This window comes from Microvirga sp. ACRRW (genome assembly GCF_022346925.1).
Lineage (GTDB): Bacteria > Pseudomonadota > Alphaproteobacteria > Rhizobiales > Beijerinckiaceae > Microvirga.
This window is the reverse complement of the sequence record NZ_JAKRNJ010000002.1, coordinates 512086-569756: the sequence shown is the minus strand read 5'-3', so window position 1 is coordinate 569756 and position 57671 is coordinate 512086. Positions and strand designations below refer to the sequence as shown.

Here is a 57671-nt window from a genome sequence, read left to right as displayed (position 1 = left end):
TGGGCTCCGACCGCCACGAGGATAGTGCGGGCGCGGATGCGGGCTCCCGTGTTGAGGATATGCACCGTATGCGCATCCTCGATCACGGCCCGGCTGTTGACGATCTCGACACCGGCCTTTTCGAGATTGGCGCGGTAGATCCCCTCGAGCCGGTCGATCTCCTTGTCCTTGTTGCGGATCAGGGTCGCCCAGTCGAAGGTCGGCTCTCCGATAGTCCAGCCGAAGCCTGCCGCATCGTGGAAATCGTCTGCGAAGCGGCTCGCATAGACCATCAGCTTCTTCGGCACGCAGCCCCGGATCACGCAGGTCCCGCCGACCCGGTATTCCTCGGCGATCATCACCTTGGCACCGTAATTGGCTGCGATGCGCGCGGCACGGACACCGCCCGACCCTGCTCCGATGACAAAGAGGTCGACATCGAACTGGGTCATGGCTTGGTCTCCGTTTGGAAGCGACTGGCTGCTTGCATCCATATAATGGCTGCGCCGAGCGATGCAGCCCACCAGCCCTGCCACGCGCCATGGCCGACGAGCGAGACCGGCACGACTCCGGCGAGCAATGCCAGCGAAGCGCTGCGGATCAGATGGGGCAGATGCCACATGGCGCGTAAGATGAGAAAAGCGATACCGAGGAAAAGCACGGCTCCGACCGCTCCAAGCTCCACCCAGATCTGCAGGACAGCATTGTGCGGATGCCCGATGTTGAGCATACGGCGGTAACGCTTCGGCACTTTCTTCGCGACTGCGGTTTCCGGCATGCGCGGGCTCACGCCAAAACCGGTTCCCAACAAGGGCTTCCTTTCGACGACTTTGCCAAAGCTCTGCCAGAGCTCCACCCTCTCCTTGGAATGGCCGGTGGCGAGCATCTGGTGCATCTCAGGGGTCATCAACCGCGCCGAGATCGTCCCGATCAGGGGAGAAATGCAAACGACAGCCAGGAACGAAAGCACCGCCAGAACGAAAGTCAGGCGCGGGGCCAGCCATGCGATGGGAAAGGTCAGGCAGACAATCGCAAGGGCCAGCACGGCGGCATCGCTCTCGGACAGGATCGTCACCGCTCCGAGAAAAAGAAGCAGCGCCAAGCCAACGGCCCCACCATTTTTTCTCGTGCTCAGCAGCCAGGCCGTCAGAGGCAGAGCCAGCATGAGGAGCGTCAGCACGGGACGGTTGAAGATGTAGGGATCAGCGCGCACGCCCAACGTCTTGCGCAGGATCATGCCGGTTTGCAGCTCGGCGATGATGATGAGCCCGGCGAGCGCGAAGGCTCCCGCCAGGAGAGCGAACATCCGCGGCGTCAGGCGCTGGGGCAAGGTCAGCGCCAGCACCAGACCGGCTGCTATCGGCAGCCAGAACTCCCCGAAAGATCGGAGAGAGACGGCCCTGAACTCGCTCCAACCGATGGACACGAGGCACCAGGCGAAGAACGCGAGAACGGCGATCCCCAAGGGCGTCATCAGCGCCGCCGAATATTCCCGCCGGAACGATTGCGCCCTGCCCTCCAGGCCTGTCGCCACCAGACAGAGAACGGCGCTCAGGACTATGAAGAGCGGGCTTGAACGATGCGCGATGGCCATGCCCACGGGCATCACGATCAGGCTCGCCATGGCGGCGCGCCAGAACCCCTCGGCCAAACGCTGCCGGGAATCCGTCGCGGTGAATGTGGGTGTCATAAGGGAACTGTACTTCGAGTTAGAATCCTTCAAAGGCTCTTACGCTAAGGTTCAACATCGATAAAGAACTCAAGCGCTTGCCCCTTGGGAAAAGCGCCTTTACCGTCTGCGACACCACGCTCTGACGTGACGTTAAGTCCCATGGAGGAAACAGAATGAGCCAACTTCGCAAAAGCCTTTGGCGCGGCGCCCTTGCTGCGGCTGCCGTTGCAGGCTTCGTGACATCGGCTGCGGCCCAGATGGAATTGAAGATCATGGCCCCGGCGGCGCCCGGCGGCGGCTGGGATCAGACCGCCCGTTCCATGCAGCAAGCTTTCACCCAGGCCGGCATCGCCAAGAGCGTCCAGGTCACCAACGTTCCTGGCGCGGGCGGCTCCATCGGCATCGCTCAGCTGGTGAACAACTCCAAGGGCGACGGCAACCAGCTCATGGTCATGGGCTACGTGATGGTGGGCGCGCTGCTCACCAACAAGTCGCCGATTACCCTCGACCAGACGACCCCCATCGCCCGTCTGACGACCGAGTACGAGGCCATCGTCGTTCCCGCCGATTCCCCGATCAAGAACGCCAAGGACCTGGCGGCAGCCATCAAGGCCGATCCGTCCAAGGTCACCTGGGCCGGCGGTTCGGCCGGCGGCGTCGACCACATCGCCGCGGCACTCTTCGCAAAGGCTGCCGGCGCGGACCCGACCAAGATCAACTACATCCCCTTCTCCGGCGGCGGTGAGGCTCTCGCGGCCATCCTTGGCGGCAAGGTGACGGCGGGCATTTCCGGTTACGGCGAGTTCGAGAGCCAGGTGAAGGCCGGCAAGCTGCGCCTCATCGGCCTGACCTCCGCCACCAAGACGGCGAATGTCGACGTGCCCTCCATCAAGGAGCAGGGCATCGATCTCGAAATCGCCAACTGGCGCGCGGTCGTGGCTCCTCCCGGCATCTCCGCCGACCAGAAGAAGGCTCTGACGGAAGCCGTCGACAAGCTGGCCAAGTCCAAGGAGTGGCAGGAGATCCTGAAGTCCAAGGGCTGGGAAAACGCCTACATGTCCGGCGACGCCTTCGCCAAGGCTCTGGCCGAGGAGCAGACCCGCACCAAGGAAATCCTGACCTCCGTCGGACTGGTGAAGTCGTAATTTTCGCTATAATTGCTTTGGAAGCGCCGCGTTCAGGGAGCGCGGCGCTTCTTTTTTAGGACATTCCATGACCACTACCCCGCATAGGCGCATCGACGCGGCAGGCCTCGTCATCGCTCTTCTTCTTCTCGCTCTGGCCGGCCTCGTCTGGTCGGACATGACCAAGCTCCAGATTCTTTCCCCTTACGATCTCGGCCCGAAGGTCATGCCGATCGTCGTGTCCATCGGTCTCGTCCTGCTTGCCATCGGCAACGGCATCTCGGCCTTCAGGGGCGACCTGCCCGCGCGCGATAGCCTGGACTGGAAGCCGATCATCCTGATCCTCGGCGGCCTTGCGATCCTCATCATTCTTATCGCCCTCGGCTGGGGCTTCATGATTGGCACGGCTATCCTCTTCGCGGCCACCTCCACGGCCTTCGGGCGCCGCGCCTTCCTCGTGGACCTGCTCATCGGAGCGGGCCTCGCCGTGTTCGTCTATCTGCTTCTCGGGAAGCTCCTGACCCTGTCCCTGCCCGCAGGGCCGCTTGAAAATCTTCTCTGAGGCCTGACATGGAAGCCTTCCTCTCGCTCGCCAACGGCCTGTCCGTCGCGATCCAGCCGATGAACCTGCTGTTCGCGCTCATCGGCGTTCTCCTCGGCACCGCCGTCGGCGTGCTGCCCGGCATCGGCCCGGCGCTGACCGTGGCGCTGCTCCTGCCGATCACCTTCAAGCTCGATCCTGCGGGCTCCATCATCATGTTCGCCGGCATCTATTACGGCGGCATGTATGGCGGCTCGACCACCGCGATCCTCATCAACACGCCGGGCGAAAGCGCCTCGATGGCCACAGCCCTCGAAGGCAACAAGATGGCCAAGGCCGGACGCGGTGGCCCCGCGCTCGCCACCGCCGCCATCGGCTCCTTCGTGGCCGGCACCATCGCCACGCTCGGCCTGACCTTCCTGGCCCCTTACCTCGTGGACATCGCGGTCAGCTTCGGCCCTGAGGACTATTTCGCCCTCATGTGCGTGGCCTTCATCACGGTGTCCGCCACCTTCGGCGACTCGCCGATCCGGGGCCTCACGAGCCTGTTCATCGGCCTCACGCTCGGACTCGTGGGCATCGACATCCTCTCAGGCCAATCCCGCCTGAGCTTCGGCATCCCCGAGCTTTACGACAATGTCGAAGTCACGACGCTGGCCGTCGGCCTCTTCGCCGTCGGCGAGGCCCTCTATGTCGCCTCCCGCCGCCGCATCGAGGAGGAGAAGCTCGAACCCGTTCGCGGCTCCCTCTGGATGACGAAGCAAGATTGGAAGCGTTCCTGGAAACCCTGGCTGCGTGGTACTCTCTACGGCTTCCCCATCGGCGCCCTTCCGGCGGGCGGCGCGGAGATCCCGACTTTCCTGTCCTACTCGACGGAAAAGCGCCTGACCAAGCATCCGGAAGAGTTCGGCCATGGCGCCATCGAAGGCGTGGCAGGCCCCGAGGCCGCCAACAATGCCTCGGCGGCAGGTACCCTCGTGCCCCTCCTGACGCTGGGCCTGCCCACCTCCGCCACGGCGGCGATGATGCTCGCCGGATTCCAGCAATACGGCCTCAATCCCGGCCCGCTGCTGTTCGCCGAGCGGCCCGATCTCGTCTGGGGCCTGATCGCCAGCCTCTTCATCGCCAACGGCATGCTGCTGGTGCTGAACCTGCCCCTCGTCGGCCTGTGGGTGCGCCTGCTCGCGATCCCGCAGCCCTGGCTTTATGCGGGCATCCTGGTCTTTGCCACCATCGGCACCATCGCGGCCAATCCCTCGCCGGTGGAGCTTGTTATGCTGACGGCGTTCGGCGTGCTCGGCTTCCTGATGCGGCGCTTCGACTTCCCCATCGCACCGGTGGTCGTCGGCCTCATCCTGGGGCCTGTCGCGGAAAGCCAGCTGCGGCGCGCCCTGGCGATCAGCCTCGGCGATCCGATGGTGCTCCTCGAGAGCCCGATTTCGGCGACCCTGCTCGCCATCGCGCTCATCGCCCTCATTCTCCCCTTCGTGATGAAGGGCTTGGGCCGCTTCAAGGCGGTCGAGGACTAAGCAACCACAAGAAAGAGGCCCGGGAAACCGGGCCTTTTTTGTTTCTCGGGTTCTGGCCTCTCACGACGAGAAGGCGGACAGCTTTCCGAACTGATCGGCGAGCAGGTAGTAAACGGTGACCCGGTTCTTGCTCCGGTCGCTTTTCAGTTTCTCACCGACCGCGGCAATCGCCTTGTCCAATTCGGCATCGGAGGCCGTCAGGCCGAGCTTCTTCTTCAGGAAGCCGTCACGCACCCTGATCAGCTCTTCCCGATCGGAGAAGGACACCAGCGCCGAGTCCCTCTTCTGAAGGGCGATCCCTAAATATCGCACGATGCCGGCGATGGCTTTGTCGTCTGCGCTCGGGGCATATTTCTTGACGTCGACAGCCCAATCTTCGCTCATTGAATCCTCCTTGAAGATCATTGCGGCAAGGGTGTCACGGACAAGAAAAAGGCTAAGGCCACGCCAAGCTTCGACAAGGGCGATACTCCCAAAGAAAAAGCCCGGCGAACCGGGCTTTGTCCTTGCGATGATTTTGGGCCGATCAGTTCAGCGAGTGGCCGCGCTTGGTCATCTCTTCGCGGGCGCGGTCCATGATGAACTCCGAGGTCCGCTGCGACCAGATATCCATCTCGCGCACGACGTTATCGAGCACACCCGGCTGGATCTGCACGTATTTCTGGCCGACAGCCGACTTGTAGAAGGCCGCGACCTCCTTCAGCTCCGCCTCGGTCATGCTGGCGGCGAAGACCCGCGCAGTCGCGTCGATCAGCTCCTGCTTCTTCTGCTCGACCTCGGGGCGGAGCCCGTTCACGACGGCATCCAGGTCCTTCTGGATCTCGGGGCTCGTGACGCTCATGCGCTGCAGGCGGCCCAGAAGCGGGCCGGTGAGCGCGTCGAAGGCGCCCGTCATGCCGGAGCTGATGGCAACCTCGCGTGCGGCGGCCAGATGACCGGCGCTCGGCTGGGCCTGAGCGAAAACGGGGCTCGCCAGCATGAACAGCGCGACCGAAGTCGCAGCCAGGCGTGAAGCGGAACGGATCATAGAAGGGACTCCAATCGTGAAAGGCTGATGGTCAGAGCTGACCGAGTTCGACAAGCCCCTCCCCGGTCGCGAGGATCGCACCGGAAGCGAGGCCGATAAAGAGGCCGTGCTCGACGACGCCGGGAATGCTGTTGAGCGTCGAGGCGAGAACGTTGGGTTTGTCGATGCGCCCGAGATGGGCATCGAGAATGAAGTGACCGCCATCGGTGACGTAAGGCGCCCCATCGGCGGCATGGCGCAGGCGCAGCTCGCCCTTCATGCCGAGGCTGTCCAGCAGTTTGACGATGGCCCGCTCTGTGGCCGTGAGGCCGAAAGGAACGACCTCGATGGGCAGAGGAAATTTGCCGAGCTTCGCGACGCGCTTGGACCCGTCGGCGATCACGACCATGCGGGCGCTGGCCGAGGCCACGATCTTCTCGCGCAGCAATGCGCCGCCGCCGCCCTTTACAAGGCGCAGGTCGTTATCGAGCTCGTCGGCGCCGTCGACCGTCAGGTCCAGCTCCGGCATCTCGTCCAGGGTGGCGAGCGGAATGCCCTCGCGCAGCGCCTGCTCGCGCGTCGCCTCGGAGGTCGGCACGCCGACGACCTTCAGGCCGCCGCGCACGCGCTCGCCGATGACGGCCACGAAATGCGCCGCCGTCGAACCGGTGCCGAGGCCGAGCCTCATGCCGTCGGTAACGAGTTCGGCTGCCCTTTCGGCCGCTGCACGCTTGAGATTGTCGCTCACTGAGGACCTCTAAAATTGTCGCCCCGCCTCAAAGGCAGGCCGCAGCCCGCCTCTAGCATGTGGGGATGTTGAAAAGAAAGATGGTTTCATAACGGCCCAGGGCTTTCTGCTCCTGGGCAAGGCTTTTGGGCAAGGCTTTAAGGACGCTGGGGCGAAGCTCCCGTGCCTGAACCGGCGCCTGGTGTCGCAGCTTCAGGGACAATTGTGGACGCCGCGGAAGAGGGCCTCGCCTGCGGCGTGCACACCACCTGCTGGTCGAAAACATAGCAGATGCTCATGTCGCCGGTGCGGAAATTGACCCGGAAAACGCCGCCTTCGCGCTCGTGACGGGAAGCGACGAGCCCGTATTCCCCAGGCTGCTGGGCCCCTGCCCCTTCGCCGGGGCTGTAGCACAGGGTGACGCCGACAGTGCCTTCCTGCAGCCCATATTGGCAGGAGCTGACCTCGCCGGTGACGCGATCGATCCTATAAATACGGTTCAGGTCGGTTTGCGGCGCGGGCACGAAATCGTACGAAGCCGCCAGGGCCGAGCCAGAAATGCCAGCCAGCCCCAAGGCCGTCGACACAAACGCAGCGTAACCAAAAAGCCGCATTCATCACTCCATTACGGTTAAGAACGAATCAACCGGGAGCACCATATCATCCCCTCCGATTGATTCCCTTGATTTGAGCAGAGCAGGTACCCGAGCTTCATGGTCATTCATACCCCGCAAATCGCCCCGCCTATCGCCGTCTTCGATCTCGACGGTACCCTGGCCGACACGGCCGGCGATCTCGTGGGAACGCTCAACGTCATCCTGGAACAGGAAGGCCTCGCGCCCCTGCCTGTCGAAGACGCCCGCGACATGATCGGCGCGGGTGCCCGCGCGCTCATCGAGCGCGGCTTCGAGGCGGCGAGGAAGGAGCTGGCTCCCGCCCATCTCGACAAGCTCTTCACGCAGTTCATGGCCCATTACAGCGAGAACATCTGCATCAGGACAGAGCTTTTCCCCGGCGTGATCGAGGCGCTGGACCGGCTCGAGGATGCGGGGTTCATTCTCGCGGTCTGCACCAACAAGATCGAGGAGCACTCGGTCAGGCTGCTTGACGCCCTCGGGATCAGCCATCGCTTCGCGGCCAATTGCGGGCGCGACACCTTCGCCTATTTCAAGCCGGACCCTCGGCACCTGATCCTGACCATCGCACGGGCGGGCGGCGATCCGTCCAAGGCGGTGATGGTGGGGGATTCACGCACCGATATCGTGACGGCCCAGAATGCCGGCATCCCGTCCATCGCCGTTCCCTTCGGCTACACGGATGTGCCGGTGCAGAGCCTCAACCCGGATATCGTGATCGACCATTTCGACAAGCTCTTCGGAGCTGTCGAGACACTCCTGAAGCCTATGGCGGCTTGAGCACGCAAAGACACCTTGCGCTCGCTCTCGCGAACACAATCGTGTGAAGCTGGACTGTCAGGAAGGAATGGTGGGCGCGACAGGGATTGAACCTGTGACCCTTCGCGTGTGAAGCGAATGCTCTCCCGCTGAGCTACGCGCCCTGACCAGCGCCTTCTAAAGGCGTAGAAGGCCCGGCGTCAAGCCACGAAGTCGAGAACTTCGCCAAGAATTTTCATGAATTGATTATGGCAGCGCGTCCTTAACCGCTCGGTTACGACGTGGCGAAAAGAAGGCGCTTCCATCTAGGATTTTATAGCAAATCCCTGATAAACGTTGGATCCGAAGCGCGACCATTCGCGTTGAGCCATTATCGACCCACCATCAAACTTGTTTACTTCGAGGCAATTATGGGACGCACGCGCGCAACCCTCTCCGGTCTTGCCTGCGCTTTCGTCGCTTTCGCGACCCCGGCTGCGGCATTCACGGCAATCGATCCCCTCACCCGCCAGCCGCTTTACCGGGCTGAAGATGAGGCCTCCAGGGCGCAGGCATCGCCTGTTCCGCGTGAGGTGGTCTCCTTCAACGGCCGCTATGCTCCTGGAACCATCGTGGTCTCCACCAGCGAGCGCCGCCTGTATTACGTGATGGGCGACGGCAAGGCTCTCCGCTACGGCGTCGGCGTGGGCCGCCCGGGCTTCACCTGGGGCGGTTCGAACACCATCACCATGAAGCGTGAATGGCCGGATTGGCGCCCCCCGGCAGAGATGCTCAAACGCCGTCCCGATCTGCCCCGCTACATGAAGGGCGGACTTGATAACCCGCTCGGCGCCCGCGCCATGTATCTCGGCAGCACGATCTACCGCATCCACGGCTCGAACGAGCCCGAGACCATCGGCGAGGCCGTCTCCTCCGGCTGCATCCGCATGACGAACGAGGACGTGATCGACCTTTACAACCGCGCCAAGGTCGGCGCGCGGGTGATCGTTCAGCGCTGAGTGCTTGCGCAGATGAAGATAGAAAAGGCCGGCATCAGCCGGCCTTTTTCATTGGGCTCAACGCCGCCGCTCGCGCGACAGGCCCTTGGCGGCAAGCTCGTCGAGATAGGCCTGCCACTTCTCCCCATACCCGGCCCCGAGTTCGTGGAGATAGTTCCAGCCGTAGATGCCTGTATCGTGCATGTCGTCGAAGACGAGCTTGACCGCGTAATTGCCGACCGGCTCGACGCCGATGATCTCCACGTCCTTCTTGCCCGGCACCGTCTTGCGCTCGGCAGCGCTGTGGCCCTGCACCTCTGCCGAGGGGCTCGTCACACGCAAGTATTCAGCCGGCAGATCGAAGGCCGTGCCGTCGTCGAAGGCAACGCGCAGGCTGCGCCTGTCCTTGGCGAGGCGAAGCTCCGTGGGCCAGCGCTCTGTTGTCATGGATCGGACCTCTTGGGGTTGGGCTTTTGCGGCTTTGTGCTTTGACGAAAACTCTCTACATATAAGGTTTAAAGCAACCCTTCGCGCACAACCATCGAGGACAAGTCCCTGATGCAGGGATCATCGATCCAGTTCCCGACGCCCTCTTCCGGCTCCGCCCTGCTGGACCCCTTCGGGCGTGCCATCACTTACTTGCGCGTCTCGGTGACCGACCGCTGCGATTTCCGCTGCGTCTATTGCATGTCCGAGGACATGTCCTTCCTGCCCAAGCGCGATCTCTTGAGCCTCGAAGAGCTGGACCGCGTCTGCACGGCTTTCATCGACCAGGGCGTGCGCAAGCTGCGCATTACCGGCGGTGAGCCGCTTGTGCGGCGGGACATCATGAGCCTGTTCAGCTCCCTTTCGCGTCATCTTGAGTCCGGCGCGCTCGACGAACTCACCGTCACCACCAACGGTTCGCAGCTCGCGCGCTTCGCGGAAGAACTGGCGGCCTGCGGCGTAAAACGGGTGAACGTGTCCATCGACACCCTCGACCCGGACAAATTCCATCAGATCACCCGCTGGGGCAATCTCTCCAAGGTGCTTCAAGGATTGGACGCCGCGCAGAAGGCAGGCCTGAAGGTCAAGATCAACGCTGTCGCGCTCAAAGGCGTGAACGAGCACGAGATCGAGAGCCTCATGCACTGGGCCCATGGGCGCGGCATGGACCTGACGCTGATCGAGGTGATGCCGTTAGGCGAGATCGACGGGCTGCGCGTCGATCAATATCTCCCCCTCTCGACGGTAAGAGAGCGGCTTGAGACGCGCTATACGCTGCACGATCTTCCCGACCGCACCGGCGGTCCGGCGCGCTACGTGAAGGTCGCGGAAACGGGCGGCAGGCTCGGATTCATCACGCCGCTGACGCACAATTTCTGCGAGAGCTGCAACCGCGTACGCCTGACCTGCACGGGCCAGCTCTTCATGTGTTTAGGACAAGAAGACGCCGCCGATCTGCGCGCGCCTCTGCGCGCCTCGGAAGACAATGCGCTGCTCACGCAGGCCATTGCTGACGCCATCGCTCGTAAGCCCAAGGGGCACGACTTCATCATCGACCGGGATCACGCCCGACCCGCCGTCGGCCGCCACATGAGCATGACGGGAGGTTAAGCCTCGCCGGACTTGAAGCACCAGAATCGTGAGGCTTTCTGTCAATTGACTGTTTAGGCTTTTCACGTGATATCAAAGCACAACAGACAGGCGGAAGAACTGTGAACGCGTTTGCTTTGGGGCGAAACCTCTTATTACTTCCAAGCCTCTTGGCAGGCCTTGCCGCGCCTGTGGCCTTTGCGCAAGAGACGCCACCCGTCCAGAAGCCTGTAATCCGTGTTGCGGTCGAGGGCGCCTATCCGCCCTTCAATCAGATCGATCCGGCCACCAATGAGCTGCAGGGCTTCGAGGTCGATCTTCTGAAACGCCTCTGCGAAGTGATGGAGACATCCTGCGAGCTTGTGCAGCATGAATGGGACGGCATTATCAAAGGCCTGATTAATCGCGAATACGATGCGATCATGTCCTCGCTTGAAATCACCGAGCGCCGCCAGAAGAGGATCGTTTTCTCCGATCCGTATTATCGCATCCCCGCCGTCTTCATCGGATCGAAGGAGACAAAGCTCGGCGAAGTAACGCCGCAAGCGCTCGCGGGCAAGAAGATCGGCACCATCGAACGCAGCGATCACGAAACCTATCTCAGGACCTTCTACCCCAATTCCGAAATCGCGCTCTACGCCAAGGCCGACGAGGCCAGCCTCGACCTGCTCGTCGGGCGGCTCGATGCGGTGTTCGGAGACGAGCTTCTGCTCTCCAAGTTCCTGAAGAGCCGCGAGGGGGAGTGCTGCCACGTGCTGGGCGACGCCCCCGCCGATCCGGCCTATCGCCGCGAGGTCTACGGCATCGGCCTTCGCAAGGAGGACGAGGCTCTGCGCGAGCGCTTCAACCGTGCCATCGCGCAGGTGAAGGCGGACGGCACCTACGACCAGATCCGCGCCAAGTACTTTTCCTTCGATATAAAATAGACCGCGCTATCAAATAGACTCGTTTGACCCCCGCCCTCTCTGTTCCTACAACCGACAGGACAATTCGGGAGCAGACGATGGCGAAGGTCGCTTTTCTGGGTCTAGGCGTGATGGGCTATCCCATGGCGCGGCATCTCGCGGCGAAGGGCCACGAGGTGACGGTCTATAACCGCACGGCTGCGAAGGCCGACAAATGGGTGTCCGAGAATGGCGGCCATGCCGCCAAGACGCCGCGCGAAGCAGCGCAAGGCCAGGAGATAGTGTTCGCCTGCGTGGGCAACGACGACGATCTTCGTCAAGTCACCATGGGCGAGGACGGCGCGTTCCACGGCATGGGCAAGGGCACGATCTTCGTCGATCACACCACCGCCTCGGCGGAAGTGGCGCGTGAGCTTTACGCCGCCGCCAAGGACAAGGGCTTCGCCTTCGTCGACGCGCCCGTTTCCGGCGGTCAGGCCGGCGCCGAGAACGGCGTGCTCACCGTGATGTGCGGCGGCGATGCGGATGCTTACGCCAAGGCCGAACCGGCGATCATGAGCTTCGCGCGGGCCTGCCGCCTCATGGGCGAGACGGGTGCAGGTCAGCTCACCAAGATGATCAACCAGATCTGCATCGCGGGCCTCGTGCAGGGCCTCGCCGAGGGCATCCATTTCGGCAAGCGGGCCGGGCTCGACATCGAGGCAGTGCTCGACGTGATCTCGAAGGGTGCCGCCGGCTCCTGGCAGATGGAGAACCGCGGCAAGACCATGAACCAGGGCAAGTTCGATTTCGGCTTCGCCGTGGACTGGATGCGCAAGGACCTCTCCATTGTCCTGGCCGAAGCGCGCAAGAGCGGCGCAAGCGTGCCGGTGACGGCGCTGGTCGATCAGTTCTATGCCGATGTGCAGAAGATGGGCGGCAACCGCTGGGATACGTCGAGCCTGATCGCACGGCTCGAAAAGTAAGCCTGACGAAGCTTCCAAAATGAAAGCGCCGGAGCTTTTCAGGGCTCCGGCGCTTTTTTCGTTTTACTCCGGTCTGCAAGGACGCCCGGGCAGGCACTGCGGACGCTGATTGGGGGCCTGCGGGGCGACCCTCTGAGGTTGCGGGGCCTGCGGAGCAGGACGGGCCATCGGGGCCATCGGCTGCGGCCTCGCCTGAGGCGGAGGCGACGGCCTGAAGTCCGGCGCGGGACGGGCCTGTGGCGGCATGGGCTGGGGTGCCATGCGTTGGGGCGCCATAGGCTGAGGCGCCATGGGCTGAGGCATGGGCCTCGGCTGCGCAGGCTGCCTGAACTCCGGCGGAGCAATCCTCGGCCTTGCCTCCGGCGGCGGATTCGGCCGCATGGGCTGCACCGCACGCGGTGGCTCGAGCTGTGGCTGACGGGGCTGCGCGGCAGGGCTTGCCGGGCGCGGACGCTCCTCTTCGATGCGCGGACGCTGCGGGCGCGGCATCGCCTGGAAGTTCTCCTCGGGCGGACGCGCACGCGGAGCGGCAGGTCCATCATTGCCGGCAGCGGGCCGTTGCGGGCGCATGCCGGGCGGCGGATCGCGATCCGCTCCGGGCGGCTGGATGCGTGGCGCAACCGGGCGCTCCGCATTCACTCCAGGCCTCTGCGCGCTGGGCGCAGGCGGGAGCGCCTGCGGACGAGCGGCGGGCTGACCATCCGGAGGCGGAAGCCTGACCGGCCCGGGCTCGGGACGGGCGGCTACCGGAGGCTGAGGCCGTGTTCCAGGGGCCGTGACCGGCGGCATGGGACGGTCCGCCCCAGGCCGGGCATCCGGCGCGATCGGGATCGGGCGGCTCGGCAGGCGCGGCTGCTCGGTCCGGGGACCGGGAGCCTGCGGGTTCACCACGGAGGGACGCGCCGGAACCGAGATCGGCACGGGCTGCGCCGTCAGGCCCGGCTGGCGCGGCACGACCGGCGTGGGACGCGGTGCGCGCTGCCATTGCGGCCTGTCTGGGCTGCCAAGAAGCGGATCGCGGACCGGCGGACGGGCCACGGGAATGAACACCGGACCGCGCGGCGTCACGGGCGCGATGGGCTCGTAATACGAACGCGGAGGACGGGCATAGCGCGGCACCGGGAACGGGGCCGGGATCGGCAGCACGCCCACCAGGATCGGCGGCGGAGGCGGCTCGCGGATGATCTCGACAAACTCCACGTCCTCCTCGTAATCCGGCAGCAGATAGATCGGTGGCGGCGGCGGAGGCGGCGCATCGCGGATGATCGTCACGACCTCGACCACCTCGATCCGTTCCACATCCGGCAGCGGAGGCGGCAGGTCCTCATAGACGAACTCGTCGAAGACCGGAGGCGGAGCGATCGGCGCGGACAGGCGCGCGAGCCTGCGGCGGCTGTCGGCTGCGTGGGGGCCGTTGGGATAGCGGCGCAGGTAGGTCCAATAGGCCTCATTCGTGTTGCGGCGAACCGTCTGGCGCCAGACGATGGCCTCGCGACGAGCCGCCAGCAGCGCCGAGACGCGGCGGGAAAGCGGATGGTCGGGATAGCGGCGCAGGAAGGCCTGATAATCCTGGATCGTGTCGCGCTCGACGGCGATGTTGTAAGCCTCCTCGGCGGGCACATCCTCGATGCGGCGCACCTGACGCACCGGAGGCGGAGCGGCGGAGGCTGATTCCGACGGCTCGAAGAACACGAAGGATGCGTTGCCGAGATTGGCCGTGTGCCAGGGCGTCTGCAGGCCCTTCGTGGTCTCGTGCGTGCGCAGGCGAACGCGGTTGAACACCTCGTCCACCGGCACGCCCGGCTGGCGGATCGTCTCCGCGAGAGCAGTGGCGTAATGGCCGTAAGGTCCGGGCGCATCGCCAGTGGTGATGTTCGGAGCCGAGGAGAAAGCGATCAGGAAGCCGGACGGCGGCTCCACGAGGGCAAGGCCACGGGCAATCGGCTCGCTTCCGGCAGGCATCGCGTAATCGCGCGCCATGTCGGCCACGACCATGCGGGTCTTAGCAGGAGTGCGCTCCAGCGAGCGGACCAGATCCGACAGGCGGAAGCCTTCCATCGGCACGTCCACATCGCGCTGGATGCGCGCATCGACGGGCAGAAGATAGTTCTCGCCTTCGAGCTGGATGCCGTAGCCCGAGAGATAGACCATCACGGCTCCGTCGCTCTCGAGAGTCTGGGCCTTATCAAGAAAGTCGCGCACCACGTTGCGCAGATCGTTGGCATTCAGGTCCCGCCCCTGCACGACCTCGAAGCCGGCGCTGGTCAGCGTCTGCGCGATCAGGCCCGCATCGTTGGCGGCGGTCGCAAGCTGGCGGCCCTCATAGGCGCTCTGGCCGATCACCAGCGCGAGGCGCTGCTGGGCGGATGCGGCGGAAACACTCCCCGCGAAAGCCGTCAGAGCGAAGACGGCGAAAACGATAGCACGTTTCAGATGGTACACTTTGCGCGAACCTTTGTTTGCCCGAGAATCGGGCATCTCACGTCAGGGGTAAGGTTATCCAGTTGAATGTCTTGTGAACAAAAGGGGGACGTTCGCCCCTCAGCGCCGTGTCATCGTCAAGTAAACGACGAAGGCGCCGATCCCGAGGGCGAGCAGCATGATGACCATCTCGCGGGTCTCGCCTGTCAGCGTCACGCTCCGGTACATCTCGGACAGGCGAGCGGCGCGCTCGGGATCGCGCGATACGAACAGGCCGATCACGATGCTCAGAGTGGCGAGGATGAGAATCCAGGGAAGGCGACGCATCACTTAAAGCCTTTATATTCCTTCGAAGCGCGGAGCGCGTTTCTCGCGAAAAGCCGTAATACCCTCAATGAAGTCGCGGCTGAAGCCCGCCTCCCGCTGAAGCTTGGCTTCGAGATCGAGTTGTGCCCGCAGATCGTTGGAGAGGCTTTGCGCGAGGGCCTGCTTGGTCAGGCGCTGCGCGAGGCCGGGGCCTGATGCGATCCCGGCTGCGAAAGCCGCCACGTCCACGGGGAAGGATTCGTCATCGAAGACCTTGAAGATCAGCCCCATGCGCTGCGCCTCCTCCGCCGGAACCGGTTCGGCCGTGAGCATGAGGGCGAGCGCCAGCTTGGGACCGACGAGGCGCGGCAGGATCCAGGTGCCACCCGCATCCGGCACGAGGGCGATCTTGGCGAAGGCTTCCTGCAGATAGGCGGAGCGCGCGGCCACGACGATGTCGCAGGCAAGCGCGATGTTCAGGGATGCGCCGACCGCCGGGCCGTTGAGGGCGGCGATGGTGATCTTGGAATATTCAGCGAGCCTGAGAATGAGCGGGTTGTAGTCGCGAGCGAGCGGCGGCCCGAGATCGATGCGGCCCTTCTCGTCCTTCGGCAGGTTCTCGGTGAGGTCCTGGCCGGAGGAGAAGGCCCTGCCCTCGCCGGTCAGCACCACGACGCGGACAGCCTCGTCCTGCTCGCATCTGTCGAGCGTCTCCCGCAGCTCGGCGTGCATGGTGCCGTTCAAGGCATTCAGCTTGTCGGGCCGGGCGAGCGCGATGGTCGCGACAGGCCCCTCGATGGTGCAGCGCAGGGTCGTGAGACTCAATGTCCAAGCTCCTCAATGGTCGCGCTTGAACATAGAGCGGATTTCGGAGCGAAGAACAGGCAAAAGCTCTTCTTCGAACCAGGAATTGGTCTTGAGCCAGCCGTTGTTCCGCCAGGATGGGTGCGGAAGCGGCAGGATGCGCGGTTTTTGCGGGCCTTCGAGAATCTCCCGCCAGCGCCGCACGGTGCTGGTCAGCCCGTCGCGGAAACCGTCGCCGAGATGCCAGGCCTGCGCGTATTGGCCGATGAGGAGAACCAGTTCGAGATCGGGCAACGCCTGAAACAACGGCTGCCGCCACGCCTCCGCGCATTCACGGCGCGGGCCGAGATCGCCGCCCTTCGCATCCTGCCCCGGAAAGCAGGAGCCCATGGGCACGATGGCGACTTTGGAGGCATCGTAGAACTCGGCCTTGTCGAGACCCAACCATTCGCGCAGACGGGTGCCCGAGCGGTCGTCGAACGGGATGCCGCTGGCATGGGCGCGTGTGCCGGGAGCTTGGCTTGCGATGCAAAGGCGCGCGGAAGCGCTGCCCTGGATGATCGGTCGCGGCTCATGCGGCAAGGCCAAGCCGTGGCGCGGCTCGTCGCGGCAGATCCGGCAGGCGCGCAATTGCTGTGCGAGAGCGTCGAAATCGGAGGGAGGATTCATTCACCTCACATGGGAAGTTTTACGCAGGTTCGCGACGCGCCGAGACGTCACACCAAGGCTTATCCGCGAGAGCGCCGCCAATCCTGTGGACGTTCGAACGCACCGGCCCAAAGGCCCGCCCTGCGGCTTTGCGCCTGCATCTCTTGCAGATCGTAATCGCGACCGTAGGAGACGGCCCAACCGTCCTCCACCATGCGCGCGCCGATATCACTACCCTTCACGGTGCAACGGGCAAGAATGCGCTGATAGCGGTCACGGCCAGCCGCGCGGCATTGCACGTTCTCGCCGGACACCATGTCGATAAGCGCGCGCCTCGCCACATCGCCGCAGCGATAGGAGCGACCGGCGCGGAAGCATGTCTGCTCCATCTCAGGCGCGTCGATGCCTTTGATGCGAATCTTCGCATCCCCGATGCGGATCGTGTCACCATCGGTGACCTGCGCGCGGCCCTCCAGGCCTCGCTCATTCGGCTTCAGCACGAGTGCCGATCCACCGGCGAGCGCGAGTGCGATGATGAGGGATTGAATGCCGCTCGCTTTCGAGCGGCGTCGACGCCTTCTCATAGGCGCTCGGAAACCCCGGCCTGACCGAAGGTCGCCATGTCGCGATGAACAGCGGCGGCGGCCTTCACGATGCCCATGGCAAGCGCTGCGCCCGAGCCTTCACCAAGTCGCATGCCGAGCGCGAGAAGCGGAATCTTGCCGAGACGCGCGAGCACATCCTGATGCGCGCCTTCGGCACTGAGATGACCGGCAATGCAATGGTCGATCGTCGAAGGATGGATGGCGTGAAGCACCGCAGCCGCAGCCGTTGCCACATAGCCGTCGATCACCACGGGAATTTTCTGAAGCCGCGCGGCGAGGATCGCACCGGCCATCGCCGCGATCTCGCGACCGCCGAGACGGCGCAGCACTTCGAGCGGGTCTTCGAGATGGTCGCGATGGTGAGCAATCGCGGCTTCCACAGCAGCAACCTTGCGCTTCAGGCCCTCATCGTCCACGCCCGTGCCACGGCCCACCCAATGCTCGGCGGGGCCGCCGAAGAGTGCAGTGTAGATCGCCGCAGCGACGGTGGTGTTGCCGATGCCCATTTCACCAACCGCGAGCAGGTCCGCGCCGCCGGCAATCGCTTCCATACCGAAGGCCATGGTAGCGACGCAGGCCTTCTCGTCCATGGCGTCCGTCTCGGTGATGTCGCCGGTGGGCATGTCGATGGCGAGATCGAACACCTTGAAGCCCAGCCCATAGGCCGCGCAGATCTGGTTGATCGCCGCCCCACCCGCCGCGAAATTTTCGAGCATCTGGCGGTTCACATCAGAGGGAAAGGCCGACACGCCCTTCGCCGTCACCCCATGGCTTCCGGCAAATACGCAGACCAGCGGACGGTCCGCCGTGGGATTGGGCTTGCCCTGCCAGGCGGCGAGCCACTCGGCGATCCATTCGAGGCGCCCCAGGCTGCCGGAGGGCTTCGTGAGCTGCCGGTCCCGCATGCGTACCGCCTCGATGGCCGCCTCGTCCGGACCGGGCATGGTCGTGATCAGGCGGCGGATATCGTCGAAGGGCGAGGCATTGGTCATGGAAAGGCTCCGGCCCAGAGGGCATTGCGGAATCTGAAGAGGCGTGACCTATAGCGGGCGAACCATTCGGGGTGAAGCATGTCCGAGCAAATCGAAACGCCGCAGAGCGCGCCAACCGGCCTCTGGAAGGCCGTGACCGTCGATCTGGCCCACACCATACGCTTCTACTCCCGCCTTCCGGTGCCTGCCCTGCCCTGGGAGCAGAACGCCCATGCGCTGCCGGATTTCCCCCGCTTGGTCCGGGTTCTGCCGGTCGCGGGGCTCATCCTCGGCACCCTTCCGGCCCTCACCCTCGCCTTTTCTCAGGCTCTCTCCCTCGGCCCCTGGCTCTCAGCCACCCTGGCGGTCGCTGTCGCCGCGCTTACGACGGGAGCCTTCCACGAGGACGGCCTTGCCGACACGGCCGACAGCTTCGGCGGCTCGACTCGGGAGCGCCGCCTGGAGATCATGCGCGACAGCCGGATCGGCTCGTTCGGCGCCTCCGCCCTCTTCCTCGCCCTCCTGCTCCGCATCGGTGCGCTGGCGAGCCTGGCCACCGTTGCCGGTTGGCATGTGGGCGTCGTGGCTGTTCTCATCACCGCCTCCCTCTCTCGGACGGTGGGCCTCATGCCTCTCGTCTTCCTTCCGCCCGCCCGCATCGACGGCGCGGCCTATGCGGTAGGACAGCCGTCACGGGAGAGCTTCTGGTTCGCGGCGGGACTGGCGGGGCTGATCGCGATTCTTTTGGGAATGATCGGCAACCTGCCGCCTTCCGGCATTGCCCTTATGATCGTTCTGTCTGGGCTGACGGGCTGGGGCTTCATTCGCCTCTCGCAGAAGCATCTCGGCGGGCAAACGGGCGACATCGCGGGCGCGACGCAGCAGGTGGCGGAAATCGCTGCGCTGATCGGCCTCTTGACCGCGGTTCAAGCGTAACCGACATGTGAAGCATGGCCCGCGTCTCCAGTCCCTGCATCCGCGTCTGCATCCTCGACCCTGAAACGGGCCTCTGCGAAGGCTGCGGCCGCACGCGGGACGAAATCGCGAGCTGGTACCGGATACCGGAGGAAGAGCGCCAGCGCATCATGGCCGAGCTGCCGGAGCGCATGCGCGAAGCTTTCGCCCCTCAGAGTGACAAGGCCGAATGATGCCGGGCATTCGTGGCGCAGGCGGATTGCTTCTGATCGCGGCGCTGGTGATCGCGATGTTCAACGACCGGAATATCGCTGATCTCTCGCCTCTTGAAGCCGCGGGCCTTCTAGGCTTCGGCGGCATCGGCCTGATCCTCGCGGCCTCCATCATCGAAGGTTTCGGCAAGCACTGGACTTATGGTGTGCAGGCGACTGCCGTCAGCGGCGGCGTGCTGATCGCGCTCCTGGTCATGTTCGGCGCGCGCGGTGAATTGCAGGCCGTGATCGACCGCGCCATCGGCGACATCGCGGTGGGCCGTACGGTGGTGACGCCGGAGGGCGAAGTGGTGGCCGCCCGCAAGACGGACGGAAGCTTTCTGCTACAAGGAAAAGTGAACGGCCACGACACGCGCTTCGTTTTCGACACAGGCGCGAGCACCGTGGTGCTGCGCGCGGAAAACGCCGCTGCGCTTGGCTTTAAGCCGGAAGCGCTGAACTATTCCGTGCCCGTCGCGACCGCGAATGGCGGAGCGCTCGCAGCATCCGTCGTGCTGGAGCGCCTGTCCATCGGACCGATCACAGAACACAATGTCAGCGCGCTGATCGCCCGCGAAGGCGTGCTGCATGCGAACCTGCTCGGCATGACGTTTCTGGAACGGCTCGGGTCGTATGAAGTGCGCGGGAACAGGCTGATCTTGCGCGCCAAGGAAGGCGAGTAACCCACGCCGTCATCCCGGACGCAGCGCAGCGAGGATCCGGGATCGTTTCAGAGTAAGCGCCGTTCTCGTCATGCGATCCCGGCTCGGCCTCGCCGTCCGGGATGACGGCTGATTTATTCAGCTGCAGTTTCCAGAGCGCTACCGCGCGACACATGCGCCACTGCATCCCGCAACGTCTGCAAGTTCGCGCCTGGCTTCACCGCTTCGGTCGCCAGATGACGGCGATAGGCGCGTGCGCCGGGGCGGCCCGTGAAGAGACCGAGCATGTGACGGGTGATGCTGCTCAGGCGCTCGCCCTTCTCGAGCTGCGCCGCGATATAGGGCTCATAAGCCTCCACCGCCTCGAAGCCGTCCGTGACGGGCGGCTCCTCGCCGTAAAGCTCGCGATCCACACCGAGCAGAATCTCGGGCTCATGATAGGCGACGCGGCCTAGCATGACGCCGTCCACATGCTTCAAGTGCTCGTGGATCTCAGCCCATGTCTTGATGCCGCCGTTGATGGCGACGGGAAGATCGGGCCGAGCCGATTTCAGGCGATAGACGCGATTGTAGTCGAGCGGCGGAATATCCCGGTTCTCTTTCGGCGAGAGGCCCTGCAGCCACGCCTTGCGGGCATGAACCGTCAGCTCGTCGCAGCCGGCTGCGACCACGCATTCGGTGAGGCGGTTCAACGCCTCTTCCGTATCCTGATCGTCCACGCCGATGCGGCATTTCACCGTGACGGGAAGCGAAACGGCGGCCTTCATGGCGGCCACGCATTCACCGACAAGCACCGGCTCCTGCATCAGGCACGCGCCGAAACGGCCGTTCTGCACCCGGTCCGAGGGGCAGCCCACATTGAGATTGACCTCGTCGTAGCCGAAATCGGCGCAGATCCTCGCCGCTTTGGCGAGCTCCTCCGGGTTCGAACCGCCGAGTTGCACCGCCACCGGATGCTCAGCGTCGCTGAAGCCGAGCAGACGCTCGCGCGGCCCGAAGATGACCGCGCCCGTAGTGACCATCTCCGTATAAAGCCGCGCCCGGCGCGACATGACGCGATGGAACGAGCGGCAATGCCGGTCGGTCCAATCCATCATGGGGGCAACGGTGAAGAACTTCTGGGTCATCTCGAAATAGTTTCTAGGAGAGGTTTCCGGCTGATCGGAGCTTGGAGCAGCCTTTTCCGATATGGTGGTGACAATCTCAAGGAAAATAAGCGGTCGGCGATGTCACAGAGGTTCGCAAGCTCTCTCCGCAACGGCCCAGCTACCCCATTCTGGCCGGATCGAGCCTGTGACCTACCCCTTCGTGAACGGTCACGGTTCTCGAAAGCGTAGTCTTTTCGAAGGGAAGCACCATGTCGATCAACTGGCTTGTCCTGGCCCTAGCCGATGAAGACCTTCAAATCCCAACCTATGGCCTGTACGGCGGCCCCGGCTACTCGGGAGGCGTGCTGCTGAAGCCAGGAGACCAGCCGTCCTTCGCAAAACAACCGATCGACCCGCTGGACGCATTGTTCAGCCGACACGATCAGGCCGTGCTCGACGCAACTTCGCGAGAAGAAGCCCGAGCCGATCTCCAGCTGATCAAAGGCATCATGGCCCTGCCGGACGATGCGGTTTCGAGCGAGGGCGATCTTTATGCCGGGGCCGCAATCCTCGCGATGCTCGGACGCATCATTCACAGCCATCCCGAGTTCCTGATCGGATTCGACGTCGCGAAGGCGGTCGATACGGCCGCCGATCTCATCGAACAAGGGAGTATCCGGCCGGACCCGCAGGAAAGAGCCGCCCTGGTGGCGTGGCTGCAGGAAACGAGCGCGGCCTTGGCCGAGAGAGATCATCCTCTCTCTGATTTCGTGGCCGACAAGATTCTTGATCTGGCCGACAGGCTTGGCGACGGCACGCTGACCTTCGCCCTCGGTGACAATGCCTTCACCTTCCCCGAAGGAGAGGCAAAGGTTCTCCTCATTGAAGCGATTGCCGATGCGATGGAGACGGGAGGCATAGCCGACCTTGTTGCGTCTCACCATCAGGACGCCAACCCACCAATTCTGGAGGCCTTGCATCATAAGCTGAGCCACCATCTCGACTGGGACTTCGCGTTCTAAGCTTGGTTGCAGGCCTGCGCTCGTCACGCAAGCTTCGCGATTTCCGAACAATGTGGGTTGCGCTATAGTCCGATTCCGGCGCGGCCCACGCCTCCCCCCTCCACCGGGAAAGTATCAGCCATACAGGGTTCACTTCATCATCGAACCGACTGTTCGAGCGCCGAGCATAAGGAGGGATTGCGAATACAGCTCGCAATGGGAGGTTTAACGATGACGTTGTCTGCGCCGATTTATCAATTGAAGCGCAAAGCGAAGCTCTTGTCCCGCGAGGGCGGCATTCCGCTGCATGAGGCCCTGGACCGAATTGCTCAACAGGAGGGCTACAGCGCCTGGAGCCTGCTTGCGGCGAGACAATCCGCAATCTCGCCCGCTGGTAAGCTGCTTACGCGATTGCTCCCCGGCGATCTGGTGCTGGTTGCCGCAAGGCCGGGCCAAGGCAAAACCTTGATGAGCCTCGAACTCGCCGTGGAAGCCATGAAATCCGGCAAGCGGGCGGCCTTCTATACGCTGGAATATACCGAGAAGGATGTTCTGGATCGCCTGCGCGCTCTTGGTGTCGAGCCCGCGCAGTTCAACGACCTGTTCGCGCTCGATTGTTCGGACGGCATCAATGCCGGCTACATTATCGAGGAAATGGCGTCAGCGCCTCGCGGCATTCTTATCGTCATCGATTACCTGCAATTGCTGGATCAGAGACGCGAGAATCCGGCATTGGCGGATCAGGTCGGCGCGCTCAGGTCATTCGCCCGCGAGCGCGGCGTGATCATCGTCTTCATCTCGCAGGTCCATCGTTCGTACGATCCGCTGACGAAGCCATATCCTGACGTTCAGGACATCCGGCTGCCGAACCCACTGGACCTCAAGTTGTTCAATAAGCTCTGCTTCCTGAACAACGGCGAGGTTAAGTTTCAGGTGTCGAACTGACATCGTCAGCGTCTCGGGCCGGGATCGTGGAGCTTTCACGGCCTATGGCGTGAGCGCTATTCCTGAATCAGGCTCGAGATTTTCGCATCCAGCACTTCAGCCGCATCTTTCGGCTGGAGCTTTACTTGCAGGCCGCGCTGGCCTCCGTTCATGAAGACCTCGCCGTAAGCAAAGGCGGATTGCTCGATGAGGACCGGCACACGCTTTTTCTGGCCGAAGGGGCTGATGCCGCCCACGTGATACCCGGTCTGGCGCTCCGCGTCCGCTGGCTTCATCATCTGCGCCGCCTTGCCGCCCAATGCTGCGGCGAGCTTCTTCAGGTTCACCTCCTTGTCGGATGGAAGCACTACGCAGGCGGGCTTTCCATCTACCAGCACCATCAGCGTCTTCAGCACCTTGCTGGGGTCCACGCCCATGGCTTCAGCCGCCTGCAGGCCGATGCGCTCCGCATTGGGATCGTAGTCGTAGGTGTGAACCGTGAAGGAGACGCCAGCCTGCTGGAGAGCCTGCGTGGCGCGGGTCGTCTTGGACATGATATATCTATCTTTACTGAAGGTAATCTTCGGAAGATACCCCTGCTCTATAGGCTTAACCGCCTGTTCTTGTCTTCACTACAAGCCTATGGCATGCGCTAACCATGACGACAAAACCCACATACCGTCCTGATGTAGAAGGCTTACGTGCTGTCGCCGTTTTGGCGGTGCTCTTCTACCATGTCGATATTTGGCCTTTCACGGGCGGCTTTGTCGGGGTCGACATCTTTTTTGTCATCAGCGGCTATCTCATTACAAAGATTATTCTTTCAGAGATCGAATCCGGAGCCTTTTCCTTCAGGGAATTCTACGATCGCAGAATGCGAAGGCTTCTTCCCGCGCTGCTTTGCACGGTTGCAGGGACTTATCTGGCGGGCCTCTTCTTATTCTCCATCGAAGATTTCACCCGTTTGTCCGGCTCGACGGTGACGTCCCTTCTTGGCGTTTCCAACTTCTTCTTCTGGAGAGAAGCCGGCTATTTCGATGCCAAGGCCATCTTGAAGCCACTGCTCCACACTTGGTCGCTGGCTGTGGAGTTTCAATTCTATCTGCTGTCGCCTGCCTTTACGGTCGCCCTGTTCCGATGGAGAGGCCGCCCGGCACTCTTGACGGGAACAGTCCTGATCGCGGTCCTGAGCTTCGCGGCATCGCTCTACATGATGCGGAGAAACCCATCCGGAGCATTCTTCCTGACCCCTTTCAGGGTTTATGAATTCGCCATCGGCGCCCTGGTCGCCTTTGCCGAGAGCCGCCGGTCATCGGGGCTCAGGTTGGATGCCATCTACGCCTGCGGGCTGGTTGCCGTTCTATTCAGTGTGTTCGCCTTCGACGAGCGCACGGCATTTCCCAAATATGCTGCGCTCCTTCCCACTATCGGCACGGCGTTGCTGATTTATGCCGGCCCGTCTGCGCGGGGATCGTGGGCCCTGAAGACGAAGCCGATGCAGTTCCTCGGGAGCATCAGCTATTCTTTGTACCTCGTGCACTGGCCCCTCGTCGTCTTCACGCACTACGTCCTGAAACGGGAGCCATCGTCGCTTGAAAAGGTTGCGCTTCTCGTCGCGACATTCATTCTCAGCCTGATCCTTCATCGCTATGTCGAGGTCGCGTTTCGCAGGCCTCGAACGCGACAGAACGCTTCACCGGCTTTATTCAATGCCGTCTGCGCAGGTGCCATTGCTCTGGTCATCGCACCGGCTGCCCATAGCTGGCTCACCGGGGGATGGGTATGGCGCCTGCCGCCAGCTCTTCAGGAGGTCAACAAGGTCGATATCGCCGCATCACGCGATTACGTCTGGTCACGGCACCCCAAGCGACAGGGCGATCACTTTACGACCGGCAAGAAGCGCATTTTTATCGTTGGCGACTCCCAGGCTGCCGATCTCCTCAACATGCTTGTCGAGGCGGGGCAGGACAAAAGCCTGGAAATAGCGTCAGCCGTTGTCTTTCATGAATGCGGAGCGCCTTTCGTGGCGAATGCCGATGAGGACGCATTCTGGAATTCAGAAAACCCCATGACTGCCAGGAACCCCAACCTGAAAGAGCAGTGCAGGAGCCAGATATCGAATGCCCTGAACTCTGCGCTTCTCCGTGAGGCGGATGCCGTTATCCTGTCGATGGTCTGGCTGCCTCAGAACATGAAGCACATCGAGAACGCCATTACAGAAATCAAACAGCGCACAGCAGCCGATGTTTATGTGACCGGCCGCAAGGACATGCTTGCAAGCAGCATCGACATTGCAAACAGCAATGGCAAGCTTGAGGGTTTGGAGGCTTTTGCCTCTCAATTCATGGCGCCGGAGGCTATCGGGATCAACCGAGCCTTAAAGCAAAAGCTCGGCTCTCATTATATCGATCTGATGAGTCTCTTATGCCCTCGAAAAGGCTTCTGTCATGTCCTGACCGACAGCCAGAAGCCTCTGCTCTTCGATATAGGCCACCTTACAAAAGACGGAGCGGCCTTCGTCGGTGCGCGTCTCATTGAGCGAAAGCCCGCATTTCTAACGCAAAAGAAAGCGGAACTCCGTTCCACCGCAGGCGAATAATGCGGCCCCGCAGAAGTTTTACCGGCTAGCGAGCGAAAGGGACACTCGCCCCTTAATGATCGTGCTTGTGGTCATGGTGGCCGCATCCGCAGCCATGGCCATGATCGTGGTGATGATCATGCTTGTGATCGTGCGAATGGCCATGATGCTCGTGAGCATGGTCATGGTGATGGTGGTCATGCCCGTGATGATGATGGTCGTAATCGCAGACATGCGTGCTGCGCTCGGGCTTGAAGGGGCGTTCCACCGGCGTCACGGTGCAGCCCTGTCCGCGCGCGAGTTCCGCAAGCGCCGGGTTGTTCTCGATATAGAGCGCGTCGTTCGTGATCTCGGCGAAGCCGTGATTGGAGCCCAGGTGCCAGGCAAGACGCATGAGGCGCAGTGGGTTCTCCGCCTTCACCTCCAGCAGCCCTTCGGACTTCGCCTTCACCTGAACGAGGCTGCCGTCCTCAAGCCGCAGCGCATCGCCGTCGTTGATGGTGGTTTCCATGTCGAGATCCATGTGGATCTCCGTGCCGCCCTCGCCCTTCAGATGAGCATGCCGGCGGCTCCTCGCCTCATGGTCGAGGGTAATGGTGTCGACGACACGGTCGGCCTTCACGGCGGGCTTGCGGACGATGGTGGTGACGCGGGGCATGGGTTTGTCTCAGGTTAAATCTGGTTCAGCGATAGATAGGAGGCCCAACCGGCCAATTTAATACTCAACCTTATCCGCCTTGTCCGCCCAAGCCTGGAACACCGCCTTGGCCTCCAGGCTCGGCAGGTGATCAGTCGGAATGAGGCGCTCCGAAATCGTCTTAGGGATTTCGTCATAGATCAAGCTGTCGTCGAAACCGATCTCGGCGGCATCCTGGCGGGTATTGGCGAAAACGATGCGCGACACCCGCGCCCAATAGGCCGAGGCCAGGCACATGGGGCACGGCTCGCAGCTCGTATAGAGCGTCGCGCCCTCCAGCGAGAAATCCCCAACCTCTTCGCAGGCGCGGCGGATCGCCGTCACCTCGGCATGCGCCGTGGGATCGTTGGCGGAGGTCACCTGGTTCCAGCCCTCGGCCAGAACCGTGCCGTCGCGCACGATCACGGCGCCGAACGGGCCGCCCGCGCCCTCGTCCATGTGTTGGCGAGACAGGTCGATGGCGCGCTTTAGGTAGTGCTGGTCTTGAGTGTTCGTGTCGGTCATGAGGATTTATGTATCGCCTGAGGGCCTGAGAGGCGAGAGATTTCGGTCAAGCTGGCGCCGCTCCCGTATCTGGAGGAGTTGCGCCACGACCGAAGCCGCGATCACGGCCGGGTCTTTGTCCGCGATGTCTGGAAGCCCGATGGGGCAGACCAGGGAGGTGATCCTCTCCTGCGGCAAGCCGAGTTCCCGGAAGCGCTTTTCGAATCGTGCCCGCTTCGTCGCACTGCCGATGAGGCCCACATAGGGGAAGCCGCGCCGCAGGGCCGCTGCCGTGATCGCCATGTCGAGGGGATGATCGTGGGTCATCACGAGGATGAGGGAATCCGCCCCCGCCTCGGCAATCTCGGCCTCGGGACTTTTCATGCGGATCGCCGATGCGTTGGCCGGAACGTGAGAAGGAAAAGCATCCTCCCGGTCATCGAGCCAACGGACAACGAACGGGAGAGGAGCAAGGGCTAGCACGAGCGCACGGCCCACATGGCCCGCGCCAAAGATCAGAACGGGCGTGCGATCCTCACCATGAGTCTCGCGCCACTCAGCGCCGGGGCTGGCATCCGCTTCCGATGCCAGCTCGCGCCTGACGCGACCATTGTCCATGCGGCATTCGAGGTCGAAGAGGCCACCCAGGCCCTCCGTTTCAGCGAAGGCGGCGATGTCGTCGAGGTCGCGCTTGTCGAACGTCTCGATGAGGATCTTCACGCGACCGCCGCAACATTGCCCGAGATCGGGCCCAAGCGCCTGATCGACGATGCGCGCAGGCCCTCGCCCGGCTGACAGCATCTCGCGGGCGATGTCGAGCATGAGGAACTCGAGCTGCCCGCCGCCAATGGTGCCGTGGAAGGCGCCATCGGGCCGCACGACCATGCGCGCATCCTTCTCGCGCGGCGCGGAGCCTTTCACGTCATGCACGGAAATCAGCGCCGCGACGCCGTGCCGCGTGATGAGATCGGTGAGCTGTCGCCAGACTCTCACCCCATCGGCCTCCCCCGCAGAGCCTCGCAGGCGCGCAGGATTGCCTCGGGCGTCGCAGGCGCATTCAACGGAACCGGCTTTGATGGATCGAGTGCATGGATCGCGTCGGCCAGTGCGCAAAACACGCTGTTCGCCAGCATGATCGGCGGCTCGCCCACGGCCTTTGAGCGGTAGATCGTCTCTTCGCGATTGGAATTGGGATACAGCGCCACGCGGAAATCAGCGGGGACGTCGGATGCCACCGGGATCTTGTAGGTGGACGGCGCATGCGTGAGCAGATGCCCCTCCTTGCTGAACACCAGCTCCTCCGTGGTGAGCCAACCCATGCCCTGCACGAAGCCGCCTTCGATCTGGCCGATATCGATGGCCGGGTTCAGGGAGCGCCCGACATCATGGAGAATATCCGTTCGCAATACGCGGTTCTCGCCGGTCAGCGTATCGACGATCACCTCGGAGCATGCCGCGCCATAGGCGAAATAGAAGAAGGGACGGCCCGTTCCCTTGGCACGATCCCAGGTGATCTTCGGTGTCTTGTAGTGTCCTGCCTCGGACATCGGAACGCGGGCGAGAATGCACTTCTTCGCAAGCTCGTCGAAGGGGATGCTTTCGTTGCCGATGAACACGCGGTCGTCGCGGAATTCGATCTGCTCCTCGGGAATGCCATAGGACTCGGCAGCATAAGCGATCATGCGCTTCTTGATCGCGCCCGCCGCGACCTTCGCCGCCATACCGTTGAGATCGGAGCCGGAAGACGCCGCCGTCGGCGAGGTGTTAGGTACCTTCGCGGTCGTCGTTGCAGTAATGCGCACGCGCTCCATGGCAATGCCGAATTCCTCGGCGACCACCTGTGCCACCTTGATGTAGAGCCCCTGCCCCATTTCGGTGCCGCCGTGATTCAAATGCACGGAGCCATCCTGATACACATGCACCAACGCACCTGCCTGATTCATATGCGTCAGCGTGAAGCTGATGCCGAACTTCACCGGCGTCAGCGACAATCCGCGTTTCATGATCGGAGACGAGGCGTTGAAGGCCGCAATCTCCTTGCGGCGCTCACGGTAGCTCGATGTTTCCTCGAGCCTGCGCACGAGATTGAGGAGCGTATCGGTTTCCTCCACCTCCATGCCGTAGGGCGTGAGGTTCTCACCCTGCCGGTAGAAATTGGCGTAGCGCACATCGAGCGGATCGCGACCCGTCGCCCAGGCGATCTGGTCCATCACATGCTCGATGGCGAGCATGCCCTGCGGACCGCCGAAACCGCGAAAGGCGGTGTTCGAGACCGTGTTGGTCTTCAGTCGTTTCGAGGCGATGTGGACGGCGGGCATCCAATAGGCGTTGTCGGCATGGAACATGGCGCGGTCCACCACGCCGGCTGACAGATCGGCAGAATAGCCGCAGCGTGCCAGCAGATCGACGCCATAACCCTGGATACGTCCCTCAGTATCGAAACCGACTTTCCAGTCGCAGCGGAAATCGTGACGCTTGCCGGTGAGGATGAAATCGTCGTCGCGGTCCAGGCGGATCTTGCACGGACGTCCCGTCACGCGCGCGGCCAGCGCCGCCGTCACGGCCCATTGCGTCGCCTGACTCTCCTTGCCGCCGAAGCCACCGCCCATGCGGCGTGTCTCGCAGGTCACGTAGGAATCGGGAATGTCGAGCACGCGGGCAACCACATGCTGCACTTCCGTCGGATGCTGGGTCGAGGAATAGACATGCACATCGCCGTCCTCGCCTGGAATGGCAAAGGCGACCTGCCCTTCAAGGTAGAAATGCTCCTGCCCGCCGACACGAAATTGGCCTTCGAGCCGATGCGGGGCCGCAGTGACGACAGCATCGACGTCGCCTCTGCCATAGGCATAATCCGGAAGAACTGTTTCGCCGCGCGCCAGAGCATCTTCGACGGTGATGCTCGGCGTCTCGGATTCGATCTCCATCACCGCCTTCTTCACCGCGCGCCGCGCAATGTCGCGGGTCGTGGCGACGACGGCAAAGACGGCCTGCCCGAGAAAGCTGATCTCGCTGTCGACGAAGAGCGGATCGTCGCCGAAAGCAGGCGAGACATCGTTCTTGCCGGGAATGTCGGCAATGGTGAGGACGGCAACGACACCCGGCGTGTTGCGAACGGCGGAAACATCGAGCGAAACCAGATGCCCACGCGCCTTCGGGGCCTGACCGATGGCCACATGCAGCGTGCCCTCGGGCTCACGAATGTCGTCGATGTATTGCGCAACGCCCTGCACATGCTTCGGGCCGGAATCGTGCGGCAGGGGCTTGCGGACGTGGCGAAGAAACTCCCCATCCTCCCCTTGAGTGGGAGGGTCGGAGCGCGTCAGCGATCCGGGGTGGGGTGGTAGCGCCGACATCGACGAGGTCGCGGATCCCACCCCCTCCCGCGCCTGCGGCGCGACCTCCCCCCTCAAGGGGGAGGTGGAAGCAGCGAAGGCTTTCGATTGCTCGTTCATGGCCCTACTCCGCCGCTTCCAGCGGTTCACGCAGGCCGATGATCCGCGTTGCGCGCGTTGCGCCGGAGGCCGCTTCGCTCAAGGCCTTGAACACAAGGTTGCGAGCGACGGTCGCGCGGTAGGCGGCGGATGCGCGATGATCGTCGAGCGGTTGGTAATCGCGGGCGATAGCAGCCAGGGCATCGCCCCAGGAAGACGGCTCGTCGAGGAAGATGCCGGCGAGCGCGGCTTCCGTCTCCACCGCGCGCTTCGGAATGCCTGCCATGCCGCCGAAGGCGATGCGCGCTTGAGTGATACGGCGGCCATCGAGCGTGAGCTTGAACACACCCAGCACAGCGGAAATATCTTCATCGAAACGTTTCGAGACCTTATAGGCGCGAAACACTTCATTGCCTTTGATCTTCGGCACCGTGACACGGCGCACGAACTCGCCGGGCAGACGATCCTGCTTGCGATAGGCGATGAAGAAGTTCTCAAGGGGGATGGCGCGCGTGGTCTCGCCCTGACGCAGCTCAAGCGTGGAGCCCAGCGCGATGAGCGCGGGCGCGAGATCGCCGATGGGCGAGCCGTTGGCGATGTTGCCGCCCACGGTTCCGGACGCCCGCACCTGGGCCGAACCGAAACGGCGCATCAGTTCGCCAAGGTCGGGGTCAATATTCTGCAAACCCGCGAAGGCCTGCGCGTGAGTAACCATCGCGCCGATGGTCAGGGTGTCGGCCTCATTTTCGATCCGGTCGAGGCTTGCAACGCGTCCGAGCCAGATGACCTTGTCGAGCTCGGCCATGCCCTTGGTAACCCAGAGGCCCACATCCGTGCAGCCCGCCACCAGGGTGGCATCCGAATGCTGCGCATAGAGCGCGGCGAGCGAAGCTTCGCTTGCGGGAGCGGCGAAGAAGCGTGTCTCATTTCCGATGAAAAGATCATGGCCATCAGCCATCCCGGCAAGGCCCCGCGCCGTTGTCTCGCTTGCTTTTGCGAACGCATCCTGAGGAGCGCCGGAACAGGCCTCAAGAGCCGCGTCGACGATGGGCCGATAGCCCGTGCAGCGACAGAGATTTCCGGCAAGAGCATCGTTGATATGCTCGCGGCTCAAGGGCCGCTCGGCCTCCTGATAGAGCGTGAATAGGCTCATCACGATGCCGGGGGTGCAGAAGCCGCATTGCGATCCGTGATGCGCAACCATGGCGGACTGGACCGGATGCAGCTCACCGCCTTGCGCGAGATCCTCGACAGTCACGACCTCTGTACCGTCCACCTGGCCGAGAAGCAGGATGCAGGCATTGACGGGCTCGTAATGGACGCGCCCATCCCGGACGCGGCCGATCGCCACCGTGCAGGCTCCGCAATCGCCCTCGGCGCAGCCTTCCTTGGTTCCGACCCGACGCTCCTGAAGTCTCAAATAGTCCAGAAGGGTGGTCCGCGGGTGAAAGCCGGAAACCTCGATGGGCTGCCCATTCCGCCAGAAACGGATTGCGTCTCTTGCCAAGATGATCCTCCGCCGGGTTCTTCCCGGCCTGTCATGGTGGGCCGGGAAGAATGGCGGAGCAAGAGCTTTTCGCCAAGGATACTTTCTGTGAATACCTTGACTTACCAGGTGCCCGTGTTCGGCATCGAGGCCCAGGGCTCCTGCGCGGGCTTGGGCTCGCCGCGCTGCAGCAACTCGATGGAGATGTTGTCGGGGGTCTTGATGAAGGCCATGTAGCCGTCCCGAGGCGGACGGTTGATGGTGATGCCCGCATCCATCAGCTTTTGGCAGGTCTCGTAGATATCGTCGACCCGATAGGCGAGATGGCCGAAATTCCGGCCGCCGGCATATTCGCTCTCATCCCAGTTATGGGTCAGCTCCAGAAGCGGGGCCTTGGTGTCCTTCGCCTTCTCCACGTCGCCGGGAGCTGCCAGGAACACGAGGGTGAAGCGGCCCTTCTCGTTGTCGATGCGGCGGACTTCGACCAGGCCGAACTTGTTGCAGAAGAAATCAAGGGACTGCTCCAGGTTCGAGACCCGGATCATCGTGTGGAGGTATTCCATAGCCAATCTCCTTATAAGCTTGGCTTATCCTGATGGAGCATTAGGCGGCGAGATCAAGGGTAATGCTTTATCCCTCTGCAAAAAGCCTTGGAATTGTCGAAGTGGGCGTGACTTTTAGCGCTTGTCGATTCAGACATTCTTGTCACCTGCCGCCAAACCCTTAAGCTTCAACGCAATCCAGTTTCACAAGAGAGTTGCCGATGCGCACCGATGTCGACCCTATCGTCCGGCTTGAGGATTACCGGCCCAGCGATTTCCTGATCGATAGGGTCGAGCTGGATGTCAGGCTCCATCCCACGGCCACGAAGGTGACGGCGCTGCTCTCCATGCGCCCCAACCCAGCCGGACGCTCGGATGTTCCCCTGGTGTTGGACGGAGACGAGCTGAACCTGAAGGCCCTTGCTCTCGATGGGCGCGAGCTGGAGGCTGGAGAGTATGAGGCGTCTCCTCAATCCCTCGTGATTTCCCAGCCGCCTCAGCACCCGTTCCAGCTCACCATCGAAACCGAGATCAACCCGACGGCGAACACCAAGCTCATGGGCCTTTACCGGTCCAGTGGGAACTATTGCACGCAATGCGAGGCCGAGGGCTTCAGGCGCATCACTTACTTTCTCGACCGCCCCGACGTTCTGGCCGTTTACACCACGCGCATCGAAGCCGATGAAGAAGAGGCGCCTGTTCTGCTCGGCAACGGCAACCCCGTCGAAAGCGGCGGCATCGAAGGCACGGGCCGTCACTACGCCGTGTGGCACGATCCCTTCCCGAAGCCGTCCTATCTCTTCGCCCTCGTCGGCGGACGCTTGGGCAAGGTCTCCAAGCCCTTCACCACCATGAACGGGCGCGAGGTGGAGATCGCCATCTATGTGGAGCCCGGCAAGGAGGGGCGCGCGGATTATGCACTCGATGCACTCGAACGCTCGATGCTCTGGGACGAGAAGGTCTGCGGCCGTGAATACGACCTCGATGTGTTCAACATCGTCGCCGTCTCCGACTTCAACATGGGCGCGATGGAGAACAAGGGCCTCAACATCTTCAACGACAAATACGTGCTGGCTTCTCCCGAGACGGCCACGGACGTGGATTACGCGAATATCGAAGCGATCATCGCGCATGAGTATTTCCACAACTGGTCCGGCAACCGCGTGACCTGCCGTGACTGGTTCCAGCTCTGCCTGAAGGAAGGGCTGACGGTTTTCCGCGACCAGGAATTCTCGTCAGACGAGCGCTCCCGCCCGGTTCATCGCATCGCTGAGGTAAAGACCTTGCAGGCGCGGCAGTTCCTGGAGGACGCAAGCCCCCTCTCCCATCCGGTGCGCCCGACCCAGTATCGCGAGATCAATAACTTCTACACCGCGACCGTCTATGAGAAAGGCGCGGAGATCGTGCGAATGCTCAAGACGATCATCGGCGATGCGGATTTCCGGCGCGGCATGGATCTCTATTATGAGCGCTGCGACGGGACTGCCGCCACGGTCGAGGACTTCCTGAAGGCCTTCGCCGACGTGACCGGGCAGGACCTCTCCCATTTCTCCCGCTGGTACGCCCAATCCGGCACGCCGCGCGTGAGCGTGCGCGGCCATTATGATGAAGGCGCCCGGACCTACCGGCTTGACTTCCAGCAGCAGACGCCTCCGACACCCGGGCAATCAACGAAGGAACCAATGGCGATCCCCGTCGTGCTCGGCCTCGTCGCGGAGAACGGCCAGCCGATAGAGGCCGCATGCGAGCGGGTGAATTCCCGTGGCGTATTCCTGTTCGACAAGGCTGAAGACAGCATCACCTTCACGGGTGTGGGCTCCCGTCCCGTTCCGTCAGTGTTCCGCGGCTTCTCGGCTCCGGTGAAGGTTTCCCTCGACCTGTCGAACGAAGACCTCATCGTGCTGCTCCGGCACGACAAGGACGCGTTCAACCGTTGGCAGGCGGCACAAACGGTGGCCATGCGGACGCTTGTCGCGCTTTCGACGGGAGTGGCTGTGAGCGGCGAGGAGATGGCCTCGCTGTCCGCCGCCTTCCGCGCCTTCATGGAAACAGATGCGCTGCGCGATCCCGCTTTCGCCGCGCTCGTTCTGTCGCTTCCCAGCGAAACCGACATTGCCCAGGAGATCGGCAGGGACGTAGACCCGGATGCAATCCACCATGCCCGCAAGGAAATGCGCCGGCATCTCGGCCAAAACTGCCTCAATCAGCTGACAGGCTTTTATCAATCGCTTGCGCCGACAGAGACCTATAGCCCCGATGCGGCAAGCGCCGGCAGAAGATCCTTGCGCAATGCAGCACTCGATCTTCTGACGGCTGCCGATCCGGAAGGAGGCGAGAGGCTTGCAAGCGAGCAGTTCGAGACGGCCACGAATATGACGGACCGGCTGGCAGCTTTAAGCGTCCTCATGACAATCCCTGGCGCGGTGCGCGAGAAAGTCATTGCAGACTTCGAGGAACGCTATCGCAACGAGCCGCTCGTGCTCGACAAGTGGTTCGGCCTGCAGGCCGCTATTCCTGAGGATACGACTCTCGATCGTGTGAAGCGGCTGATGGAGCATCCGGCCTTCTCGCTCAGCAATCCCAACCGCGTGCGCTCCCTGATCGGAAGCTTCGCGATGCTCAATCAGGTGCAGTTCAACCGGAAGGACGGAGCCGGTTACGCGTTCCTTAGCTCCATCGTGCTGCGCGCAGACGAGTTAAACCCCCAACTCGCGTCGCGTCTGCTCACCGCCTTCAGCAGTTGGAAGATGATGGAATCAACACGCCGCTCTCATGCGCGTCACGCGTTGCAATCCATCGCTCAAAAACCAAATCTTTCCCGTGATGTAGGGGACATTGTGAATCGGTCGCTTGAAGAGAGCGCAGACGCTTAGGCTTCGAAGTGATTTGGCAAGTGCAGCCTGGGTTATCCAGAAATATCCCCAGCCCCAAAAGGGTAATGAGAATTTTTTATTAACCTACGTGGTCACATAGCTAGACAAATCACTCGCCCGTGATTCTATTGTTGGTGATTCGGAGAGATGCGGCACGTCCTTCCGAATACAAGGACAGTAACGGTTCCGAAGGGAAGATCGCATGGCGGGGGCGGTGACCGCATGCGTACCCGCACGCGCGGGTACGATTCTGGGAGTAGCGCGATCAGACGCGAACCCGGCTTATCGTCGGCTCGAGCAGTATGAATCCCTGCTCCGGCTTGCAGTTCCTGCCGTTCTTATTCTCTTTCTCATTACGCTCGCCGGCAGTGCATGGATTCAGATCCGTGACGGGCGCCGCGACACCATGCTCGATGCCATCCAGGACATCGACATCATCGCTTCGCTTTCCGCAGCAAAGCTCGGCAATCATCGCGCTCCCACAGATCGGGCGCAGGCCGCTGCTCAGCTCAGCGGACTTGCCAAGGACATGCCGGCAAGCGCCCTGAACCAAAGCCGCCGCCTTCTTCTCATCGACCAGAGCGGCGTCGTGCTGGCCATGCATCCGTCTGCGGACAGCGTGCCCCAAACTCTCGCCGAGGTTCTCGGCGACGCACAGCCTCTGGCGCTGTTTGCAGACCGCGCCGGCGTGATGACCATCAAGATGGCCGGCGGCAACGAAGGCATCGCGACCGTGCGGGCGCTTCCGGCCTCCTCCGGTCAGATCGCCATCGTGCAGCCCCTGCCCCACGTTCTCGCAGGCTGGTGGACGCGCACCATCGGGCATGCCTCTCTGCTCGGCGCGACGATCATGGTGCTTCTCGGCATCGGCGTCGCTTACATAATGCAGGCGAACCGCGCCCGCGCCGCCGACGAAGTGTGCGAGAAGGTGCGCGATCGTATCGACTCCGCGCTCAACCGCGGCCGCTGCGGCCTGTGGGACTGGGATATCGGACGCGGGCGCATTTACTGGTCCGACTCCATGTACGAGCTGCTCGGCTACGAGCGGCAGGATGAGTTCCTCTCGTTCGGCGAAGTGAACACCATGATCCATCCCGAGGATCAGGATCTCTATACGCTCGCCGAACAGCTGGCCTCCGCCACCACCTCCCTCGTCGATTACGAGTTCCGCATTCGCAGCGTGAGCGGCGACTGGGTATGGCTGCGCGCCCGCGCCGAGCTGATGAACGATCCGGACGACGCGGCAAGCCACCTCGTCGGCATCGCCGTGGACGTTACCGAGCAGCGCGGCCTGGAAGAAAAGACCGCCCGCGCCGACGCGCGCCTGCATGACGCTATCGAGGCGATCTCCGAGGCCTTCGTGCTCTGGGATGCCAACAACCACCTCGTGCTGTGCAATTCGAAGTTCCAGAAGCTTCACGAGCTTCCGGCAGACGCCAACCTGCAGGGCAAGTCCTATGCGGAAGTGATGGCGCTTGGCCGCCCGCCGGAAGTGCAGCACCAGTTCCTGCGCCGTGAGCAGCAGGATGTGGGCGCCCGCACCTTCGAGGCCCGTCTCCAGGATGGCCGCTGGCTGCAGATCAACGAGCGCCGCACGAAAGACGGCGGCTACGTGTCGGTGGGTACAGACATTACTGCCCTCAAGCGCCATGAGCACCGTCTCGTCGAATCCGAGAAAGAACTCATCGCCACCGTCCTTGACCTCAAGCAGTCGCGCCAGAAGCTCGAAGCGCAGACGCATCAGCTTGCGGACCTCGCCGAGCGTTACCTCGACCAGAAAGCCCAGGCCGAGAGCGCCAACCGCGCCAAGTCGGAGTTCCTGGCCAACATGAGTCACGAGCTGCGCACGCCGCTCAACGCCATCATCGGCTTTGCGGAAGTGATGCAGAGCGGCATCTTCGGCAATCTCGGCTCGGACAAGTACGAGGAATACTGCACGGATATCCGCTCCAGCGGCGAATATCTCCTGTCGGTGATCAACGACATTCTCGACATGTCGCGCATCGAGGCTGGCCGCACGACGCTCAAGAAGCAGCCTCTCGAAGTTCATGGCTCGATCCAGCGCGCGTTGAAGCTCGTCAGCGAGCAGACCAAGGCCAAGAACCTCTCCGTCACCGTCGACGTGACGCCGGAAGATATCGTGGTAGCTGCCGACGAGCGCGCGCTTCACCAGATCCTCGTCAACCTGCTTCAGAACGCGACGAAGTTCACGAGCGACGGCGGCTGCATCACGGTGCGTACCCGTCTCGCGGGCGGCGCGGTCAACATCTATGTCGAAGACAACGGCATCGGCATTCCGGACAGTGCCCTGCACAAGCTCGGCCAGCCCTTCGAACAGGTCGAAACCGAGTTCTCGAAGAGCTACAAGGGCTCGGGCTTGGGCCTCGCCATTGCCCGCTCGCTCGCGGAACTCCATGGCGGCTCCTTGCGCATCAAGAGCCAGGAAGGCGTCGGCACCATCGTGCTCGTCCACTTGCCGATGACGGAAGCCACGAACGCCGACATTGCCCTGGCCGACGCCGCCGCATAAACCTTCGGGCTTCGCTCAGCGCAGCACGCGCTCATAAATCTCCCGCACATGCTGGCGCGTCGCATTGAGATGCGTCAGCAGCACCTTGGCATCTGGCAACCCGGCAATGGTGGCGAGCCGCTTGAAGATGGCAGGCGGCACATGATCAGGATCGAACTCTCCCTCTATCGCCAAGCGCTGCCACTGGAAGATCGCGCTGAACTGCCGATGAGCCTCGATCAACTCTCGCGCATCTTCATCCGAAATCAGACCAGCCTTGCAGGCCTCCTGAAAAGTCCCCTCGGGCGGCAAGCCCATGAGGGCAGGATGCTTGGACGAATGCGCGAGAACCAGCGCCTGCGCGATGAAGTCGAGATCGGTCAATCCGCCTTTCGCGAGCTTGAGATCCCAAGGCTTGTCGTCGCCCTTCTCCTGAGCGATCAGCTCGCGCATCACGCGCACTTCTGAGATCACGTGTTTGGGATCGCGCTTGGCGCTCACGATATGATTGATGGCCTCTCCTACTCGGTCCGCGAAGCCTGGATCTGCGACCAGGATGCGGGATCGCGTGAGCGCCATATGCTCCCACAACTCGGCCTCGCTCTGCTGGTAGGCGACGAAACCTTTGAATTGCGAAGCGACAGGCCCCTTGCCACCTTGAGGGCGCAGGCGAAGGTCCAATTCATAAAGAAGCCCTCGTCTCGTCGGCACGGTCAGAGCCGCGACGAGGCGCTGTGTCAGGCGCGTGTGATAGACGACGGCATCGAGCGGGCGCGGGCCTGTGCTCTCCCGCCGCTCCTCATCGAAATCATAGATCACGACGAGATCGAGATCGGAGCCCGCAGTCAGCTCTTTCGTGCCAAGGCGGCCGAGTCCCAGAATGGCAACCTGGGCTCCGGGAACGGTGCCATGTTCAACCTCGAACTCCGCGCGGACGCGCTCGAAAGACGCGCGGATAATGGCGGTGGCGATGGCCGCATAGGCTTCGCCCGCCTGGGAGGGAGAGATAATGTCGGAGAGCAGCCGCGCGCCGGTGATGAAGCGCATCTGCCGGGCGGCGTCGCGAGCGCGGTCGAGGAAGTCTTCGTAATTCCCAGGCGCGCCGATGATCTGCCTGACCTGCTCCTCGATGGCCGCTTCATCGACATGCGGAATGCCGAAGGCGGGATCGATCAGCACATCGAGCACATGGGGAGACTGCGCCACCGTATTGGCGAGACGCGGCGCGGTGCCGAGAAGATCGGCGAAACGCAGCCGCAGTCTTTCATGGGATTGCAGGATGGTGAGGAGCTCGACGGCGGCAGGCATGCGGCCAAAGGCACTGTCGAGAGCGGCGAGCGCACTATCGGGATCGGCGGTGCCGCCAAGGGCGGATAGCAGGGCTGGCGTCAGCTCTGTCAGCACCTCGCGCGCACGCTGGCTTGTGATCGCCGCGCGTCGTCCGAAGTGCCAGCCCCGCACCGTCTCAGCCGCTTTCTCCGGCTCACGGAAGCCCATGCGTTGAAGCGTGGCGAGAGTTTCCGGATCATCGCTAGTGCCGGTGAACACAAGGCTTCCCGCATCGGAGGCAAGCTCAGGCCCCTCTTCGAAGAGAAGCGCATAATGGCCCTGCACGATCTTGGCCTGATCGGTGAGCGCCTTCGAGAAGGCCTTGAGATTGGGATAGCCGCAGAACTTGGCGAAGCGCTTCAATTCCTCCTCATCCGAGGGCAGTCTCTGCGTCTGCTCATCCGCCACCATCTGCAGCCGGTGCTCGATGGTGCGCAGGAAACGATAGGCATGGGACAGTTCATCCCGCGCCTGCGCAGTAATCCAGCCTTCGTTGTGCAGTTCAACCAGCATGTCGAGGGTGCGCCGCCCGCGAAGCGCGGGGCGCCTGCCGCCGAACACCAGCTGCTGCGTCTGCACGAAAAACTCGATCTCGCGGATGCCGCCGCGACCTAGTTTGATGTCATGCCCCGCCACCGCGATCTGGTCATGCCCACGCACCGCATGGATCTGCCGCTTCATGGCATGCACGTCGGCAATGGAGGCGAAGTCGAAATACTTGCGCCAGATGAAGGGGCGCAGCTCCTTGAGGAAATTTTCGCCGAGCGTCAAATCGCCCGCGACGGGCCGCGCCTTGATGAAGGCTGCGCGCTCCCAGTTCTGCCCGAGCGTCTCATAATAGACATAAGCCGAGGACAGGGACATAGCCGTGGGCGTCGAGCCCGGATCGGGGCGCAGGCGATAATCGACGCGATGCACATAGCCATTGGCGGTGCGCTCCTGCAGCAGCTTGGAAAGATGCTGAGCGATGCGGGTATAGATGGTCGTCGCCTCGGCGCCTTCCTTGAGCGCAGAGGTTTCGGGATCGAAGAACACGACAAGGTCGATATCGCTGGAATAGTTGAGCTCCCCTGCCCCGTGTTTGCCCAAAGCGAGCACGGTGACACCCGAGCCTGCGCCCGGATCATCCGGGTTCTGCAAGGTGATGCGCCCAAGGTCCGCTGTTTCCGTCAGGATCAAGTTCAAGCCACCGCATACGGAGGCATCGGCAAAGCCCGACAGGGCCTTAGTGACCTCCTCCGTTCCCCAAAGTCCGCCGATATCGGCAAGAGCGACGAGAAGCGCGTGGCAATTGCGGTTGCGCCGGAAGGCCGCCACCGCATCGTCCCGTGTCATCTCCCCATCTCGAACGCGACGGAACAGGCCAGCCTGATCAGCGACGATGGAGGCATGAACCGTCTCCGGTTCCTCCAGGGCAAGCCTTGCCGTGCGAAGCGGATCGGCCATCACGAGTTGCCAAAGGAACGGGGAATAATCAGCCAGCGCCAGCAGGAGATCGCGGAAAAGGCCCTCTTCGATATGCCGCAGGAGTGCCGCCACCTCCGGCTCATCGCGGAGCCGCTCAAGGAACTCCGCCAGCTGCGCCTTGGCCTTCTTGAGGTCGGAAACGGGCGGAGCCTGGGTCAAGCGGCTGATGAAGGAGCGGTTCTGGTCCGGCACGGCCAATCCATCCATAACGAGAGATGGCCTGAGTGTTCACGCCGCCGCGTCGGAGGCAACCGAAAACTGATCCGCCTCCAATGCGACTTCATGCTCAGGCAGCAGGTGCCAAGGCGGCTTGCGGAACCTGAACATCCTTCAGGGGCAGGATCAGGACCACGCGCAAACCAGGCGCGTTATCCTCCAGCAAGAGGCGCCCCTCATGCAGCCGCGCCACGGCAGCGGCAAGGCTGAGCCCCAGGCCAAAGCCTGGGCGCGAGCGGGCCGTCTCCAAGCGCACGAAACGCTCCAGCACATGGCTGCGCTCGCTCTCCGGAATACCGGGGCCGCGATCCGCCACGACGATCCGCGCTTCATTCCCGATGCGCTGGGCCGATACGCTGACCGTTTGAGCACTTCCATCGTGGGACGCGCCATATTTCAGCGCATTGTCGAGGAGATTGGCCATCGCCTGGCCCAGCAATTCGCGGCTACCGTGGATCGGCAATCCGTTCTCGATGGAGACTTCGAGCGAAACCCCTGCTTCTTCGGCGAGAGCATCATAAAGCTCCGCGACATCACGAACAGCTTCCGCCGCATCGAAATCGGCCAGAGCCTCGCGGGCATTGCCGGCCTCCAATCGCGCGATCATGAGAAGCGCGTTGAAAATGCGGATCAGGTTGTCGCTTTCCTCTATGGTCGCTTCAAGTGCCGCCTTCAGCTCATCGGGCGTCTTCGCGGTTCTGAGCGCCTCGTCCGCCTTGTTGCGCAGGCGCGTGAGCGGCGTTTTCAAATCGTGGGCAATGTTGTCGGACACTTCGCGCATGCCGCGCATCAACTCGCCGATGCGGTCGAGCATATCGTTGAGGTTATGGGCGAGACGGTCGAGTTCGTCTCCGGTTCCCACGATCCTCAGGCGTCCGTCGAGATCGCCCGCCATGATGTCGCGCGTGGTATCCGTCATGTCGTCGACACGCTTGAGAACACGGCGCGCGATGAACCAGCTGCCGAGGCACCCCAGAACACCGATGAACAAAAGGGAATAGCCGAAAGCGCGATGGATGACGTCTCGCAGGCGAATGCGCTCCTCGATGTCGCGGCCAACGAGCAGACGGAAATCACCGGGCAGTTGGTAGACTCGCACCAGTGCCACGTTGGGCTTTGTGTCTGTCTCATCCGTTCGATTGTAGAGCGTCTCGAACTCACCGAGGCGGTCGATCACGCCGGGGGGCAAGGCCCCGACATTGCCGGCGACCCGCTCTCCGAGAGAGGTGGTCACCAGATAAAGCGATGCGCCCGGCGCGCGGGAGCGCCGTTCGACCGCGGTCACCAGCCGCCGAAGACCGCCGTTCCTGTAAATTCCGGAGAGACTGTTGATCTCCGTATCGATGCTCAGGACGAACTGGTCCGTCAGGAGTTTCTGCGCGCTCCAGGCAACATAGCCCAGCGTAGCAAAGGCGAAGAGCGTGAAGACGACGAGATAGGCGAAGGACAGCTTGAACGCGGTGGTCCGGAAGAGTTTGCCAAGAGCGGTCATACGAGCAGTCATGCGGACACGCTCATTCCTCGCCGTCCACAGCACCGACGCGGACCATGTAACCCGCGCCGCGAATGGTGTGAATGAGCGGCTTGTCGAAGCCCTTGTCGATCTTGGACCGCAAACGCGACACGTGAACGTCGATCACGTTGGTCTGCGGATCGAAATGATAATCCCACACATGCTCCAGCAGCATGGTGCGTGTAACCACCTGATTGGCGTTCTTCATCAGGTATTCGAGAAGCCTGAATTCGCGCGGTTGCAGCACGATCTCATGGCCCGAGCGCGTCACCCGATGCGACAGGCGGTCGAGTTCGAGATCGGCAATGCGATAGAGTGTCGGCTCCGCGCTGGGCGTGGAGGCGCGTCGGCGCGCGAGAACCTCGATGCGTGCCAGAAGCTCGGAGAAGGCGTAAGGCTTGGGGAGATAATCGTCGCCGCCGGCGCGAAGGCCTTTCACCCGGTCATCGACCTGGCCGAGGGCGGAGAGGATGAGAACAGGCGTCTCGACCTTCTGCTCGCGCAGCGAGCGGATGAGGGAAAGGCCATCGAGTTTCGGCAGCATGCGGTCGACGACGAGCACGTCGTAATCTCCCGCCTCGGCCATGGCATATCCATCGAGCCCGTCGGCGGCATGATCCGCTACATGGCCCGTTTCCCGAAATGCCTTCACGAGGTAGGAGGCCGCCTCTTTGTCGTCCTCGATGATCAGAATCCGCATGGCCTGTCTATAACGCAGTTGAGCCCGACGGCAGGTCGGCCTGGAGGGGAAAAGGCCAACCTGCCGCGGGCAGAAGACACCAGGTGTCGGGGGCAAGCAACACTTAAGGTCCTGGTGCTCTACTCTTTGTTGAGGATCAGACGCCCTTCGGCTGGCTGGCGACCTCGAGGGTTACCGTCCGTTCCTTGCCTTCACGCCAGAGCGTGAGCGACAGGCTCTTGCCGGGTGCGACCTGGGCGACCTTGCGGGACAGATCCTTGGCCTCGTTGATCGGCTGGCCGTCCACGGCGACGATGGTATCGCCCGTGCGGACACCGGCCTTCGCAGCGGGACCGTCCTTGATCGCCTCGGCCACCAGAGCGCCCTTGGCTTCCTTGAGGCCGATAGCTTCCGCGATCTCCTTGGTCACGGGCTGCATCTGCACGCCGATGAAGCCGCGGGTCACGGAACCCTTGTCCTTCAAGGACGTCACGATCTGATCGACCGTGGTCGCCGGGATGGCAAACGCAATACCCACATTGCCGCCCGACGGCGAGAAGATCGCCGTGTTCACGCCCACAACCTCGCCGGAGAGGTTGAAGGTCGGGCCACCTGAGTTGCCCTTATTCACGGAGGCGTCGATCTGGATAAAGTCGTCGTATGGGCCAGCGCCGATATCCCGGTGCTGAGCCGAGACGATGCCGGCCGTCACCGTGCCGCCGAGGCCGAAGGGGTTACCGATGGCGACGACCCAATCGCCGATGCGGGCTTTCTGGCCTGCGAGGCGCACATAGGGGAAGTCATTGCCTTCGACCTTGAGCAGGGCAAGGTCGGTCTTGGAATCGGTTCCGATGACCTTGGCGTCGAGGGTCTTGCCGTCATCCATGGTGATCTGAACCTCGGAGGCATTGTCGACCACGTGATTGTTGGTCACGACATAGCCGTCGGCCGAGATGAAGAAGCCTGAGCCGAGGGACTGGCCAAACTGGCGGGGACGCTGCTGGCGAGGACCACGCTCTCCGCGCTCGCCCGGCATCTGATCCCGGAACTGGCGGAAGAAGCGCTCCATCGGGTGGCCGGGAGGCAGATCGGGCATGGAAAATTGCGGTCCGCCCTCATCGTCGCCTCGGTCGGCCACATTCTGCACCTTGACCTTCACGGCCACGACGGCAGGTTTCACGCGCTCGATCACATCGGCGAAGGACGGAACATTCTGGACCGGCTGCGACATGGAGCGCAACTCGGCATGGGCAGGATTAGGAGCGACGAGGCCGGTTCCAAGGGAGCCGCCGGTAATCAGGGCGGCCACGGCTGCGGCGCCGAGCCATTTCGCAGTACGCTTACGGACGGGATTGGAAGCCTTGTCCAACATCTCTTCTCTCTCCTGAAAAGAACCCATCGGGGTTCATGTTGAGAGGAAGATGGGGTTTGCCGCCTTACGATACCCTCACGCCAAGATGAAATGTTGGTAAGGTTTTAGACCCTCAGCCATTCATTTGCTTCGGCGAGACAGGCGTGACGGCCTTTTGCTGGCAATCTTCCTGGCCTTGGACGTCCTGACCGAAGCCGCTTTCACCTTCCGCCGACCGATGCCCTTCGCAAATTTCGCGGGCTTCTTCCGGTTCGATACGAGAGTATCTTTCCGGTGCGTGTCGGGTGCAGCGTCGAGCGCTCGCTCCGGCGGGAGCGGCGGGCTTTCGGCGGCAGCGACAAAGATTCGGGCCATGCAGCGGCTTACATGAGCGGCTCGCCGTTCCACGATACGCCGGAATTCATCGACGCCGATCTTCCCGACAGGTGCGATGCGGGTTCTCGCTTCCTGACGACAGGTTTCGCGTTTGGCGACGAGATTCTCATCGGATTGAGCAGCAAAAGGCAAAATGAAAAAGAGACAGGTAAATCCAAAGGCCGCAGCTTTCACGACCGTACCTTTCAGGCCAGATATCAGGAAATCGACAGCCCGATAGCACTAGCTTTGCGGTTTGGCGCAGCGACAAGTTGGCTTGTTCAATGGAAACGACAGAGCCGTTTCCATGCGAGGAATACGCACCCATTCCGTGCGGACTACACTCCTCGAAACCTCTCAATGAGGGAAGTTACACCCATTCACGAAGCATGGATGAAACGCAGGAAGTACCTGCGCTTTTAGTCAAGCGTCCTGATTACGCTTGAGCAGATTCTCCAGCGCCTTCCGCTCCTCCGCATCGAGGGCCGCAGCAGGACGCGGACGGTGCCGCATGGCGGCATAGACGCCGATGCCACCGAGAAGCAGAACGAGTGCCGGGGTTAGCCACAGCAACAGTGTGTGAGCACCGAAAGTGGGCTTGAGCAGAACGAACTCGCCGTAACGCTGGACGAGGAAGCTCTCCACCTGCTTGTCGGTATCACCGGCAACAAGACGCTCGCGCACGAGAACCCGCAGATCCTTGGCAAGCTGCGCGTCTGAATCGTCGATGGATTGGTTCTGACAGACGAGGCAACGCAGGCCCGAGGAGATTTCGCGAGCGCGCTTTTCGAGAGCGGTATCCTTCAGCACCTCGTCCGGCTGAACGGCAAAAGCCGATGCGCTGAAAACGAGGGCCGCCAAGAGACTGAGAACAAACCGCATCGCTTACTCCGCAGGCACGGCTGCAGCAGCTGGGATCTTGGCCCGAACTGGAGCGCCGATGCGCAGGCGCCGGTCCGTCAGGGAAATGCCGCCGCCCAAGGCCATGACGACGGAGCCGATCCAGATCAGCAGCACGAGCGGCTTGTAGTAGATCCGCACGCCGACTGAGCCATCGTTCTGCACTTCACCGAGGCTCACATAAACCTGGCCGAGGCCCACGGTCATGATGCCCGCTTCCGTCGTCGGCATGCCGCGGGTCACGTAGAGGCGCTTCATGCTCTCCAGAGTGCCGAGCTCATGGCCCTGCCGGTAGATGGTGAAGACAGCGGCATCTTCGCGGTAATTGGCTTCCGTGCGTGGCACGACACGCTCGAGTCTGGCCTCGTAATCGCCAGCCTTGATGCGCTCTCCAAGTTTGACGGTTGCGAGGCCTTCAACGCCCCAGGCCGTCGCGGCAATGCCGATGACCGTCAGGCCGACGCCCGCATGGGCGATCACCGTGCCCCATGTGGAGCGCGGCAGGTTGGCAGCCTTGCGCCAAGCCACCGAAAGAGGTGTGCCCTTCGCCCAGGAGCGGGTCACGATCTCGTTCAGCGAACCGAGAATAAGGTAGACGCCAAGACCTATGCCGAGCGGAGCAGCGACGGGTCCGCCATACTCGAAGGCGAACATCGCGATGGTGGCAAGCAGCGAAATGCCGAACACGGCGTAAAGACGCTGCGCGGTCCCGAGAAAATTTCCGCGCTTCCAGGCGAGCGTCTGGCCAAAGGGCAGAAGCAGGAGAAGCGGAAGAATGAGCGGGATGAAAGTCAGATTGAAGAATGGTTCGCCGACCGAAATCTTCTCGCCCGTTACAACCTCGAGCGCCAGCGGATAGAGCGTGCCGATCAGAACCGTAGCACAGGCCGTCGCCAGGAAAAGATTATTCACCACGAGCGCGCCCTCGCGCGAGACGGGTGCGAACAATCCACCCTGCTTGAGCATCGGCGCCCGCCACGCGAACAGCGCGAGCGAGCCACCGATGAACAGGATGAGGATGCCGAGAATGAAGGTGCCGCGTTCCGGATCGACAGCGAAGGAATGGACGGATGTCAGCACGCCCGAGCGCACCAGGAAGGTGCCGAGCAGCGACAGGGAGAAGGTGAGAATGGCGAGCAGGATCGTCCAGACCTTCAGCGCATCGCGCTTTTCCATGACGACGGTGGAATGCAGCAGGGCCGTGCCTGCAAGCCACGGCATGAGCGAGGCGTTCTCCACCGGGTCCCAGAACCACCAGCCGCCCCAGCCGAGTTCGTAATAGGCCCAGTAGGAACCCATCGCGATGCCGAGGGTCAAGAACGCCCAGGCACCGAGCGTCCAAGGCCGGACGATGCGTGCCCATACCGCATCGATGCGCCCGTCGATCAACGCGGCGCAAGCAAATGCGAACGAGATCGAGAAGCCGACATAGCCGATGTAGAGAAGCGGCGGATGGATCGCGAGGCCGGGATCCTGCAGCAGCGGGTTCAGATCCTGCCCCTCGGCCGCTGCCGGAATAAGGCGCGTGAAAGGATTCGACGTCAGCAGGATGAAGAGCAGGAAAGCGATAGTGATCGCAGCCTGAACCGCCAACGTGTTGGCCTGCAACCGCATCGGGATGCTGTCTTTGGCGAGAGCCACGACCGATCCGAACAGCGCGAGGATCAGCACCCACAACAGCATCGAGCCTTCGTGGTTACCCCACACACCGGAGATCTTGTAGATGAGAGGCTTTGCCGAATGCGAATTCTCGACCACGTTCACGACTGAGAAGTCAGACGTCACATAGGCGACCGTCAACGCCAGGAATGAAAAGGCGATGCAGACGAAGACGGCCAGACCCGTCACAGGCCCCACCGACATCAGAACGGGATCGTTGGCGCGCGCGCCCCAAAGCGGCACGATGAACTGGATCAGGGATAACCCGAGCGCCAGTGCGAGCGCGAAATGTCCAGCCTCGACGATCACCGGGCTCTCCTCGTTACTGCGTCTTCGGCGCGGCGTTGGCCTCACCCATCCAATGGCCCTGTTTCTTCAGGGTGTCCGCTACTTCGCGCGGCATGTAGTTCTCGTCGTGCTTGGCCAGCACGGAATCTGCGCGGAACACGGTCGCGCTCTCCAGAACGCCTTCGGCCACGATGCCTTGACCTTCGCGGAACAGGTCCGGCAACAGGCCCTTGTAATGCACCTGCATGGTGGCTTGCGCATCCATGACCTCGAACCGGATCTGCTGATCGGCGCCGCGCTGGACCGTTCCTTCCTTCACGAGGCCGCCCAGGCGCAGGCGTGTGCCGGGCTGCACGTTCTTGGCCTGGATGTCCGCCGGCGAATTGAAGAACACGATCGTGTCGTTCATGGCGTAAAGCACGAGACCGAGCGCAAGCGCGAGAACACCTCCCGCGAAGCCGATCAGGGTCAAACGTCTTTGCTTTCTGGTCATGGTGCGGCGTCAGTCAGTTTCAGTTCGCGTGTCATCGCATCGATGGTCTTCAAGCCGGCGTTGTCCTGCGCCAGAACCTGGCGAGCACGCGCGGCAGTCGCCACCGCTTTGTCGCGCTGCCCGAGAACCGTGTAGGACCGGATCAGGCGCGCCCATTCTTCAGGAGAGCCGCCCTGGGATTCGAGGCGCTCGGCCAGACCGGACACCATGCGGGCAATGTCTTCGGCCCCTATCTGGGGAGCATCCCCCTGCCCTGCAACGGGCTGCTCGACGCCGAGGCTGGCGAGCCGCTGCTTCACGGCACCGGCCCATGGCGCACCTTCCGGCGAGGAGGCGAGAAGCTCCGCATAAGCCTGCTTGGCTTTGTCGGCTTTACCGTCCTGTTCTGCTGCAACGGCCAGATAATAGCGCGCCTTGAAGGCCTGCCCATCCAGCTTGACGGCCTGCTCGAACACCGCTTGTGCCTCGGCAGAGACAAGACCGTCTTTCGCGAGCACCATCGTCTCACCGTAATTGGACAGCCGCTCTGTGCTGGGCCCGAGGTAGCGCACAGCTGTCTCATAGGCCTTCACGGCATCATCGACACGTCCCATGCGGAAATAGACGGGAGCCACGACTTCCCAGCCTCGTCCATCCTGAGGGTTCTGGGCTAGATGTGCCTCGATCTGAGAAACGGCGGTCATGAGGTCGAAATTGCCGCCTTGCTGTTGAGCCTGACGCTCCGGCGGTCGGGCCATGAAATGAGGCGAGCCATAGGCTCCATAAAGAGCAAGAGCGATGATCGGAATCATGGACAAGGCCAGGGTCGACGCGGCCCTGCGGCGGCGCAGGGCAGGCTCGCCCAGAGCCACGAAAGCATCCGCTGCCGTCATGCCGGTGGCTCGCAGAAGGCGGCGCCCGGCTTCGGCCTTGGCGGCTTCGGCTTCGCTGTCCAACAGCGCGCCACGCTCACGGTCGCGCTCAATCTCGGCGATCTGCTCGCGATAGAACTGCGTATCCGGATCCAGCTGCTGCGCCGTGAACCCGCGATGGCGCGACAGCGGCCAAAGCACCGCCATCACGGCTGCCGCCGTCATCAGCAAGAGTATGATCCAGATCACCATAAAATCCTAATTACTCCGAGTCCTCGTCAAGCACGACGGTGGCACGGTGTCACGCGTAAAAATACATAGGATTAACCTCTATCCCCCGGCAGCTCGAGCACCGCTCGCAGGCCTCCCAAGGGGGCTGCTTCGAGCTTGAGCGAACCGCGATAGAGAGCGGCGAGATCGCTGACGATAGAAAGGCCGAGACCTGAGCCGGGCTTGGTTTCATCGAGGCGGCGGCCACGCTTGAGCACCTCGGCCCGGGCTGTTTCCGGCAGTCCCGGCCCGTCATCGTCGATGAGCAGGCGGAAGCGGGGACGGTCATCATCCTCGCGGACGATCTCGACGGAGATCTCGACTTTGTGAGAGGCCCATTTGGCGGCATTGTCGATCAGGTTGCCGGCCATCTCCTCGAGATCCTGCTTCTCTCCCCTGAACCGCAGATCATGCGGAATCGCGAGCTCGATCGCCAAATCCTTGTCTCGATAGATCTTGGCGAAGGTCCGGGCGAGGCCCCCGATGACCGGCTCCACATCCGTAAGGGTTCCGAGAGTGCCGGCCAGAGCCGCTGCGCGGGCGCGGTCGAGATAATAGTTCACCTGATCGCGCATCAAGGTCGCCTGCTCGCGCACCCGGGCAGCCACCTCGTCGGGGGCATTCTCGGCCTCGTTCATGATGATGCTGAGCGGTGTCTTGAGGGCGTGTGCCAGATTGCCGACCTGGGTACGGGCGCGCTCCAGGATCTCCCGGTTCGTATCGAGCAGGAGGTTCAATTCGCTCGCGAGCGGAGAAATATCGCGCGGGTACTCGCCTGCGATCCTCTCGGCCTCGCCGCGCCGGATAGCACCGAGAGCGCTGCGAAGATTGGCGAGAGGCCGCAGGCCGAAGCGGATCTGCAGAAGGGTGGAGAAGCCGAGAGCCAGGCCGAGGAGTGCGAAGGTCACGGTCAGCGCGAAGAGGAAATCACGCACGCCCACATCGATTTCATCGGCGGGGCCTGCCACGCGGATGATGTAACGACCGTCCTCGCCGAGATCGATGTCACGCTCGATGACGCGCAGGTTCCGCTCGTCCGGCGCCTTGCCGTAGCCGCGGCGGATTTGCCCGAACCTGTTGTCACTGGCAGCTGAGAGGCTCGGTACCTGACCACCGAACAGGGATTTGGAGGAGCGGATTTCGTCGGGCTTGGCGTTGGGCCGAGCCACCTGCCAGTACCAGCCGGACAGGGGCAGCTCGAAGCGCGGATCGCCGATGGGACCAAGATCGCGGTCCGGATCGCCGGGGGCCACAAGGTTCGAGGCCAGGGTGTTGGCATAGACGAGAAGGCGCTGGTCAAAGGCTCTCTCGGTGTTGTCGCGATAGAGCGTGAGCAGGATGAGCCCTGCGATGAGCAGGATCGCGAAGCTCCAGAAGACGGAAGAGACTGCAAGCCGGACGGCGATGGGCCGGCTTGCGAAACGGTCCAGGATCGGGCGGAACCCTCTCACGACTTGGTCTGTGTCTGGCTCGCGTCGAGGAGATAGCCCAGGCCGCGGACGGTCTGGATGATATCCACCCCGAGCTTCTTGCGCAGGCGGCCGATGAAGACCTCGATCGTGTTGGAGTCGCGGTCGAAATCCTGATCGTAGAGATGCTCGGTCAGCTCGCCGCGCGAGACGATGCGGCCCATGTGGTGCATGAGGTAGGACAGGAGCCGGTACTCGTGCGAGGTGAGCTTCACCGGATTTCCGTCAACCGCCACGCGGCCCGAGCGGGTGTCGAGCTTCACGGGGCCGCAGGCGATCTCGCTCGTGGCATGGCCGGTGGCCCGACGCAGCAGGGCTCGGACGCGGGCCAGAAGCTCCTCCATGTGGAAGGGCTTGGTCACGTAATCGTCGGCCCCGGCGTCGAAGCCCTGGACCTTGTCGCTCCAGCGGTCGCGGGCGGTCAGGATGATGACCGGCGCCTTCTTGCCCTCCCGGCGCCAGGCCGTGAGGACTGATACGCCGTCCACCTTAGGCAGGCCGAGATCCAGGATAATGGCGTCGTAGGGCTCTGTATCCCCGAGGAACTGCCCCTCCTCGCCATCGAAAGCGGTATCGACCGCGTAGCCCGCCTGTTCGAGGGCGGTCACGATTTGCTTATTGAGGGTTCTGTCATCCTCGACAACGAGAAGGCGCACGTTTCGAGCTTTCTTTTTACTGGACCGATTTCACACGTCCGGATGAGCCGTCGATCGTCACTTGCACGATACGCCCATCCTTTTGCAAGGCCATGATCACATAAACCAGGGTATCGCTGCTGCGGCAAAGGCTAGCCCGCACCACGTCCGCGTTGGGAACCTGCCTGCGGGCCGTCATGACGGCCGAGGCCGGAGCCACGACGCCCTTGGCGGCCACGGCCTCCTGCATTTCCTTGGGTGGCAGGCAGTTCTTGAGGGCCGCCGTCGCGCTTTGCGCGGACGCCGCCCCCATCAGTCCCCACATCGCTATGATCAGCCAAACCAGACGCATGCCCGCCTTATGACTTTACGGCACTGAACGAAGCCTGAATGTGGAATCTAGTTCGTAATCTGCTTGGTGGCCAGGATCCGGAAGACGGTCGAGGCGATGAAGCTGCCTGCCGCAATGAACTGAACCAGGGCCTCCTGAAAGGCACTGGCGCCCAAGGCCGAAGCATCGAACCCGAACAGGCCGAGGATCACGGCAAGAAGGCCGATCAGGTTGGCCCAGATCGTGCGGCTGGCGAGAATGGTCTTGGTATCGATCATTTCAGATATTCCATGTTGAGGGTTGAATGAAGACGCGAGCCGGATGGATTCCCGCTCGACGTCGAGAACCCGCCTGCGCCACCCGCGCCCGAAGATGGGCCAGATGGCGAGGCGGGAGAGAAACCCGAGGCGCCTGCGCGTCAGGCGGCGAATGATGTCGGCCTCGTCGGCCCGACGGATGGCCTCGAGCGTGATGGGACCGATCAAGCCATCGGCCTCGGCATCGAGAATCCGCTGCAGCATCGCGACTGCCTGGCGAGGCCCCGAGTTGACGGCGAAATCGAACAGCGCGAGAGCGAGCCCTCGGGGAAGTTCGCCGGCATGCAGAACATCCCAATAAAACCGGCGATAAATCGCTGACGCCTCTTCCATGGTGAGATGGCGTACATCCTCGACGGACGCGGGATAGCCGCGCGCACGGGACAGGGTTTGAATCGTGACCCCGAAATTCGTGGCTCCACCAGGGTCCTGAGGGTGCTGAACGAAGCCGCCCTCGTGCTTCAGAACGACCGCGAGAGCCACCTCGAACGCCGATGTAGAAACCGATGCGGCCGTGCTCACAATTCCGCCTGCAGAGCCAGGTGCGCCGAGTTGCCCAGGGATAGAGTGCCCACGGCACCCGTTGAGCCGGTAAAGGATGTGCTGGCCTGCAGCCGCACCACCACCGAGGTGGCACTGGCCGATCCTGCCGTCGAGATGCTCAGCGTACCCGATAGAGTGGACCATGCCGAATTGCTGTGGCTGTAGAAGCCGATCTGGTTGCCCGTCGGCGTCGCGCCGGCCCACGTGACGCCGCTGGTGACTAATGTCGCTCCGGTTCGCATGGGAACCGGCAGCACCAGCGGAATATCGATGATGTTCGTAGAAACCCTTTGCCCAAGCGCTCCCAGCGTCATCGGCGAAGTGCCGCTTACAGGCAGAGGTTGGAAGTATCGGCGGCAGCGGAGCTCTTCGACATCGAGAGCCTCTCCAACCCATGACGTTGCATAAGCCCCGGCCTCCAGCTTCACATGCTTGAACGAGCATGCGCTCGAAGAACCGAGCCTGACGGCGATATGCCCGGTTTCAGAAGCATCGAGGGTCACGGTGACAGAACGGCGTCCCGATCCGGCGGGAATCGTCGCGGCCTTCGTTCCGATCGAGACGGATAGAGGCCCGGACGGGTCCTGCACCGAAAGGGTCAGCACGGCCCCTGCGAGATTGGCGCTTCCCACTAACGCGGAAGCATGCGCTACATCGACGACCTGATCGAGATTACCCGTGAGAGTGACCGCTCCATCCGCGGCCCGAGTGAGCGTGCATCCGCCTGGGCCGCCTTTCCAGCGATCGAATCCGTAAACGCCTTCCGCCAAGGCTCCGCCGCCGAAGCCTCTCTGATTGACCCGGAACAAGGAATTGATGAGCAGGTTGGCCTGCGGCAGGTTTGTTATCCCTTGAGGGAATGTGCCGATCCCCGTCTCGGCATTGAAGCGCAGCGCATCGATCCAGCGCGATCCATCCGGCGAGACGCGGATGCTGAAATCGTCGTTGCCGATCAGTCCCGTCTCAGCCCGCCCGCTGAAGCCGCGTTGATAAAGCTGCGAGAGAACGTTGGCGGCGCCGGATTTGTTGAGGACGAAGCGCAGGTCTCCCGTTCCCCCCTCCTCCGTATTCAATGCCGCGAACAGAGCCGCATTGAGTTTCGCGGAGAGGCGGTTCAAGTCGTCCGGCGTCGTTCCGATTCCGAGACTTTCGAGCATATCGCAGTATCGGCTGATGTCCTGCCACCGAGTTCCATCGAAAACGATGATGGCACCCTCAGCTTCGACGTAAGAACTCCAGCCTGCTTGCGGCGCGAAGAAGCGCCATGCGCCCAGATCGAACAGAGCGATCTTGGATTCATGGCCCGTGAATGCTCCCGTCGCGCTGGCACCGACAAGATAGCGGTCTCCCTCCGCGGGCGTTGCGGGAGGAGCTGTGCGTCCGCGCTCTCTTACGGCAAGATGGACGAGAGCGTCCAGGGCCGCGAGTGCTTCGTTATGCGTGACATGCTTTTGGGCCTGCGCCGCGGCGAGCAGCGGCAGGGCGAGATGAGGCGTTGAGGTCATCGATGAAATTGCCGTGAAATGAACGAGTGGAAATACTTCAGAGAATTTTCAGGGCGACGCTTCTCTCGAAGCCCCGTCCGGCAACCGCGCTGACTTGCGCGATGCGAAGGCTAACCGCCGTCTGACGACCGCCAAAATCGGCGATCTCCTGTGCAGCCGGATAAGTCACGAAAGCCTGCGGGCTCACGAGTGTGCGAACGACGCTCCCCGCTTTCAGGATGTCGATCTCATAACTCTCCGCATCTTCTGCGAGAGGAACGTCGACAGCCTCCCAGCCATCCCCGTTCCGCCGTGTCCTCCGCACCCAGGAAATGCGCACGCCGTCTGCTTCGCGACGCAGAGTGACATGAACCGGGCTCAGCGGCTTGAGCGCTTCGCGACCGACACTTGCTACGATCTCGGCCATGGAAGGATCGGCATGGTCGCGCCCAGAGGCACCTACCCTGTAGCGCCAGCTTTGCCCGAGATCGGCCAGATCGGTTGTCAAAGGAGCCACCGCTTCATCAAGGCGAACGATGAGGGAGCCTTCAGGCACGGCACGGCCCGCTTCCGGTTCCGTTCCGCCTAATCCGCGCAAAAGTCGTGAGAGGCGGTAAGTGCGCTCACCGATCATCTCGGCGCGGGCAGCGGAGAGAATCTCCCATCGCCCATCCGCCCCCCTGATCGCAAACAGGTTGCCGCCCGCAAGCGTCGTCTCATCATCGAGAGAGCTGATGGCGCCTGACGAGATCTCGACGTCGAGGGCGGATCGCAAATCCCATCGCCAGAGCGGTCCAGCGGAGAGCGCGTTCTTCGTTCGCCCGATTACGGCCGGAAGATCGACAATTCGGTGCGGCCTGAAACTTGCGCCATTACCCGAGCGCCATACGGTCACCGCGCCAGGCCATGGATCGGCAGCGACGGCGATGTATTGCAACGGCACAGGATCGCCCATGGCGGCGGGAAGATCGAGAATGACGACCTGCGGCTTTCCGGGAACCGGCGGCGGACGGCGCACGGGTTTGTCGATCGCGGAGCCCGGCCTCTCGAACACGGCGGGCTCCACCGCCCGCGTGCTCACCTTTCGCGTCGCGCCGTCCGTGATCCGCACCACGCGATGCAGCTTCGGCCCCCCATCCGTGGGAAGCGAGATCACATCCCCGGGGTCGAGCTCGATGCGGCGAGGAGACAGCTCGAACTCGCCCCCTTCCCGTCCGGCCCAGAGATCCTGCAGCCATGTATCCGCAAGGCGCTGCGCTTCCGCACGGCGGGTAATGATGGCGCAATCCGCGCGAGCTTCGCGGCGGCTCGAACCCGACAGGCGGCGGGAGGCCACGGCCGCGCGGCGATATTCCTGCTCGCTATCCGTGTAGCCGATCTCCACCTGCTGCGGCAGCTCAGTCTCCTGTGAACGCGTGAGCTTAAGCGAAGGCTCGCCTTCGTTCATCACCAGATCGTCCTTTGAGAGGGTGATGATCGCCCGCCCGCCGCGCCCCTTCCATGCAATCTTGCCGCCATTGGTCGCGGTCTCAATTCCGAACATGCGCATGAGCGGCTCGAGCGCGCCGCGCGCCGACATGGGCTTGTCGATGACATAGCCGTCCACGAAACCGTCGACGGGGATGGCACCGGGATCGCCCAAGCCGAAATCCTTGAGGATGGAGACGATCAGGCGGTCGAGCGGAGTGCCTTCGATCCGGCCCGTGATCCAATGGCCGGTTTCCCAATTCGGCCCGTCGCTCCAGACCGTGTCGTAATCGGGAAAGGCCGGGAATGGCCGCGCATCCCATGCCCACACGAAGACGTTGTCCGGATCGACCATGCGCCCGTCGTAAAGCGACGCCTCCGGATTGTAGGCAGACGAGAAGCCTCGCTGCGCGGGATCGAAGCGAGAAAGGATCGCTTCAAGGGCCCGCGCCTGAATGAGATCGTCCCTTACGCGTCGGGAGAACGGAGGATAGGCGGATTCCGATGATTTCGGATCAGGAAAAACATTAGGACCGTTGGGCCCCTTGTCGACCGCAGGAATGCCGATTTCGGTGAGCCAGATGGGCTTCGATTTCGGCAACCACGCGGTGCGAGAGGTTTCAACGCCCTTATACCGTTCCACATGCGGATTGGACCACCAGGAGACGAGGTCCTTCGCGCGAAACACCCAGGGCTTGCCATAGGCACCATCGGTGATTGGCAGGCGTGCCTGAGCGGCGCGGTCTTCGGCATTGGCGTAGTACCAGTCGAAGGCCTCGCCCGCTCCAAGTCGCGCGCGCAGATAATTCACATCGTAGATGCTGCGCCCATCGGCCAGATCCGCGTGGTTGGGACCGTCGCGCCAATCGGAGACGGGCGGATAGTAGTCGATCCCGACCGCATCGATGGCGCTGCTTGCGAAAAGCGGATCGAGCGGAAAGCGCACCTCCGCTCCACCGTCGAGAACATGCGCGCCGTATTCGGTCCAGTCCGCCGCATAGGCGATCCGCGTCGATTTCCGGAGGAGCGAACGCAACTGGCTGGCGAGCGTGCTCAACCTCTGTACGGCTGGGTACACTCCAGGCTCCGAGCGGACGCGCGTGAGCCCGACCAGCTCGCTTCCCAAGATGAAGCCGTCGACGCCCCCTGCTTTCTCGGCAAGGTCCGCATAGTGAAAGATGAACTGACGGTATCCCCAGTTCCGGGTGACCCATTGCCCGATCTGACTTGCAGCCGCACTCGTCCCGTCGGGAGAACCCGGCTCTCCGGGCGCTGGATGGCAGGTGATGCGTCCGCGCCATGGATAGGCAGGCTGGCCTGTTCCGCCATAAGGGTTAGGCAGCGTGTTGCCGGCAGGAATATCCATCATCACGAAGGGATAGAGGACGACTTCGAGCCCCCTCGCCTTCAAATCCTTGATGAGGCGGACAACCGATTCATCAGAAGGCGTACCGCCATAAGCAGGCGATCCGTTGACAAGTGAGACGGCCTTCGCCAGCTCGCGCGTCAAGCCCCCCACGGCCCATGTATCGCCGTCCGTTGCTTTGGTCTTGGTATCGACCCGCGGCTCGATCTGGCATGAGCCCGCCCTGAGGTCATTGCCGAACCAGCTGACCACAAGCGACACGCGCTTCAGGTTGGGGCACAGTGCCTGCAGCGCATCAAGTGACGCCGTCGCATCGCTGGCATTGCGCAGCTGATGACGGTTTTCAGGATTCGTCTTTCCGAGATCGAGCACCTGCGTGACGGGAAGCGTATCGTAGCCGAACTCGCTCGCCCCCGGGATCAGGCACACGGCGCGGATCATCCTGTTCAACCCGTCGACCGGCCTCACCACCTCGAAGGAAAATTGTGGAACGCGGTTTCCGTAGTTCTCCAACGGCAATCGCTCGAACACCACATAGGCCAACCCGCGATAAGCGGGCGCGAAATCGACGCCCTCCTTCGCCACGATGAGCGGGTCTGCCGATTGCGTCTCCGAGCCACGATGCACGCGCATGGTGATGGTGGAGAGATCGATCTCGCGCCCATCCGCCCATACGCGGCGGATGAAGCCGATCTGGCCTTCGCAGAGTCCGATCGCGAGATTGGCGAAATATGAATAGGTGGTGGTCGTCGTCTTGGGGCCGCCCATGCCCTTGCCGCCCTGGCTGCCGGAACGCTCGGTCTTGGTGTTCACGACTTCTTCCAGGCGCGTGGACCAGATGAGCTGCCCGCCGATCCGCGCACGGCCATAAACGCGCGGAATGGCGGCACCTTCGGTCGAGGTCAGCCCCTCGATTTCCTTGAGGCGCGGCCCCTCTACGTGTTTCGTATCGGCTCCGCCCAAAAGCGTGTTGTCGATGACGGCGCCCGCCAAGCCGCCCAATGCCCGGCCCGCCATGGCGCCGAGCGGCCCCGCCACCATGCCGCCAACGACGGAACCGACGGTTTGAAGAACGA

Annotated in this window: 52 protein-coding genes and 1 tRNA gene (2 of these 53 only partly in view); 17 read left to right on the top strand and 36 right to left on the bottom strand. The window is 62.7% G+C overall.

Features of this window, described 5'->3' with window-relative positions:
• Positions 1-431, bottom strand: partial view of a glutathione-disulfide reductase gene (gene gor, locus MHY87_RS06850; protein ID WP_239350593.1) — the beginning only. It extends 955 nt beyond the left edge of the window; 431 of the gene's 1386 nt are visible here — the first part of the coding sequence; its start codon is at positions 429-431; the stop codon falls past the left edge of the window.
• On the bottom strand, positions 428-1669 hold the full coding sequence (locus tag MHY87_RS06845; protein WP_239350592.1) for an O-antigen ligase: 1242 nt from the start codon (positions 1667-1669) through the stop codon (positions 428-430). The genes gor and MHY87_RS06845 overlap by 4 nt, the downstream gene beginning before the upstream one ends.
• A 155-nt stretch (positions 1670-1824) precedes the next feature.
• On the opposite strand from MHY87_RS06845, the gene MHY87_RS06840 reads away from it, so the two are divergent.
• The 3 genes from MHY87_RS06840 (at position 1825) to MHY87_RS06830 (ending at position 4845) form a co-directional block, all read left to right on the top strand.
• Entirely contained in the window at positions 1825-2796 is a 972-nt protein-coding gene (locus MHY87_RS06840; RefSeq protein WP_370644857.1) for a Bug family tripartite tricarboxylate transporter substrate binding protein, read from the top strand.
• Positions 2797-2863: 67 nt separating this feature from the next.
• Entirely contained in the window at positions 2864-3337 is a 474-nt protein-coding gene (locus MHY87_RS06835) for a tripartite tricarboxylate transporter TctB family protein (RefSeq protein WP_239350591.1), read from the top strand.
• 8 nt (positions 3338-3345) lie between these two features.
• Positions 3346-4845, top strand: a complete 1500-nt coding sequence (locus tag MHY87_RS06830) for a tripartite tricarboxylate transporter permease (protein ID WP_239350590.1) — start codon at positions 3346-3348, stop codon at positions 4843-4845.
• A 60-nt stretch (positions 4846-4905) separates the two neighbouring features.
• On the opposite strand, the gene MHY87_RS06825 is transcribed toward MHY87_RS06830, so the two are convergent.
• From MHY87_RS06825 to MHY87_RS06810, 4 genes are all read right to left on the bottom strand, one after another.
• On the bottom strand, positions 4906-5229 hold the full coding sequence (locus MHY87_RS06825) for a DUF2853 family protein (protein ID WP_239350589.1): 324 nt from the start codon (positions 5227-5229) through the stop codon (positions 4906-4908).
• A gap of 142 nt (positions 5230-5371) precedes the next feature.
• Complete coding sequence (locus tag MHY87_RS06820) at positions 5372-5872, bottom strand: DUF2059 domain-containing protein (RefSeq protein WP_239350588.1); 501 nt, start codon at positions 5870-5872, stop codon at positions 5372-5374.
• Positions 5873-5903: 31 nt separating this feature from the next.
• Entirely contained in the window at positions 5904-6599 is a 696-nt protein-coding gene (rpiA, locus tag MHY87_RS06815) for a ribose-5-phosphate isomerase RpiA (protein ID WP_370644856.1), read from the bottom strand.
• 137 nt (positions 6600-6736) lie between these two features.
• Positions 6737-7192: a hypothetical protein gene (locus tag MHY87_RS06810; protein WP_239350587.1), complete on the bottom strand. Its 456-nt coding sequence runs from the start codon at positions 7190-7192 to the stop codon at positions 6737-6739.
• A 99-nt stretch (positions 7193-7291) separates the two neighbouring features.
• Here MHY87_RS06810 and MHY87_RS06805 point away from each other — a divergent pair, with 99 nt between their 5' ends.
• Entirely contained in the window at positions 7292-7993 is a 702-nt protein-coding gene (locus tag MHY87_RS06805) for an HAD family hydrolase (RefSeq protein WP_239350586.1), read from the top strand.
• A 68-nt stretch (positions 7994-8061) separates the two neighbouring features.
• On the opposite strand, the gene MHY87_RS06800 is transcribed toward MHY87_RS06805, so the two are convergent.
• Positions 8062-8136 (bottom strand) — tRNA-Val (locus MHY87_RS06800).
• Between the two features lie 246 nt (positions 8137-8382).
• On the opposite strand from MHY87_RS06800, the gene MHY87_RS06795 reads away from it, so the two are divergent.
• A complete protein-coding gene (locus MHY87_RS06795) occupies positions 8383-8970 on the top strand; it encodes a L,D-transpeptidase (protein ID WP_239350584.1) in 588 nt (195 codons plus the stop codon).
• Between the two features lie 57 nt (positions 8971-9027).
• Here the strand turns inward: MHY87_RS06795 and MHY87_RS06790 are convergent, their stop codons facing one another.
• Positions 9028-9396 (bottom strand): gamma-butyrobetaine hydroxylase-like domain-containing protein, encoded by a 369-nt coding sequence (locus MHY87_RS06790; protein WP_239350583.1) that lies wholly within the window; start codon positions 9394-9396, stop codon positions 9028-9030.
• A 111-nt stretch (positions 9397-9507) separates the two neighbouring features.
• Here MHY87_RS06790 and moaA point away from each other — a divergent pair, with 111 nt between their 5' ends.
• The 3 genes from moaA (at position 9508) to MHY87_RS06775 (ending at position 12394) form a co-directional block, all read left to right on the top strand.
• A complete protein-coding gene (gene moaA / locus MHY87_RS06785) occupies positions 9508-10545 on the top strand; it encodes a GTP 3',8-cyclase MoaA (RefSeq protein ID WP_239350582.1) in 1038 nt (345 codons plus the stop codon).
• Between the two features lie 170 nt (positions 10546-10715).
• Positions 10716-11450: a transporter substrate-binding domain-containing protein gene (locus MHY87_RS06780; protein WP_239350581.1), complete on the top strand. Its 735-nt coding sequence runs from the start codon at positions 10716-10718 to the stop codon at positions 11448-11450.
• A gap of 77 nt (positions 11451-11527) precedes the next feature.
• A complete protein-coding gene (locus MHY87_RS06775) occupies positions 11528-12394 on the top strand; it encodes an NAD(P)-dependent oxidoreductase (protein WP_239350580.1) in 867 nt (288 codons plus the stop codon).
• A gap of 63 nt (positions 12395-12457) precedes the next feature.
• Here MHY87_RS06775 and MHY87_RS06770 read toward each other — a convergent pair whose 3' ends face one another.
• The 6 genes from MHY87_RS06770 to cobT all read right to left on the bottom strand — a co-directional run bounded on the left by MHY87_RS06770 (position 12458) and on the right by cobT (position 18170).
• Positions 12458-14836, bottom strand: coding sequence for a caspase family protein (locus tag MHY87_RS06770; protein ID WP_239350579.1), 2379 nt, complete (start codon positions 14834-14836; stop codon positions 12458-12460).
• Positions 14837-14935: 99 nt separating this feature from the next.
• Complete coding sequence (locus MHY87_RS06765; protein ID WP_239350578.1) at positions 14936-15142, bottom strand: hypothetical protein; 207 nt, start codon at positions 15140-15142, stop codon at positions 14936-14938.
• Positions 15143-15154: 12 nt separating this feature from the next.
• Positions 15155-15946 (bottom strand): enoyl-CoA hydratase-related protein, encoded by a 792-nt coding sequence (locus tag MHY87_RS06760; RefSeq protein WP_239350577.1) that lies wholly within the window; start codon positions 15944-15946, stop codon positions 15155-15157.
• A 12-nt stretch (positions 15947-15958) separates the two neighbouring features.
• Positions 15959-16594 (bottom strand): uracil-DNA glycosylase family protein, encoded by a 636-nt coding sequence (locus MHY87_RS06755; protein WP_239350576.1) that lies wholly within the window; start codon positions 16592-16594, stop codon positions 15959-15961.
• A 59-nt stretch (positions 16595-16653) separates the two neighbouring features.
• Positions 16654-17157: a thermonuclease family protein gene (locus MHY87_RS06750; protein WP_239350574.1), complete on the bottom strand. Its 504-nt coding sequence runs from the start codon at positions 17155-17157 to the stop codon at positions 16654-16656.
• Positions 17154-18170 (bottom strand): nicotinate-nucleotide--dimethylbenzimidazole phosphoribosyltransferase, encoded by a 1017-nt coding sequence (gene cobT, locus MHY87_RS06745; RefSeq protein ID WP_239350572.1) that lies wholly within the window; start codon positions 18168-18170, stop codon positions 17154-17156. The genes MHY87_RS06750 and cobT overlap by 4 nt, the downstream gene beginning before the upstream one ends.
• A 78-nt stretch (positions 18171-18248) precedes the next feature.
• Between cobT and MHY87_RS06740 the strand changes: the two genes are divergently transcribed.
• Genes MHY87_RS06740 through MHY87_RS06730 form a run of 3 tightly spaced genes read left to right on the top strand, consistent with a single transcriptional unit; the run spans position 18249 to position 19998 of the window.
• On the top strand, positions 18249-19085 hold the full coding sequence (locus MHY87_RS06740) for an adenosylcobinamide-GDP ribazoletransferase (protein WP_239350570.1): 837 nt from the start codon (positions 18249-18251) through the stop codon (positions 19083-19085).
• A 14-nt stretch (positions 19086-19099) separates the two neighbouring features.
• Complete coding sequence (locus tag MHY87_RS06735; protein WP_239350568.1) at positions 19100-19297, top strand: DUF1289 domain-containing protein; 198 nt, start codon at positions 19100-19102, stop codon at positions 19295-19297.
• Positions 19294-19998 carry a TIGR02281 family clan AA aspartic protease gene (locus tag MHY87_RS06730; RefSeq protein ID WP_239350566.1) on the top strand — a complete coding sequence of 235 codons (705 nt, stop codon included), beginning with the start codon at positions 19294-19296 and terminating at the stop codon, positions 19996-19998. Before MHY87_RS06735 ends, MHY87_RS06730 begins: the two co-directional genes overlap by 4 nt.
• Positions 19999-20111: 113 nt before the next feature.
• On the opposite strand, the gene dusA is transcribed toward MHY87_RS06730, so the two are convergent.
• Complete coding sequence (gene dusA, locus MHY87_RS06725; protein ID WP_239350564.1) at positions 20112-21104, bottom strand: tRNA dihydrouridine(20/20a) synthase DusA; 993 nt, start codon at positions 21102-21104, stop codon at positions 20112-20114.
• A 230-nt stretch (positions 21105-21334) separates the two neighbouring features.
• Between dusA and MHY87_RS06720 the strand changes: the two genes are divergently transcribed.
• Both MHY87_RS06720 and MHY87_RS06715 read left to right on the top strand, forming a co-directional pair.
• Positions 21335-22087, top strand: coding sequence for a hypothetical protein (locus MHY87_RS06720; RefSeq protein WP_239350562.1), 753 nt, complete (start codon positions 21335-21337; stop codon positions 22085-22087).
• A 210-nt stretch (positions 22088-22297) separates the two neighbouring features.
• Positions 22298-23011 carry a DNA helicase gene (locus tag MHY87_RS06715; RefSeq protein WP_239350561.1) on the top strand — a complete coding sequence of 238 codons (714 nt, stop codon included), beginning with the start codon at positions 22298-22300 and terminating at the stop codon, positions 23009-23011.
• Positions 23012-23067: 56 nt separating this feature from the next.
• Here the strand turns inward: MHY87_RS06715 and ybaK are convergent, their stop codons facing one another.
• Complete coding sequence (gene ybaK / locus MHY87_RS06710; RefSeq protein WP_239350560.1) at positions 23068-23544, bottom strand: Cys-tRNA(Pro) deacylase; 477 nt, start codon at positions 23542-23544, stop codon at positions 23068-23070.
• Between the two features lie 104 nt (positions 23545-23648).
• Here ybaK and MHY87_RS06705 point away from each other — a divergent pair, with 104 nt between their 5' ends.
• Positions 23649-25589, top strand: coding sequence for an acyltransferase family protein (locus tag MHY87_RS06705; RefSeq protein WP_239350559.1), 1941 nt, complete (start codon positions 23649-23651; stop codon positions 25587-25589).
• Positions 25590-25641: 52 nt separating this feature from the next.
• Here MHY87_RS06705 and MHY87_RS06700 read toward each other — a convergent pair whose 3' ends face one another.
• The 6 genes from MHY87_RS06700 to MHY87_RS06675 all read right to left on the bottom strand — a co-directional run bounded on the left by MHY87_RS06700 (position 25642) and on the right by MHY87_RS06675 (position 32231).
• Positions 25642-26226, bottom strand: coding sequence for an urease accessory protein UreE (locus tag MHY87_RS06700; RefSeq protein WP_239350558.1), 585 nt, complete (start codon positions 26224-26226; stop codon positions 25642-25644).
• A 57-nt stretch (positions 26227-26283) separates the two neighbouring features.
• The gene (locus tag MHY87_RS06695) at positions 26284-26769 is read right to left on the bottom strand and encodes a nucleoside deaminase (protein ID WP_239350557.1); all 486 of its coding nucleotides are present in this window, start codon (positions 26767-26769) and stop codon (positions 26284-26286) included.
• Positions 26770-26775: 6 nt separating this feature from the next.
• Complete coding sequence (xdhC, locus tag MHY87_RS06690; protein WP_239350556.1) at positions 26776-27741, bottom strand: xanthine dehydrogenase accessory protein XdhC; 966 nt, start codon at positions 27739-27741, stop codon at positions 26776-26778.
• A complete protein-coding gene (gene xdhB, locus MHY87_RS06685; RefSeq protein ID WP_239350555.1) occupies positions 27738-30203 on the bottom strand; it encodes a xanthine dehydrogenase molybdopterin binding subunit in 2466 nt (821 codons plus the stop codon). Before xdhB ends, xdhC begins: the two co-directional genes overlap by 4 nt.
• A 4-nt stretch (positions 30204-30207) precedes the next feature.
• A complete protein-coding gene (gene xdhA, locus MHY87_RS06680) occupies positions 30208-31689 on the bottom strand; it encodes a xanthine dehydrogenase small subunit (protein ID WP_239350553.1) in 1482 nt (493 codons plus the stop codon).
• A 101-nt stretch (positions 31690-31790) separates the two neighbouring features.
• On the bottom strand, positions 31791-32231 hold the full coding sequence (locus MHY87_RS06675; RefSeq protein WP_239350551.1) for a VOC family protein: 441 nt from the start codon (positions 32229-32231) through the stop codon (positions 31791-31793).
• Positions 32232-32431: 200 nt separating this feature from the next.
• On the opposite strand from MHY87_RS06675, the gene pepN reads away from it, so the two are divergent.
• The gene (gene pepN, locus MHY87_RS06670) at positions 32432-35083 is read left to right on the top strand and encodes an aminopeptidase N (protein ID WP_239350549.1); all 2652 of its coding nucleotides are present in this window, start codon (positions 32432-32434) and stop codon (positions 35081-35083) included.
• Between the two features lie 202 nt (positions 35084-35285).
• Positions 35286-37613: a PAS domain-containing sensor histidine kinase gene (locus tag MHY87_RS06665; RefSeq protein WP_239350547.1), complete on the top strand. Its 2328-nt coding sequence runs from the start codon at positions 35286-35288 to the stop codon at positions 37611-37613.
• 15 nt (positions 37614-37628) lie between these two features.
• Here MHY87_RS06665 and MHY87_RS06660 read toward each other — a convergent pair whose 3' ends face one another.
• The 4 genes from MHY87_RS06660 to MHY87_RS06645 form a co-directional block, all read right to left on the bottom strand.
• A complete protein-coding gene (locus MHY87_RS06660) occupies positions 37629-40595 on the bottom strand; it encodes a bifunctional [glutamine synthetase] adenylyltransferase/[glutamine synthetase]-adenylyl-L-tyrosine phosphorylase (protein ID WP_239350545.1) in 2967 nt (988 codons plus the stop codon).
• 79 nt (positions 40596-40674) lie between these two features.
• Positions 40675-42108, bottom strand: a complete 1434-nt coding sequence (locus tag MHY87_RS06655) for an ATP-binding protein (protein WP_239350543.1) — start codon at positions 42106-42108, stop codon at positions 40675-40677.
• A 10-nt stretch (positions 42109-42118) separates the two neighbouring features.
• Positions 42119-42817: a response regulator transcription factor gene (locus tag MHY87_RS06650; RefSeq protein WP_239350541.1), complete on the bottom strand. Its 699-nt coding sequence runs from the start codon at positions 42815-42817 to the stop codon at positions 42119-42121.
• A gap of 136 nt (positions 42818-42953) precedes the next feature.
• Positions 42954-44168, bottom strand: coding sequence for a S1C family serine protease (locus MHY87_RS06645; RefSeq protein WP_370644855.1), 1215 nt, complete (start codon positions 44166-44168; stop codon positions 42954-42956).
• 366 nt (positions 44169-44534) lie between these two features.
• On the opposite strand from MHY87_RS06645, the gene MHY87_RS06640 reads away from it, so the two are divergent.
• The gene (locus MHY87_RS06640) at positions 44535-44945 is read left to right on the top strand and encodes a hypothetical protein (protein ID WP_239350539.1); all 411 of its coding nucleotides are present in this window, start codon (positions 44535-44537) and stop codon (positions 44943-44945) included.
• Here the strand turns inward: MHY87_RS06640 and MHY87_RS06635 are convergent, their stop codons facing one another.
• The 10 genes from MHY87_RS06635 to MHY87_RS06590 form a co-directional block, all read right to left on the bottom strand.
• Positions 44946-45404 carry a cytochrome c-type biogenesis protein gene (locus tag MHY87_RS06635; protein ID WP_239350537.1) on the bottom strand — a complete coding sequence of 153 codons (459 nt, stop codon included), beginning with the start codon at positions 45402-45404 and terminating at the stop codon, positions 44946-44948. It lies immediately after the preceding gene.
• Between the two features lie 3 nt (positions 45405-45407).
• Positions 45408-47390, bottom strand: coding sequence for a heme lyase CcmF/NrfE family subunit (locus MHY87_RS06630; RefSeq protein WP_239350535.1), 1983 nt, complete (start codon positions 47388-47390; stop codon positions 45408-45410).
• A gap of 13 nt (positions 47391-47403) precedes the next feature.
• Positions 47404-47862 (bottom strand): cytochrome c maturation protein CcmE, encoded by a 459-nt coding sequence (gene ccmE / locus MHY87_RS06625; RefSeq protein ID WP_239350533.1) that lies wholly within the window; start codon positions 47860-47862, stop codon positions 47404-47406.
• Complete coding sequence (gene ccmI / locus MHY87_RS06620) at positions 47859-48965, bottom strand: c-type cytochrome biogenesis protein CcmI (protein WP_255726440.1); 1107 nt, start codon at positions 48963-48965, stop codon at positions 47859-47861. The genes ccmE and ccmI overlap by 4 nt, the downstream gene beginning before the upstream one ends.
• 71 nt (positions 48966-49036) lie before the next feature.
• Positions 49037-50416, bottom strand: coding sequence for an ATP-binding protein (locus MHY87_RS06615; protein WP_370644866.1), 1380 nt, complete (start codon positions 50414-50416; stop codon positions 49037-49039).
• Positions 50417-50430: 14 nt separating this feature from the next.
• Complete coding sequence (locus MHY87_RS06610; RefSeq protein ID WP_239350527.1) at positions 50431-51108, bottom strand: response regulator transcription factor; 678 nt, start codon at positions 51106-51108, stop codon at positions 50431-50433.
• A gap of 16 nt (positions 51109-51124) precedes the next feature.
• Complete coding sequence (locus tag MHY87_RS06605) at positions 51125-51439, bottom strand: PepSY domain-containing protein (RefSeq protein WP_239350525.1); 315 nt, start codon at positions 51437-51439, stop codon at positions 51125-51127.
• Positions 51440-51486: 47 nt separating this feature from the next.
• Entirely contained in the window at positions 51487-52257 is a 771-nt protein-coding gene (locus MHY87_RS06600) for a glycosyl hydrolase 108 family protein (protein WP_239350523.1), read from the bottom strand.
• A complete protein-coding gene (locus MHY87_RS06595) occupies positions 52254-53783 on the bottom strand; it encodes a DUF2793 domain-containing protein (protein WP_239350521.1) in 1530 nt (509 codons plus the stop codon). The genes MHY87_RS06600 and MHY87_RS06595 overlap by 4 nt, the downstream gene beginning before the upstream one ends.
• A gap of 37 nt (positions 53784-53820) precedes the next feature.
• Positions 53821-57671, bottom strand: partial view of a glycoside hydrolase/phage tail family protein gene (locus MHY87_RS06590; protein ID WP_239350520.1) — the 3' portion only. 10 nt of this gene lie beyond the right edge of the window; the window shows 3851 of its 3861 coding nt (coding positions 11-3861); the start codon falls outside the window, past its right edge; it ends in the stop codon at positions 53821-53823.

Coding starts and splice junctions, on each gene's coding strand:
- MHY87_RS06845 (WP_239350592.1), bottom strand. CDS start 1,669: ATGACACCCACATTCACCGCGACGGATTCCCGGCAGCGTTTGGCCGAG.
- MHY87_RS06840 (WP_370644857.1), top strand. CDS start 1,825: ATGAGCCAACTTCGCAAAAGCCTTTGGCGCGGCGCCCTTGCTGCGGCT.
- MHY87_RS06835 (WP_239350591.1), top strand. CDS start 2,864: ATGACCACTACCCCGCATAGGCGCATCGACGCGGCAGGCCTCGTCATC.
- MHY87_RS06830 (WP_239350590.1), top strand. CDS start 3,346: ATGGAAGCCTTCCTCTCGCTCGCCAACGGCCTGTCCGTCGCGATCCAG.
- MHY87_RS06825 (WP_239350589.1), bottom strand. CDS start 5,229: ATGAGCGAAGATTGGGCTGTCGACGTCAAGAAATATGCCCCGAGCGCA.
- MHY87_RS06820 (WP_239350588.1), bottom strand. CDS start 5,872: ATGATCCGTTCCGCTTCACGCCTGGCTGCGACTTCGGTCGCGCTGTTC.
- MHY87_RS06810 (WP_239350587.1), bottom strand. CDS start 7,192: ATGCGGCTTTTTGGTTACGCTGCGTTTGTGTCGACGGCCTTGGGGCTG.
- MHY87_RS06805 (WP_239350586.1), top strand. CDS start 7,292: ATGGTCATTCATACCCCGCAAATCGCCCCGCCTATCGCCGTCTTCGAT.
- MHY87_RS06795 (WP_239350584.1), top strand. CDS start 8,383: ATGGGACGCACGCGCGCAACCCTCTCCGGTCTTGCCTGCGCTTTCGTC.
- MHY87_RS06790 (WP_239350583.1), bottom strand. CDS start 9,396: ATGACAACAGAGCGCTGGCCCACGGAGCTTCGCCTCGCCAAGGACAGG.
- moaA (WP_239350582.1), top strand. CDS start 9,508: ATGCAGGGATCATCGATCCAGTTCCCGACGCCCTCTTCCGGCTCCGCC.
- MHY87_RS06775 (WP_239350580.1), top strand. CDS start 11,528: ATGGCGAAGGTCGCTTTTCTGGGTCTAGGCGTGATGGGCTATCCCATG.
- MHY87_RS06765 (WP_239350578.1), bottom strand. CDS start 15,142: ATGCGTCGCCTTCCCTGGATTCTCATCCTCGCCACTCTGAGCATCGTG.
- MHY87_RS06755 (WP_239350576.1), bottom strand. CDS start 16,594: ATGAATCCTCCCTCCGATTTCGACGCTCTCGCACAGCAATTGCGCGCC.
- MHY87_RS06750 (WP_239350574.1), bottom strand. CDS start 17,157: ATGAGAAGGCGTCGACGCCGCTCGAAAGCGAGCGGCATTCAATCCCTC.
- cobT (WP_239350572.1), bottom strand. CDS start 18,170: ATGACCAATGCCTCGCCCTTCGACGATATCCGCCGCCTGATCACGACC.
- MHY87_RS06740 (WP_239350570.1), top strand. CDS start 18,249: ATGTCCGAGCAAATCGAAACGCCGCAGAGCGCGCCAACCGGCCTCTGG.
- MHY87_RS06735 (WP_239350568.1), top strand. CDS start 19,100: ATGGCCCGCGTCTCCAGTCCCTGCATCCGCGTCTGCATCCTCGACCCT.
- MHY87_RS06730 (WP_239350566.1), top strand. CDS start 19,294: ATGATGCCGGGCATTCGTGGCGCAGGCGGATTGCTTCTGATCGCGGCG.
- dusA (WP_239350564.1), bottom strand. CDS start 21,104: ATGACCCAGAAGTTCTTCACCGTTGCCCCCATGATGGATTGGACCGAC.
- MHY87_RS06720 (WP_239350562.1), top strand. CDS start 21,335: ATGTCGATCAACTGGCTTGTCCTGGCCCTAGCCGATGAAGACCTTCAA.
- MHY87_RS06715 (WP_239350561.1), top strand. CDS start 22,298: ATGACGTTGTCTGCGCCGATTTATCAATTGAAGCGCAAAGCGAAGCTC.
- ybaK (WP_239350560.1), bottom strand. CDS start 23,544: ATGTCCAAGACGACCCGCGCCACGCAGGCTCTCCAGCAGGCTGGCGTC.
- MHY87_RS06705 (WP_239350559.1), top strand. CDS start 23,649: ATGACGACAAAACCCACATACCGTCCTGATGTAGAAGGCTTACGTGCT.
- MHY87_RS06700 (WP_239350558.1), bottom strand. CDS start 26,226: ATGCCCCGCGTCACCACCATCGTCCGCAAGCCCGCCGTGAAGGCCGAC.
- MHY87_RS06695 (WP_239350557.1), bottom strand. CDS start 26,769: ATGACCGACACGAACACTCAAGACCAGCACTACCTAAAGCGCGCCATC.
- xdhB (WP_239350555.1), bottom strand. CDS start 30,203: ATGAACGAGCAATCGAAAGCCTTCGCTGCTTCCACCTCCCCCTTGAGG.
- MHY87_RS06675 (WP_239350551.1), bottom strand. CDS start 32,231: ATGGAATACCTCCACACGATGATCCGGGTCTCGAACCTGGAGCAGTCC.
- pepN (WP_239350549.1), top strand. CDS start 32,432: ATGCGCACCGATGTCGACCCTATCGTCCGGCTTGAGGATTACCGGCCC.
- MHY87_RS06665 (WP_239350547.1), top strand. CDS start 35,286: ATGGCGGGGGCGGTGACCGCATGCGTACCCGCACGCGCGGGTACGATT.
- MHY87_RS06660 (WP_239350545.1), bottom strand. CDS start 40,595: ATGGATGGATTGGCCGTGCCGGACCAGAACCGCTCCTTCATCAGCCGC.
- MHY87_RS06655 (WP_239350543.1), bottom strand. CDS start 42,108: ATGACTGCTCGTATGACCGCTCTTGGCAAACTCTTCCGGACCACCGCG.
- MHY87_RS06650 (WP_239350541.1), bottom strand. CDS start 42,817: ATGCGGATTCTGATCATCGAGGACGACAAAGAGGCGGCCTCCTACCTC.
- MHY87_RS06645 (WP_370644855.1), bottom strand. CDS start 44,168: ATGTTGGACAAGGCTTCCAATCCCGTCCGTAAGCGTACTGCGAAATGG.
- MHY87_RS06640 (WP_239350539.1), top strand. CDS start 44,535: ATGAGCGGCTCGCCGTTCCACGATACGCCGGAATTCATCGACGCCGAT.
- MHY87_RS06635 (WP_239350537.1), bottom strand. CDS start 45,404: ATGCGGTTTGTTCTCAGTCTCTTGGCGGCCCTCGTTTTCAGCGCATCG.
- ccmE (WP_239350533.1), bottom strand. CDS start 47,862: ATGACCAGAAAGCAAAGACGTTTGACCCTGATCGGCTTCGCGGGAGGT.
- ccmI (WP_255726440.1), bottom strand. CDS start 48,965: ATGGTGATCTGGATCATACTCTTGCTGATGACGGCGGCAGCCGTGATG.
- MHY87_RS06605 (WP_239350525.1), bottom strand. CDS start 51,439: ATGCGTCTGGTTTGGCTGATCATAGCGATGTGGGGACTGATGGGGGCG.
- MHY87_RS06595 (WP_239350521.1), bottom strand. CDS start 53,783: ATGACCTCAACGCCTCATCTCGCCCTGCCGCTGCTCGCCGCGGCGCAG.